Origin of the sequence: Brenneria tiliae (assembly GCF_023347575.1) — a bacterium.
GTDB lineage: Bacteria > Pseudomonadota > Gammaproteobacteria > Enterobacterales > Enterobacteriaceae > Brenneria > Brenneria corticis.
In genome coordinates this window covers 52,712-110,382 of record NZ_JAKPCB010000096.1, presented here as the reverse complement: position 1 = coordinate 110,382, position 57,671 = coordinate 52,712, and the positions used below count along the sequence as shown (strand labels likewise).

At 58.5% G+C, this 57,671-nt stretch carries 52 protein-coding genes and 1 pseudogene (2 of these 53 running past the window's edge); 31 read left to right on the top strand and 22 right to left on the bottom strand.

Going from position 1 to position 57,671, the window contains the following annotated elements:
- On the top strand, positions 1–819 hold the 3' end of the coding sequence (gene malP, locus MFP24_RS10495; protein WP_249230497.1) for a maltodextrin phosphorylase. Its footprint begins 1,629 nt before the window's first position; only the last 819 of its 2,448 coding nucleotides appear in the window; its start codon lies beyond the left edge, outside the window; its stop codon occupies positions 817–819.
- 11 nt (positions 820–830) lie between these two features.
- Positions 831–2,939: a 4-alpha-glucanotransferase gene (malQ, locus tag MFP24_RS10490; protein WP_249230496.1), complete on the top strand. Its 2,109-nt coding sequence runs from the start codon at positions 831–833 to the stop codon at positions 2,937–2,939.
- Between the two features lie 21 nt (positions 2,940–2,960).
- On the opposite strand, the gene nfuA is transcribed toward malQ, so the two are convergent.
- Together nfuA and gntX are read right to left on the bottom strand one after the other, a co-directional pair.
- Entirely contained in the window at positions 2,961–3,536 is a 576-nt protein-coding gene (nfuA, locus tag MFP24_RS10485) for a Fe-S biogenesis protein NfuA (RefSeq protein ID WP_009111132.1), read from the bottom strand.
- Between the two features lie 59 nt (positions 3,537–3,595).
- Positions 3,596–4,303 (bottom strand): DNA utilization protein GntX, encoded by a 708-nt coding sequence (gntX, locus tag MFP24_RS10480; protein WP_249230495.1) that lies wholly within the window; start codon positions 4,301–4,303, stop codon positions 3,596–3,598.
- 40 nt (positions 4,304–4,343) lie between these two features.
- On the opposite strand from gntX, the gene bioH reads away from it, so the two are divergent.
- The 5 genes from bioH (at position 4,344) to MFP24_RS10455 (ending at position 9,532) form a co-directional block, all read left to right on the top strand.
- Complete coding sequence (gene bioH / locus MFP24_RS10475) at positions 4,344–5,123, top strand: pimeloyl-ACP methyl ester esterase BioH (protein WP_249230494.1); 780 nt, start codon at positions 4,344–4,346, stop codon at positions 5,121–5,123.
- Positions 5,124–5,224: 101 nt separating this feature from the next.
- Entirely contained in the window at positions 5,225–6,970 is a 1,746-nt protein-coding gene (locus tag MFP24_RS10470; RefSeq protein WP_249230493.1) for an alkaline phosphatase, read from the top strand.
- Between the two features lie 9 nt (positions 6,971–6,979).
- Entirely contained in the window at positions 6,980–7,456 is a 477-nt protein-coding gene (locus MFP24_RS10465; RefSeq protein ID WP_249230492.1) for a hypothetical protein, read from the top strand.
- A gap of 8 nt (positions 7,457–7,464) precedes the next feature.
- Entirely contained in the window at positions 7,465–8,154 is a 690-nt protein-coding gene (locus MFP24_RS10460) for an ABC transporter ATP-binding protein (protein ID WP_249230491.1), read from the top strand.
- A 49-nt stretch (positions 8,155–8,203) separates the two neighbouring features.
- Positions 8,204–9,532 carry an FtsX-like permease family protein gene (locus MFP24_RS10455; RefSeq protein WP_249230630.1) on the top strand — a complete coding sequence of 443 codons (1,329 nt, stop codon included), beginning with the start codon at positions 8,204–8,206 and terminating at the stop codon, positions 9,530–9,532.
- Positions 9,533–9,617: 85 nt separating this feature from the next.
- Here the strand turns inward: MFP24_RS10455 and MFP24_RS10450 are convergent, their stop codons facing one another.
- The 3 genes from MFP24_RS10450 to MFP24_RS10440 all read right to left on the bottom strand — a co-directional run bounded on the left by MFP24_RS10450 (position 9,618) and on the right by MFP24_RS10440 (position 12,837).
- Positions 9,618–9,941: a helix-turn-helix domain-containing protein gene (locus tag MFP24_RS10450; protein ID WP_249230490.1), complete on the bottom strand. Its 324-nt coding sequence runs from the start codon at positions 9,939–9,941 to the stop codon at positions 9,618–9,620.
- On the bottom strand, positions 9,925–10,284 hold the full coding sequence (locus MFP24_RS10445) for a type II toxin-antitoxin system RelE/ParE family toxin (RefSeq protein ID WP_249230489.1): 360 nt from the start codon (positions 10,282–10,284) through the stop codon (positions 9,925–9,927). Before MFP24_RS10445 ends, MFP24_RS10450 begins: the two co-directional genes overlap by 17 nt.
- A gap of 225 nt (positions 10,285–10,509) precedes the next feature.
- Positions 10,510–12,837, bottom strand: a complete 2,328-nt coding sequence (locus tag MFP24_RS10440) for a Tex family protein (RefSeq protein WP_249230488.1) — start codon at positions 12,835–12,837, stop codon at positions 10,510–10,512.
- A gap of 301 nt (positions 12,838–13,138) precedes the next feature.
- On the opposite strand from MFP24_RS10440, the gene MFP24_RS10435 reads away from it, so the two are divergent.
- Positions 13,139–14,422, top strand: coding sequence for a citrate synthase (locus MFP24_RS10435; protein ID WP_249230487.1), 1,284 nt, complete (start codon positions 13,139–13,141; stop codon positions 14,420–14,422).
- An 81-nt stretch (positions 14,423–14,503) separates the two neighbouring features.
- Here MFP24_RS10435 and poxB read toward each other — a convergent pair whose 3' ends face one another.
- The 5 genes from poxB to olsF form a co-directional block, all read right to left on the bottom strand.
- Positions 14,504–16,225 carry a ubiquinone-dependent pyruvate dehydrogenase gene (gene poxB / locus MFP24_RS10430; RefSeq protein ID WP_249230486.1) on the bottom strand — a complete coding sequence of 574 codons (1,722 nt, stop codon included), beginning with the start codon at positions 16,223–16,225 and terminating at the stop codon, positions 14,504–14,506.
- 145 nt (positions 16,226–16,370) lie between these two features.
- Positions 16,371–17,030 (bottom strand): methionine ABC transporter permease, encoded by a 660-nt coding sequence (locus MFP24_RS10425; RefSeq protein WP_136166852.1) that lies wholly within the window; start codon positions 17,028–17,030, stop codon positions 16,371–16,373.
- 2 nt (positions 17,031–17,032) lie between these two features.
- Positions 17,033–18,043, bottom strand: coding sequence for a methionine ABC transporter ATP-binding protein (locus MFP24_RS10420; RefSeq protein ID WP_249230485.1), 1,011 nt, complete (start codon positions 18,041–18,043; stop codon positions 17,033–17,035).
- 31 nt (positions 18,044–18,074) lie between these two features.
- Entirely contained in the window at positions 18,075–18,845 is a 771-nt protein-coding gene (locus MFP24_RS10415) for a MetQ/NlpA family ABC transporter substrate-binding protein (protein ID WP_407062000.1), read from the bottom strand.
- A gap of 196 nt (positions 18,846–19,041) precedes the next feature.
- Positions 19,042–20,754: a bifunctional ornithine lipid synthase OlsF gene (gene olsF, locus MFP24_RS10410; protein ID WP_249230483.1), complete on the bottom strand. Its 1,713-nt coding sequence runs from the start codon at positions 20,752–20,754 to the stop codon at positions 19,042–19,044.
- A 143-nt stretch (positions 20,755–20,897) separates the two neighbouring features.
- On the opposite strand from olsF, the gene greB reads away from it, so the two are divergent.
- From greB to envZ, 3 genes are all read left to right on the top strand, one after another.
- The gene (gene greB / locus MFP24_RS10405) at positions 20,898–21,377 is read left to right on the top strand and encodes a transcription elongation factor GreB (protein ID WP_249230482.1); all 480 of its coding nucleotides are present in this window, start codon (positions 20,898–20,900) and stop codon (positions 21,375–21,377) included.
- A gap of 270 nt (positions 21,378–21,647) precedes the next feature.
- Positions 21,648–22,367 (top strand): osmolarity response regulator transcription factor OmpR, encoded by a 720-nt coding sequence (gene ompR, locus MFP24_RS10400; RefSeq protein ID WP_005969424.1) that lies wholly within the window; start codon positions 21,648–21,650, stop codon positions 22,365–22,367.
- Positions 22,364–23,725: a two-component system sensor histidine kinase EnvZ gene (envZ, locus tag MFP24_RS10395; protein ID WP_249230481.1), complete on the top strand. Its 1,362-nt coding sequence runs from the start codon at positions 22,364–22,366 to the stop codon at positions 23,723–23,725. The genes ompR and envZ overlap by 4 nt, the downstream gene beginning before the upstream one ends.
- A 738-nt stretch (positions 23,726–24,463) precedes the next feature.
- On the opposite strand, the gene pckA is transcribed toward envZ, so the two are convergent.
- From pckA to MFP24_RS10370, 5 genes are all read right to left on the bottom strand, one after another.
- A complete protein-coding gene (gene pckA / locus MFP24_RS10390) occupies positions 24,464–26,083 on the bottom strand; it encodes a phosphoenolpyruvate carboxykinase (ATP) (protein WP_249230480.1) in 1,620 nt (539 codons plus the stop codon).
- Positions 26,084–26,279: 196 nt separating this feature from the next.
- The gene (hslO, locus tag MFP24_RS10385; RefSeq protein ID WP_249230479.1) at positions 26,280–27,152 is read right to left on the bottom strand and encodes an Hsp33 family molecular chaperone HslO; all 873 of its coding nucleotides are present in this window, start codon (positions 27,150–27,152) and stop codon (positions 26,280–26,282) included.
- Positions 27,153–27,177: 25 nt separating this feature from the next.
- Positions 27,178–27,588: a ribosome-associated heat shock protein Hsp15 gene (gene hslR, locus MFP24_RS10380; protein ID WP_249230478.1), complete on the bottom strand. Its 411-nt coding sequence runs from the start codon at positions 27,586–27,588 to the stop codon at positions 27,178–27,180.
- Positions 27,588–28,277 (bottom strand): GMP/IMP nucleotidase, encoded by a 690-nt coding sequence (gene yrfG / locus MFP24_RS10375; RefSeq protein ID WP_249230477.1) that lies wholly within the window; start codon positions 28,275–28,277, stop codon positions 27,588–27,590. Before yrfG ends, hslR begins: the two co-directional genes overlap by 1 nt.
- A gap of 108 nt (positions 28,278–28,385) precedes the next feature.
- Positions 28,386–30,527 (bottom strand): IgaA/UmoB family intracellular growth attenuator, encoded by a 2,142-nt coding sequence (locus MFP24_RS10370; RefSeq protein ID WP_249230476.1) that lies wholly within the window; start codon positions 30,525–30,527, stop codon positions 28,386–28,388.
- Between the two features lie 469 nt (positions 30,528–30,996).
- Here MFP24_RS10370 and nudE point away from each other — a divergent pair, with 469 nt between their 5' ends.
- A complete protein-coding gene (gene nudE, locus MFP24_RS10365) occupies positions 30,997–31,554 on the top strand; it encodes an ADP compounds hydrolase NudE (RefSeq protein WP_249230475.1) in 558 nt (185 codons plus the stop codon).
- 68 nt (positions 31,555–31,622) lie between these two features.
- Here nudE and mrcA read toward each other — a convergent pair whose 3' ends face one another.
- Positions 31,623–34,181 carry a peptidoglycan glycosyltransferase/peptidoglycan DD-transpeptidase MrcA gene (gene mrcA, locus MFP24_RS10360; protein WP_249230474.1) on the bottom strand — a complete coding sequence of 853 codons (2,559 nt, stop codon included), beginning with the start codon at positions 34,179–34,181 and terminating at the stop codon, positions 31,623–31,625.
- Between the two features lie 110 nt (positions 34,182–34,291).
- Here mrcA and pilM point away from each other — a divergent pair, with 110 nt between their 5' ends.
- The 12 genes from pilM to trpS all read left to right on the top strand — a co-directional run bounded on the left by pilM (position 34,292) and on the right by trpS (position 44,492).
- On the top strand, positions 34,292–35,143 hold the full coding sequence (pilM, locus tag MFP24_RS10355) for a type IV pilus biogenesis protein PilM (protein WP_249230473.1): 852 nt from the start codon (positions 34,292–34,294) through the stop codon (positions 35,141–35,143).
- 2 nt (positions 35,144–35,145) lie between these two features.
- On the top strand, positions 35,146–35,715 hold the full coding sequence (locus tag MFP24_RS10350) for a PilN domain-containing protein (RefSeq protein WP_249230472.1): 570 nt from the start codon (positions 35,146–35,148) through the stop codon (positions 35,713–35,715).
- Complete coding sequence (locus MFP24_RS10345; protein WP_249230471.1) at positions 35,708–36,256, top strand: hypothetical protein; 549 nt, start codon at positions 35,708–35,710, stop codon at positions 36,254–36,256. Before MFP24_RS10350 ends, MFP24_RS10345 begins: the two co-directional genes overlap by 8 nt.
- Positions 36,249–36,656, top strand: a complete 408-nt coding sequence (locus MFP24_RS10340) for a HofP DNA utilization family protein (RefSeq protein ID WP_249230470.1) — start codon at positions 36,249–36,251, stop codon at positions 36,654–36,656. Before MFP24_RS10345 ends, MFP24_RS10340 begins: the two co-directional genes overlap by 8 nt.
- 65 nt (positions 36,657–36,721) lie before the next feature.
- The gene (hofQ, locus tag MFP24_RS10335; protein WP_249230469.1) at positions 36,722–37,993 is read left to right on the top strand and encodes a DNA uptake porin HofQ; all 1,272 of its coding nucleotides are present in this window, start codon (positions 36,722–36,724) and stop codon (positions 37,991–37,993) included.
- Positions 37,994–38,326: 333 nt separating this feature from the next.
- Positions 38,327–38,848, top strand: a complete 522-nt coding sequence (gene aroK / locus MFP24_RS10330) for a shikimate kinase AroK (RefSeq protein WP_249230468.1) — start codon at positions 38,327–38,329, stop codon at positions 38,846–38,848.
- 51 nt (positions 38,849–38,899) lie between these two features.
- The gene (gene aroB, locus MFP24_RS10325; RefSeq protein WP_249230467.1) at positions 38,900–39,985 is read left to right on the top strand and encodes a 3-dehydroquinate synthase; all 1,086 of its coding nucleotides are present in this window, start codon (positions 38,900–38,902) and stop codon (positions 39,983–39,985) included.
- Positions 39,986–40,134: 149 nt separating this feature from the next.
- A complete protein-coding gene (locus MFP24_RS10320) occupies positions 40,135–41,076 on the top strand; it encodes an SPOR domain-containing protein (protein WP_249230466.1) in 942 nt (313 codons plus the stop codon).
- A gap of 80 nt (positions 41,077–41,156) precedes the next feature.
- A complete protein-coding gene (gene dam, locus MFP24_RS10315; protein WP_249230465.1) occupies positions 41,157–41,969 on the top strand; it encodes an adenine-specific DNA-methyltransferase in 813 nt (270 codons plus the stop codon).
- Positions 41,970–42,116: 147 nt separating this feature from the next.
- The gene (rpe, locus tag MFP24_RS10310; RefSeq protein ID WP_249230464.1) at positions 42,117–42,794 is read left to right on the top strand and encodes a ribulose-phosphate 3-epimerase; all 678 of its coding nucleotides are present in this window, start codon (positions 42,117–42,119) and stop codon (positions 42,792–42,794) included.
- Positions 42,787–43,491, top strand: a complete 705-nt coding sequence (locus MFP24_RS10305) for a phosphoglycolate phosphatase (RefSeq protein ID WP_249230463.1) — start codon at positions 42,787–42,789, stop codon at positions 43,489–43,491. Before rpe ends, MFP24_RS10305 begins: the two co-directional genes overlap by 8 nt.
- A complete protein-coding gene (trpS, locus tag MFP24_RS10300) occupies positions 43,488–44,492 on the top strand; it encodes a tryptophan--tRNA ligase (protein WP_249230462.1) in 1,005 nt (334 codons plus the stop codon). The genes MFP24_RS10305 and trpS overlap by 4 nt, the downstream gene beginning before the upstream one ends.
- Positions 44,493–44,916: 424 nt before the next feature.
- Here trpS and MFP24_RS10295 read toward each other — a convergent pair whose 3' ends face one another.
- The 6 genes and pseudogenes from MFP24_RS10295 to MFP24_RS10270 all read right to left on the bottom strand — a co-directional run.
- Positions 44,917–46,380, bottom strand: a complete 1,464-nt coding sequence (locus tag MFP24_RS10295; RefSeq protein WP_249230461.1) for a M20 family metallopeptidase — start codon at positions 46,378–46,380, stop codon at positions 44,917–44,919.
- A 58-nt stretch (positions 46,381–46,438) separates the two neighbouring features.
- Positions 46,439–47,308, bottom strand: coding sequence for a transporter substrate-binding domain-containing protein (locus MFP24_RS10290; RefSeq protein WP_318011336.1), 870 nt, complete (start codon positions 47,306–47,308; stop codon positions 46,439–46,441).
- 50 nt (positions 47,309–47,358) lie between these two features.
- Positions 47,359–48,123 carry an ABC transporter ATP-binding protein gene (locus MFP24_RS10285; RefSeq protein WP_249230459.1) on the bottom strand — a complete coding sequence of 255 codons (765 nt, stop codon included), beginning with the start codon at positions 48,121–48,123 and terminating at the stop codon, positions 47,359–47,361.
- The gene (locus MFP24_RS10280; RefSeq protein WP_249230458.1) at positions 48,120–48,854 is read right to left on the bottom strand and encodes an ABC transporter permease; all 735 of its coding nucleotides are present in this window, start codon (positions 48,852–48,854) and stop codon (positions 48,120–48,122) included. Before MFP24_RS10280 ends, MFP24_RS10285 begins: the two co-directional genes overlap by 4 nt.
- On the bottom strand, positions 48,854–49,570 hold the full coding sequence (locus MFP24_RS10275; RefSeq protein WP_249230457.1) for an ABC transporter permease: 717 nt from the start codon (positions 49,568–49,570) through the stop codon (positions 48,854–48,856). Before MFP24_RS10275 ends, MFP24_RS10280 begins: the two co-directional genes overlap by 1 nt.
- Positions 49,571–49,860: 290 nt before the next feature.
- Positions 49,861–50,396: pseudogene (locus MFP24_RS10270) on the bottom strand (SAM-dependent methyltransferase); the annotation flags it as partial.
- A gap of 357 nt (positions 50,397–50,753) precedes the next feature.
- Between MFP24_RS10270 and MFP24_RS10265 the strand changes: the two are divergent.
- From MFP24_RS10265 to ppiA, 7 genes are all read left to right on the top strand, one after another.
- Positions 50,754–51,908, top strand: a complete 1,155-nt coding sequence (locus tag MFP24_RS10265; protein ID WP_249230456.1) for a mandelate racemase family protein — start codon at positions 50,754–50,756, stop codon at positions 51,906–51,908.
- A 118-nt stretch (positions 51,909–52,026) separates the two neighbouring features.
- Entirely contained in the window at positions 52,027–53,637 is a 1,611-nt protein-coding gene (locus MFP24_RS10260; protein WP_249230455.1) for an ABC transporter substrate-binding protein, read from the top strand.
- A 124-nt stretch (positions 53,638–53,761) separates the two neighbouring features.
- Complete coding sequence (locus tag MFP24_RS10255; RefSeq protein ID WP_249230454.1) at positions 53,762–54,802, top strand: ABC transporter permease; 1,041 nt, start codon at positions 53,762–53,764, stop codon at positions 54,800–54,802.
- A gap of 113 nt (positions 54,803–54,915) precedes the next feature.
- Entirely contained in the window at positions 54,916–55,722 is an 807-nt protein-coding gene (locus MFP24_RS10250; RefSeq protein ID WP_407061999.1) for an ABC transporter permease, read from the top strand.
- Complete coding sequence (locus MFP24_RS10245) at positions 55,694–56,572, top strand: ABC transporter ATP-binding protein (protein ID WP_249230453.1); 879 nt, start codon at positions 55,694–55,696, stop codon at positions 56,570–56,572. Before MFP24_RS10250 ends, MFP24_RS10245 begins: the two co-directional genes overlap by 29 nt.
- A 27-nt stretch (positions 56,573–56,599) precedes the next feature.
- The gene (locus MFP24_RS10240) at positions 56,600–57,376 is read left to right on the top strand and encodes an ABC transporter ATP-binding protein (RefSeq protein WP_249230628.1); all 777 of its coding nucleotides are present in this window, start codon (positions 56,600–56,602) and stop codon (positions 57,374–57,376) included.
- A 171-nt stretch (positions 57,377–57,547) separates the two neighbouring features.
- On the top strand, positions 57,548–57,671 hold the beginning of the coding sequence (gene ppiA / locus MFP24_RS10235) for a peptidylprolyl isomerase A (protein WP_249230452.1). The gene runs 446 nt beyond the window's last position; 124 of the gene's 570 nt are visible here — the first part of the coding sequence; its start codon is at positions 57,548–57,550; the stop codon falls past the right edge of the window.

Here is a 57,671-nt window from a genome sequence, read left to right as displayed (position 1 = left end):
CCTCAGGCGCTGTTCGACGTGCAAATCAAGCGGTTGCACGAATATAAGCGCCAGCACCTGAACCTGTTGCACATCCTTTCTCTGTACCGGCAATTGCGCGATAACCCGCATCTGGATATAGTTCCGCGCGTCTTTCTGTTTGGGGCCAAGGCCGCGCCGGGGTATGTGCTGGCAAAAAATATCATTTACGCCATTAACCAGGTGGCGGAAAAAATTAATCGGGACCGCCGCTGCAACGATCGCCTGAAAGTGGTATTTATTCCCGATTACCGCGTATCGCTGGCGGAACGGATCATTCCCGCCGCCGACGTGTCCGAGCAGATCTCGACGGCCGGCAAAGAAGCCTCCGGTACCGGCAATATGAAGCTGGCGCTGAACGGGGCGCTGACGGTGGGAACCTGGGATGGCGCCAACGTCGAGATGGCGCAACAGGTTGGCGCGGAGAACCTGTTTATTTTCGGTCATAGGGTTGAGCAGGTAAAAGCGTTACAGGCGCGGGGATATACCCCCGCGGACTACATTGTTGATACCCCTTTGCTAAGTGAAATATTGGATGAACTGGCCAGCGGCGCGTTTAGTCAGGGAGACAGGCAAGCGTTTGCTCCGCTGTTGAACAGCCTGCTGGAAGCGGGCGATCCCTATCTGTTACTGGCTGATTTCGCCCCTTATTGTCAGGTGCAGCGGCAGGTGGATGCGCAATATCGTGAACCGGAGGAATGGACTCGCCGTTGTGTACTGAATACGGCCAGAATGGGGATGTTCAGCTCGGATAGAGCGATTCATGATTACCAGAAGCGCATTTGGCAAGGGCGTCGTTAAGGAAAAGGAAGATGGTATTCAAGGCGGAGAACGCGGCAATCCAGCAGGTGGGTATTGCGGAAAAATATACCGATGCTTATGGCAATGAGCACATTGTCGACGCATCGATCAGGGACAGGCTGCTGGCGATGATGGATGTCTCCGGAAGCGACGGTGCGCCGCTGCCGCCGGTAAAGGTTTTTCTGCAGGGGCGGGATGCCGTTATCGAACTGGCCGGCAACGGGGAATTTCACTGGACGCTGATGTATGAAAACGGCGGACAGATTCAGGGGCAGGTGACCGGCGCGACCAGCCTGACGCTGCCGGAGGCGCTTCCGCTGGGGTATCATCATCTTACGCTGACGCAGGCCGACCAGCGCTGGAACTGCCGGATTATCGTGGCGCCGCCCCGCTGTTACGAGCCGCAAGCCCTGCTACAGGGCAAGCGCTGGTGGGGCGTGACCGTCCAGCTGTATACCTTGCGTTCGCAAAATAACTGGGGCGTGGGGGATTTTGGCGATTTGCGCCAGCTGGTGGAACAGATCGCCCGCCGCGGAGGCGCCTTCGTCGGGCTGAATCCGCTGCACTCGCTGTACCCGGCGGAGCCTGAGGCGGCGAGCCCGTACAGCCCCTCCTCCCGCCATTGGCTGAACGTCATCTATATTGACGTCAATCGGGTGGATGATTTTCAGCAGAGTTCGCCGGCGCAACAGTGGTGGCAGCAAGAGGAAATGCAACAGCGGGTGGCGGCGCTGCGCGCGGAGCGCTGGGTGGATTATGAAGCGGTCACCGCGCTCAAGCTGAACGCATTACGCATGGCGTTTAACTATTTTATCACCCGCAGCCCGCTGGACCCGCGCATCAGCGCCTTTCGCCAGTTTGTGGTGAACGGCGGGCAAAGTCTGCAGCTACAGGCGACCTTCGACACCTTGCAGGCCTATCTGAAGCGCCAGGGGGAGAACTATGCCGACTGGCTGCAGTGGCCGGCCCGCTATCATGACGTTCACGGCGAGACGGTTAAGTCGTTTCGCCATGAACACGCCGATGAGATCAAGTTTTACTGCTGGCTGCAATGGGTGGCTTATGAACAGCTGGCGGAGTGCTTCGCGCACAGCAAGCAGCTTGGTCTGCCTATCGGTCTGTATCGCGATTTAGCCGTGGGCGTGGCGCAGGGGGGCGCTGAAACCTGGGACGAACGGCAGCTATACTGTCTGGATGCCTCCGTGGGCGCGCCGCCCGATCCGCTGGGGCCGCAGGGGCAAAATTGGCAGCTGTCGCCGATGAACCCCAAGATGCTGCGGCTGCGCGGCTACCAGCCGTTTATCGATGTGCTGCGCAGCAATATGGCGAACTGCGGCGCGCTGCGCATCGACCACGTGATGGCGCTGCTGCGCCTATGGTGGATACCCAAAGCGGAGTCCGCGGTTAACGGCGCCTACGTGCATTACCCGCTGGACGATCTGCTGGCGATACTGGCGCTTGAAAGCCAGCGCCATCGCTGCCTGGTGATCGGCGAGGATTTGGGAACGGTGCCGCCGGAGATCGTCAGTAAGCTGCATGACTGCGGCGTCTATTCCTATAAAGTCCTGTTTTTTGAAAAGGACGAGCAGTATCGCTTCCGTTCCCCCGAGCGCTATCCGCGACAGGCGATGGCCACCATCACCACCCACGATCTCCCCACGCTGCGCGGTTACTGGCAGGCGGTGGATCTGTCGCTGGGCAGGGATTTGGGGCTGTATCCGCATGACGAGCTACTGCAACAGCAAATTCAATCGCGGGAAAAGGCCAAACAGGGGCTGTTGAATGCGCTGCATCAGCACGGATTGCTGCCGCAGCGGGTGGGGCGAAATTCCGCGTTGACGACCATGGGGGCGCCGCTTAACCGTGGCGTTCAGCGTTTTATGGCCGACACGGCCAGCGCGCTGGTCGGCTTTCAGCTGGAAGACTGGCTGGATATGGCGACCCCGGTCAACGTGCCCGGCACCAGCCGGGAATTCCCCAACTGGCGGCGCAAGCTTAGCCGCACGCTGGAGTCTATCTTCGTCGACCGCTATCTTGAGCGTTTGATTCGGGATATCGATTTGCGCCGCGGCGTGGCGCTGCCCGCCGCCTGCGAGGAGGATGCCGCGGACGGTAAATGACCCGGCATCATAATGGAAACGCTAGTAATAGGAATGCTCGCCGCGCTGGTGCTCGGTGAGATCCCTAACGCCTTTCAGCTCGGGGAATTTTTCCAGCAGCTCTTTCTCAATCCCTTCCTTCAGCGTGTAGTCGACCATCGAACAGCCGTTGCAGCCGCCGCCGAATTGCAGGATCGCCAGGCCGTCGTCGGTAATTTCCATCAGCGTCACGCGGCCGCCGTGGCCGGCCAGCTGCGGGTTGATCTGCGATTGCAGCACATACTCCACGCGTTCAATCAGCGGCGCGTCGTCATCCACTTTACGCATCTTGGCGTTGGGCGCTTTCAGCGTAAGCTGAGAGCCCAACTGGTCGGTGACGAAATCGATTTCGGCGTCTTCCAGATAGGGCGCGCTGAGTTCGTCCACGTAGGCTGAAATTTTCTCAAACTTCAGTTCGGTATCGCTGGCTTCCACTGCGTCTGGCGGACAATAGGAGACGCCGCACTCGGCGTTCGGCGTGCCGGGATTGATGACGAAAACGCGGATTTGCGTGCCTTCTTCCTGTTTTGCCAGCAATTTTAGAAAATGTTCCTGAGCAGCGTCAGTAATACGGATCATAATGTTAGACTCAATGTTGACCATGCTTACCGGTTATAATACGCCCATCCCCCCGCGAACTACAAGGTGCGGCACAAACACCATACCTGAACCCCGGCCGCCCCTCGATTCAGCAACATCCGGCTGATTTCCGCCGCGGTACTGCCCGTCGTCACCACGTCATCCAGCAACGCCACCTGTTTTCCCGTCAACGACAGGTCGCAGCGAAAAGCGCCGCGCAGATTTTTACGCCGGGCGCCGGCGCCGAGCCGTTGTTGAATCCGGGTCTGGCGCACGCGGGTAATCGCCCGCGGTTCATAGTCGCAGCGCAGCCAGTGGCTCAGGGGGCGGGCCAGCAGTTCGGTCTGGTTGAATCCGCGCGACCAGTGGCGCCGTTTATGCAGCGGCACGGTGAACAGCTGCTCGGGGCGCGGCAGATGCAGATAAGGCGCGACCGGCAGCGCCCGTTCACGGTGGGCCGCCAGCCAGCGTAATAAAATTTGCCGGGCAAGCGCCGCGGCCAGCTCCGTTTTACCGTTGAATTTGAACTCTTTTATCAACGCGTTAAGCGGTGGAACATAGTCGCTGACAAAGATGATTGATTGCCAGGGCGGCGGATTGCGCAGACAGCGGCCGCATGGCCGCGTGGTATCGCCCGCGGGCAGTCCGCAGCGCGGACAGCAGGCGGGGAGCGGGGGCAAATGGCGCTGGCAGAATGAGCAAATTCCGTGTCGGCTGTGATAAAGCGGCAGCCGGCATAGCCAGCAGCGGGCGGCGATGGTTAACATAGGCGTATCCCCGAAAAATGATAAAACAGGAAGATAACGGATGAAATCGCTGTATTGGCAGACCGAAGGCGCAGGAAAAACAGAACTTGTGTTGCTGCACGGCTGGGGACTGAATGCGCAGGTATGGGATGGCATCGCGCCGCGACTGGCTGCGCATTTTCGCCTGCATCGGGTGGACCTGCCCGGCTATGGCAGAAGCCGGGGATTCGGGGCGCTGTCGCTGGAGGAGATGGCGGCAACGGTGCTGGCGCAGGCGCCGGAGCGCGCCATCTGGCTGGGCTGGTCGCTGGGCGGGCTGGTCGCCAGTCGGATAGCGTTAAGCGCGCCGCAGCGGGTGAGCGGCCTGATCACCGTGGCCTCGTCCCCCTGCTTTGGCGCCAAAGAGGCGTGGCCGGGGATTAAGCCGGAGGTGTTGCACGGCTTTCAGCAACAGCTCAGCGAGGATTTTCAGCGCACCGTCGAACGTTTTCTGGCGCTGCAAACGCTGGGCACGGAGAGCGCGCGCCAGGACGCCCGGTTGCTGAAACGCGTGGTGCTGGGACAGGCCATGCCCTCCGTCGAGGCGCTGAACGGCGGGCTGGAGATCCTGCGCGAGACGGATCTGCGTCAGCCGCTGGCATCGCTGGCGCTGCCGTTTCTGCGCCTGTACGGGGCGCTGGACGGACTGGTGCCGCGCCGGGTGGCGGGGTTGCTGGATAGCCTGTGGCCGAACAGCGCTTCCGTGGTTATCCCCAAAGCCGCGCATGCGCCGTTTATTTCCCACCCCGACGCGGTGGTTGAACGGCTGCTGGCTTTCAGCCGGCGGCCGGAGGTGGTATGACGGCATGTAACCAGATGTCAGCAAGGATATCCATGTTCATCAAACTGTAAAAAAAGACCATTAGGTTATGTCCTGTTAATTCCGCAATCAAGGACATCTCGATGAAAGCTCGTTGGTTACTGCCTTTACTGTTTGCCGCCGCACTGCCGGGGATCGCCCAGGCGCAGGCCATTTATCCCATCGACCGCGCCACCATTCTTACCGGCGGGAAGTTCGATTTTAAAGTCGAATTTGATGAGGTGCTCAAGCCGGAAGACATTCGTATCCTGATCAACGGCAAAGATTATCAGCAGGTGCTGGGAAAAGCGGCCGCCTTTGTCGAACGTGAAGACGGCGAAAACGTCTCCACCGTGTGGGTGCGGGATGCCAGCCTGCCGCAGGCGGGCAAATACGTGGTGGAAGCGCGGGCCAAAGGAAAATCCTCCGCGGTAACCTGGGACGTTTACCCGACGTCCGCTGAGCGTAAAGCCAAAAACGTGATCCTGTTTATCGGCGACGGCCTGTCGGTGGCCCACCGTACCGGCGCCCGCATTCTGTCTAAAGGCGTGACCGACGGGAAAGCCGACGGCCGTCTGGCGATTGACGATCTGCAATATATGGCGTTCGCCGGGACTTCCAGCACCGATTCCATCGCCGCGGATAGCGCCAATACCATGAGCGCCTACATGACGGGCCACAAATCCGGCGTAAATGCGCTGGGCGTGTACGTCAGCCGCAGTAAGAACTCGCTGGAGCATCCGAAACAGGAAACGCTGGGCGAGCTGATTACCCGTTCGACCAAGATGTCCGTCGGCGTGGTCAGCGATGCTGAAATTGAAGATGCGACGCCGGCGGCGGTGGTATCCCACACCCGCCGTCGCGCGGATAAAGCGGAAATCGTCGAGATGTTTTACCAGGTCCAGCCCAGCGTGATTCTGGGGGGCGGTTCGGCCTATTTCCTGCCCAAGAGTACGCCCGGCTCAAAACGCAAAGACGAAAATAACTATATTGAAAAATTCCAGCAGGCGGGATACCAGCTGGCGACCGACGCCGACACCCTGAAGCAGAACGCGGCGCAGGCCACCAAGCTGCTGGGGCTGTTCCATACCGGCAATATGGACGGCGTGCTGGATCGCCGTTTCCTGAAGAACGACGTGGCGAAGAAATTCCCCAATCAGCCGGATCTGACCGAGATGACCCAGGCGGCGCTGGACGTGTTGTCTAAAAACCAGGATGGTTTCTTCCTGATGGTGGAGTCCGCGCTGATTGACAAAGCCTCGCATCCGCTGGATTGGGAACGATCCTTCTATAACACCATCATGCTGGATCAGTCGGTGGCGCTGGCGCAGAAGTTTGCCGAGAAAAACCCGGATACGCTGATTATCGTCACCGGCGACCATACTCACGGCATCTCCATTATCGGCACGGTGGATGATGAAAAACCGGGCGACGATATGCGCGAAAAGATCGGCGTGTATGAAGACGCCGGCTATCCGAACTATCAGGACGCCAATAAGGACGGTTACCCGGACGACGTGAATGTCTCCAAACGTCTGGCGGTCTTCTTCAACAACTTCCCTGACTACTACGAAACCTTCCGTCCGAAACTGGATGGCACCTTTGTGCCGGCCATCAAGAACGAGAAAGATGAGTATGTGGCGAACAAAGCCTATGAAAAAACGCCGGGCGCGGTGTTCCGCGAGGGCATTCTGCCGCGCTCTTCCGACACCGGCGTGCATGCGGTGGACGATATGGTGATTCAGGCCAGCGGTCCGGGGGCGGAACGGATCCGCGGTTATATGGAAAACACCGAGCTGTTCCGGGTGATTGTCGATGCCCTGGCGATAAAACCGCAGGACAAGAAGTAATTGAGCGGTATGAGCGAGTCCAATGGCAATCCGGCGGGGGCAGCCCCGCTATTTATCTGGCTGAAAGTCATATTGCTGATCGTGCTGCTGGCGCCGTCGGCACATGTGAAAGCCGCGCCGTCCGAACTCTCCTTCGACAGGCTATATGCGTCTTATGGCGTATTGGGGCTGGAATTCTCCGACGATGTTAAAACGTTATCCGGCCAGCGGGTAACCATGCGCGGTTTTATGGCGCCCCCCCTGAAGGCTGAATCGCAGTTCTTCGTGTTAACCAAAATGCCGATGGCGCTGTGCCCTTTCTGTTCCTCCGATGCCGACTGGCCGGAAGACATTGTGGTGGTCTATCTGGCCAAGCGGCAAACCTTCGTGCAGAACAACACCATGATTGAGGTGGAGGGCGTGCTGGAGCACGGTTCGTGGACCGATGCGCAAACCGGCTTCGTCAGCCTGCTGCGGCTGCGTGAAGCGACGTTCGATACCCTGTAGGAGGGGCGATGGCGGAGTTACTGATTCAGGACCTGAGCGTCACCTTTCCCGATACGCCGGATGCCGTGCTGGATATCCCGGCGTTGCGTATTGCGGCGGGGGAGCGGGTGGCGGTGATGGGGCCGTCCGGCTCGGGCAAAACCACGCTGGTGAATGCCATCACCGGCATGGATAACAGCGGTACGGGCAGCGTGATCTGGGCGCGGCAGGATATCCGCCGGCTGAATGAAGCGGGACGCGATCGCTGGCGGGCCGGACACGTGGGGCTGGTGATGCAGGATTTTCATCTGTTTCCCGGTATGAGCGCGCTGGAAAACGTCTTGCTGCCGGCGCGTTTTCATTACTGGCGCCTGCCCGCCGCGTTAAAGCGGCGAGCGGCCGATCTGCTGGCGCAGGTCGGGCTGGATACCGGCACGCGCCCGGTTGAGGTGCTGTCGCGCGGCGAAAAACAGCGGGTGGCGGTCGCCAGAGCGCTGCTGAGCGCGCCGGAAATTATCGTCGCCGATGAACCGACGGCCAGTCTGGATGCGCGCAGCGGCGAGCAAATCGCCGATCTGCTGGCGACGCTGGCGCGCAGCAACGGCGCCACGCTGGTGGCCATCACCCACGATCGCCATCTGGCGGCGCGCATGGCCCGTTGTCTGCAATTGGAAAAAGGGCGGCTGATCGCCGACCGCGCCCAACCGGAGGCGGCATGATGATCCCATGGCGGCTGATCGCCGACCGCGCCCAACCGGAGGCGGCATGATGATCCCATGGCGGCTGATTTGGGTTGACTGGCGCCGCTTATGGCCGGGCATCCTTGTGGTGGTGTTGCTGATCGCGACCGCCACGGCGTTAAGCATTTCCGTCAGCCTACAGGAAAGAGCGCTGCGCATGGGGAGCGCGCAAGCGGCGGATCGCTTTGATCTGGTGATCGGCGCACCGGGCAGCGAAACGCAGCTGGTGCTCTCTTCCGTTTTCCTGCAACCCTCGGCGCTGACGCTGATCCCCGCGCAGGTACTGGACGACCTGGCGAAAAATCCGCTGGTGGCCTGGGCGGCGCCGGTGGCGTTTGGCGACTTCTATCAGGGGATGCCGATTGTCGGCACCACGGCGCCGCTGGTGACTGATAACGGCAAGCGGCGGCTGACGGCCGGGCGGGTATTTAACGATGGTTACGAAGCGGTGGCGGGCGAGCACAGCGGTTTGGCGCTGGGGGACAAATTCAGTCCCGTACACGGACAGATCGGCACCGAGGGCGCGCATGCGCACGACGGGGTGACGTACACCGTCGTAGGGATTTTGCCCGCCGACGGCAGCGCCTGGGACAAGGCGATTCTGGTGCCGGTGAACGCGGTCTGGCGGGTACACGGCATTCAGCCGCCGGACGACACCGGGCATGACCATCATGAGGATGAAGAGCCTCAGGGCGCGCATAAGCACCATGATGACGAGCATCACGGCGATGAGCATCGTGCGGACGAGCGTCATAACGAGTCCGAACGGCATCACGCCGAGGAGCACGAGCGCGGCGCGCAGCGGGAGCATGTTCATCCGGCGGGGGTGCCGGCCATTGTGGTCAAGCCCAAGAGTATCGCCGGGGCCTATCAGCTGCGTTCGCTGTATCGCACCAACCAGACTCAGGCGGTGTTTCCCGGCGAAGTGCTGGTAAAACTCTATTCTATTCTGGGGGATATCCGCGAGCTGCTGGTTTACCTCTCCGTGGGAACCCAGGCGCTGGTCGGCGTGGCGGTGGCGATGGTGGCGGTGATTCATCTGCGGCAGCGGCAAAAACAGATTGGCGCGCTGCGGGCGTTCGGCGCGCCGCGTTACGGTATTTTCGCGCTGATCTGGTGCGGGCTGATGTCGCTGGTGAGCGCCGGGGTGCTGTTGGGAACGGGCATCGGCTATGCCGCCGCCCGGGCCATTGCGGTGATCATGAGCGAGAAGAGCGGTTTTGTCCTGCCGGTGACGCTGGAATGGGAAGATATAAGGTTCGTCTTGCTCTTGCTGCTGGTCGCCGCCGTGGTGCTGACCGTTCCCGCCATGCTGGCTTACCGCCGGTCGCCCGCCGCGGCGCTGCGGGGGGAGTAAGGTTTTAAAAAGGCAGGTTGCGGTCGCTGTATTTGCATGCTGGTCGGCATCGGCAACCTGACTTCCCCCTTTCGACGGGCTGAAATTACATCAATACTTTCAGCCCATGCTTTTGGACCACCGACAGTAATTTCAACGATAATCCACTTGGACGTTTCACCCCCGTTTCCCATTTCTGAATCGTTGAAACGCTGGTATTCAGATAGCGAGCGAAAACCGGCTGGCTCACATTCATTTTTTCCCGCAATGCTTTGATCTCAATTGGTTTTAATTCATTCACGCTATTAATGCAGGCTTTATCAAAATTGCGCATCGTTTCCTGCGGGATCGCGCCAACGTTAAATAGCCCGGAAGCAGCGCTATGGATTGCTTCAAATGCAGGACTCTTGAATTTACTTTTTGCGGTCATGGTAAATCTCCACCAATTCTTTACTCTTTATCAATGCGGTAACTTTTTCATCAGCGAGGCCGGCGTAGTGCTGCGCCAATTCCCGGAAGCCTGCTAGTTCACGAGCGTCAATGTTTGCCATGTCTTGTTTGGCATACAGGAAAACGTAGAACCCGCGTTCTCCACCTTTAGCCAATATGATGGCGCGATCGCGATTCCGATTAAGGCGTTTTTTATAAACGCCACCGCCAAGGTCGTTGGCTTTCCCTTGCATCACGGCCTCAATAGCCTGATACAGCTCACCATCCTGGATAGCATGGGATTTAGCGACTTTAGTAAACCACTTGGTTTTGAATACGCGCATTAGGCCAACATCCTGTCACCTTTAACTATGGCACCTGGTGATACATTACGCTTGTTTGTTACAGATTCAAAGTGTCTGGTGGCGGCAAACAATCGCCGTATTTCTAACCGTAAGCGGGCATGGTCAAGATGAGCGATATTTTTTTGAAATTGTTTATCTGCGGCGGGGTTAATGAGAGGTGAACATGGCGGTGATCCTGATCGCCATGTTCGTTACGCCTAGGCTTTAACGCTTTTTAAACGCCGCGGCCAGCGCGTCGCTCATGGCGCTGTTGCCTGCCGTCGGCGCGTTGGCCGGGCGGGGGCGGGATTTGCCGGCCGGCCGGTTGGCCGGGGCGCCGGCGTCGCGCGTTCCGGCGCCCCGGCGCGCGGCGGTTTCCCCCGGCTGTTCGTCCAGCCGCATGGTCAGCGCGATGCGTTTGCGTTGCAGGTCGACCTCCATCACTTTGACTTTTACGATATCCCCGGCTTTCACCACTTTATGCGGGTCATCGACAAAGCGCTCGGCGAGGGCGGAGATATGCACCAGCCCGTCCTGATGAACGCCGATATCCACAAAGGCGCCGAAGTTGGTGACGTTGGTGACCGCGCCTTCCAGGATCATGCCCGGCAGCAGATCGTTCAGGGTTTCCACGCCGTCGGCGAAGCTGGCGGTTTTGAACTCCGGCCGCGGATCGCGCCCCGGCTTCTCCAGCTCTTTGATGATGTCGCTCACGGTGGGCACGCCGAAACGCTCGTCAGTGAAATCGGCGGGTTTCAGGTTGCGCAGCGCCTCGGGGTTGCCCATCAGGTTCTGAATGGCCTGTTCGGTGGCGGCAAGAATACGTTCCACCACGGGATAGGCTTCCGGGTGAACCGTCGAGGCGTCCAGCGGGTTGTCCCCGTGATTGATACGCAGAAAGCCCGCGCACTGCTCAAAGGCTTTCGGTCCCAGGCGGCTGACTTTCAGCAACTGTTCCCGGTTGCGGAAACGGCCGTTTTCATCCCGCCAGGCCACCACATTCTGCGCCATCATCCGCGTTAGGCCCGCCACGCGGGTCAGCAGGGCGACGGAGGCGGTATTCAGATCGACGCCGACGGCGTTGACGCAGTCTTCCACCACCGCATCCAGTTTTTTCGCCAGCAGACTCTGGCTGACGTCGTGCTGGTACTGGCCGACGCCGATGGATTTCGGATCGATTTTCACCAGTTCCGCCAGCGGGTCCTGCAAGCGGCGGGCGATGGACACCGCGCCGCGCAGCGACACGTCGAGATCGGGGAACTCCAGCGCCGCCAGCTCCGAGGCCGAATACACCGAGGCCCCCGCTTCGCTGACGATCACCTTCTGCGCTTTGACGTCCGGGAACTGTTTTTGGGTATCGAGGAAGAAGCGTTCGGTCTCCCGCGAGGCGGTGCCGTTGCCGATGGCCACCAGCTCCACCTGATGCTTGATGCACAGCGCGGCGACGATAGCCGCGGCTTTGGCCGCCTGGCCGGTATGCGGATAAATGGTATCGGTGGCCACCAGCTTGCCGGTGGCGTCCACCACCGCCACTTTCACCCCGGTGCGCAGGCCGGGGTCCAGCCCCATGGTGGCGCGCATGCCCGCCGGCGCCGCCATCAGTAGGTCGTGCATATTGCGGGCGAAGACGTTGATCGCCTCGTCTTCCGCTTTTTCCCGCACGCTGCCCATCAGCTCGGTTTCCAGGTGCAGCAGCACCTTGATGCGCCAGGTCCAGTTAATCACCGCCCGCCGCCAGCCGTCCGCCGGCGCGTCGCCCAGCCGCAGGTTCAGATGGTCGATAATAATCTGCTCGCAGTAGCTTTCGCGCGGCGCTTCCTCAAACTGCGGATCGGCATTGAGCGACAGCTGCAATATCCCTTCGTTGCGACCGCGGAACATCGCCAGCGCCCGGTGGGAGGGCACCTGGGCAATCGGCTCATGATGGTCGAAATAGTCGCGAAACTTCGCCCCTTGCTCCTCTTTCCCTTCCACCACGCGGGAAACCAGGTGGGCGTTCTTCCACAGATAGTGGCGCACTTTCGCCAGCAGCGCCGCGTCTTCCGCAAAGCGCTCCATCAGAATATAACGCGCGCCGTCCAGCGCCGCTTTCACGTCCGCCACGCCTTTATCGGCGTCGATATAAGCCTGCGCCGCCCGTTCCGGCTCCTGAGCCGGATCCCGCCACAGGCTGTCCGCCAGCGGTTCGAGGCCGGCCTCGATGGCGATCTGGCCGCGGGTGCGCCGCTTGGGCTTGTACGGCAGATAGAGATCTTCCAGCTCGGTCTTACTCAGCGTGCCGTTAATGGCAGCGGCGAGCTGATCGGTCAGTTTTCCCTGTTCGTCGATGGATTTCAGAATAGTCTGGCGCCGATCGTCCAGTTCGCGCAGGTAACCCAGGCGGGTTTCCAACTGGCGCAGCTGCGTATCATCCAGCCCGCCGGTCACTTCCTTGCGGTATCGGGCGATAAAAGGGACGGTGTTGCCTTCGTCCAGCAGGCGAACGGCGGCGTCCACTTGCTCCGTACGCGCCTGCAGTTCGCCGGCGATAATCTGGCTTAATGAATCATTCATAGGTCTGATATCGATAGTCATCAATTAATGGGTTAAACAACTGGAGGACAGTTATACGGTTTGATAACAAAAAATGCCAGCCGTACCCGTCGGGGGAAGACGGCTATCGCCGCGGCGGCATGGTAAAAAAACGGTTACCGGGGTAGGGTAAACTTTATCTGCATCAATTTTAGATAAGATTGTGATCACCGCGCGGCGTTTTTAGCGTATTAAATAAGCATGGGGAAGTTGTTCGGCGACGGCGGGCGACCATAGCCATAAAATAGCCACCACCAGTAGCAATTGGGTCAGGAGAGCATCAATGACAGTAAGAAAGGCCGCCCTTGTACGCGACGGGCAGGAAAATATCACGCTGGATATTCGGTCGGGGGTGATGGGAAAGGATGCGCTGGATATCCGCCCGCTCGGCGCTCAGGATCTATACAGCTACGATCCCGGCTTTGCCAATACGGCGGGATGCGAATCGGCGATTACCTACATTGACGCCGCCAACAGCGTGCTGTTGCACCGCGGTTTTCCCGTCGAGCAACTGGCGGATAAATGCGATTTTACCGAAGTCTGTTTTATTCTCCTGCACGGCGAGGCGCCCTCCAGGGACGAATACGCCAGCTTCGCCAATACCATTACCCGCCATACCCTGGTGCATGAGCAGATCGGCCGGATGTTCAGCGGCTTTCGGCGCGACGCCCATCCCATGGCGCTGATGTGCGCGGTCGTCGGGGCGCTGGCGGCCTTCTACCATGACGTGCTGGATATTGATAACGCCGAACACCGCGAGCTGGCCGCGGTGCGGCTGCTGTCGAAAATGCCGACGCTGGCGGCGATGTGTTACAAATATACGATTGAACAGCCCTCGGTTTACCCGCGAAATGCGCTTTCCTATACCGGTAATTTCCTGCATATGCTGTTTGCGGTGCCGGCGGAAAAATATGAAGTGAATCCGGTGCTGGAAAGGGCGATGAACCGGATTCTGATTCTGCACGCCGACCACGGCCAGTGTCCGTCCACCATGGCGGTCCGGGCTTCCGGCTCGTCCGGCGCCAATCCCTTCGCCTGCATCGCGGCGGGGCTGTCCTCGATGTGGGGGCCGTTGCACGGGGGCGCCAACGAAGCCTGTATGCGTATGCTGGAAGAGATCAAAACGGTCGATCGCATTCCCGAATTTTTACGGCGCGCCAAGGATAATCGCAGCTCGCTGCGGCTGATGGGCTTCGGTAATTCGATCTATCACCATTTCGATCCGCGCGCCGCCATCCTGCGCAAAACCTGCCATGAAGTACTCAGCGAACTGGGGATGGAAGACAGCCTGCTGCAGGTCGCCGTCGAGCTGGAGCATATCGCCATTACCGATCCCTATTTCCTGGAGCATAAACTGTATCCCAGCGCCGATTTTTACACCGCGGTGATCCTGAAGGCGATGGGGCTGCCGTCATCCATGTTTACGGTGATCTCCGCGGTCGGCCGCACCGTGGGCTGGATTGCGCACTGGAATGAAATGCATGGGCAGGAGCTCAGGATCTATCGTCCGCGTCAGGTTTACACCGGGCAGCCCCGCCGGGACTATGTTTCCCGGCAGGATAAATAACGCCGGGAAGCGTGGTTGACGCCCTGAGCGGCCGATTTATAGGTTGAATCCGCCGCTCGGGCGAGCGGCTCCGATGCGGTGTTAACGCAGCCAGTTGGTTTTCGCCAGCTCAATCACTTCATCGCCGCGTCCGTTGATAATGGCGCGCAGCATGTAAAGACTAAAGCCCTTTGCCTGATCCAGCTTGATCTGCGGCGGCATCGCCAGCTCTTCGGTGGCGGTGATGACGTCGAGCAACACCGGGCCGTCGAAGGCAAAGGCCTCTTCCAACGCGGCGTTCAGTTCGGAGGCTTTTTCCACCCGGATGCCTTTCACGCCGCAGGCGTTGGCGATAGCGGCAAAGTCAGGGTTTTTCAACTCGGTGCCGTCTGTCAGATAGCCGCCGGCCTTCATCTCCATGGCGACAAAGCCCAGCACGCTGTTGTTAAACACCACGATTTTCACCGGCAGCCTGAGCTGGGCGACCGACAGAAAATCGCCCATCAGCATGCTGAACCCGCCGTCGCCGCTCAGCGAAATAACCTGACGCTGGCGATCGGTCGCCTGCGCCCCCAGCGCCTGCGGCATGGCGTTGGCCATTGAACCGTGGCTGAACGAGCCGATCAGGCGGCGTTTACCGTTCATTTTCAGATAGCGCGCGGCCCATACGGTCGGCGTTCCCACGTCGCAGGTAAAGATCGCATCCTCGCTGGCGTAGCGGCTGATTTGCTGCGCAAGATACTGCGGGTGGATCGCCTGTTTATCGTTGGCGGTCGCCAGATCGTCGAGCCCTTTACGCGCATCGGCGTAGTGCTCTAATGCCTTGTCGAGGAATTTGCGATCGGCTTTTACCTCTAACTGCGGCAGCAGCGCGCTCAGCGTGGATTTGATATCCCCCATCAGCGCCATATCCACATGGCAGTGCGAACCGAGGCTGCCGGGGTTGATATCGATCTGCACGATGGTGGCGTCGGCCGGGTAGAAGGCGCGGTAAGGGAACTGCGTGCCCAGCAGCACCAGCGTATCGGCGTTCATCATGGCGTGGTAGCCGGATGAGAAGCCGATCAGGCCGGTCATGCCGACGCTGTACGGGTTGTCATATTCAATATGTTCTTTGCCGCGCAGCGCGTGGACCACCGGCGCTTTCAGCGCGGCGGCCAATTGCACCACTTCATCATGGGCGCCCGCGCAGCCGCTGCCGCACATCAGCGTAATGTTTTTGGCCTTATTCAGCAGGTCGGCCAGCTTGCGCATCTCGCCGTCGTTGGGCTGAACCAGGGGATGCTGCGGTGGATACCAGTCCGACGTCGCCTCTTCCGGCGCGGGTTGCAGCGCGATATCGCCGGGTAGCACCACCACGGAAACGCCGCGATTGAGAATCGCCTTGCGCATCGCTATACCCAATACCTGGGGGAGCTGTTGCGGATTGGAAACCAGCTCGCAGTAGTGGCTGCATTCGCGAAACAGTTCCTGCGGATGGGTTTCCTGGAAGTAGTTGCTGCCGATTTCACTGGAAGGAATATGCGCCGCGATGGCCAGCACCGGAACGTGATTGCGATGGCAATCAAACAGGCCGTTAATCAAATGCAGGTTGCCGGGTCCGCAGGAACCGGCGCAAACCGCCAGCTCGCCGCTGATTTGCGCTTCGGCGCCGGCGGCGAATGCCGCCACCTCTTCATGACGCGTCGGCATCCATTCGATGGTGCCCATACGGTTCAGGCTATCGCTCAACCCGTTCAGCGAATCCCCGGTTACGCCCCAAATGCGTTTTACGCCGGCGCTTTCCAGGGTTTTTGCTACTAAAGCGGCCACGGACTGTTTCATACTTTTTCGCTCCTTTCTGATTACCACACAGAAAAAAGCATACATGCATTAAGCCAAACGGGGCCGGTATAAGAGCGGCTAAATTGTGAACTGATGTTGTTATGGTCGGGATACCCCGGCCAGATCCGAGGTGATAACCCGGCGGCTATTCGCGGCGGATCCGCCGGGCGATATGGTTTCCCAGCGATTGCAACAGCTGTACCAGCGCGATCAGCACCAGCGCGGTGGTGACGGTGGCGAAGGTGTCGAAACGCTGATAGCCGTAGGTGATCGCCAGATCGCCGATCCCGCCGCCGCCCACGGTGCCGGCCATGGCCGTCGCGCCAATCAGGCCGATGGTGGCGGTGGTCAGGGCCAAAATCAGCGACGACAGCGCCTCGGGCAGCATAAAGTGCCAGATGGTCTGCAACGGCGTGGCGCCCATCGCCTTGGCCGCTTCGATAATGCCTTCGTCCACCTCCAGCAGCGAGTTTTCCACCAGGCGGGAGATATAGGGGGCGATAAAGATAATCAGCGGCACGATGGCCCCCGGCGTACCTATGGTGGTGTTCACGATCAGCCGGGTCAGCGGCAGGATGGCGATCAGCAGGATAATGAACGGCAGCGAGCGGATAATATTCACCAGCGGGTTCAGTATGCGGTACAGCGCGGCGCTTTGCAGCAGCCCGCCGGGACGGGTGACGACCAGCAGAATGCCGAGCGGGACGCCGAGCAGCGAGCCGAGCGCCAGGGAGACGCTGACCATGATCAGCGTATCGTGCAGGGCTAGAAGGAATTGGTCGGCGGTTATCGCGGTTTCAAACATGGCTACGGCTCCTGAATAATCACGCCGGCGGCGGCAAAATAAGCCATGGTTTGGGTTATCTGCGCATCATCGCCGTTTAACAGCACCATCATAAAGCCGAGCGTGGTGTCCTGAACTTCGGACATGCTGGCAAACAGAATAGTGATCTCCACGTCGTATTTTTTGATGGCGTTACAGATCACCGGCCGGCCGGCCGAAAGCCCGACAAATTCAAGACGCAGCAGCTTGCCGCTTTCCGCGTGCAGGGTTTGCGCCAGGCTGTCCGGCAGACGATCCTGGATCACCGTACGGACAAAATTGATCGTGGCGGGATGGGCGGGACGGCCGAATACCTCAATCACCGCACCCTGTTCAATTACCCGGCCTTGCTCCATCACCGCGACTTTGTTGCAGATCTTTTGGATCACCGACATTTCATGGGTGATCAGCACCACCGTAATGTTGTATTCGCGGTTAATGCGTTTTAACAGCAGCAGGATCTGAATGGTGGTCTGCGGATCAAGCGCCGACGTGGCCTCGTCGCACAGCAGAATCGACGGGTTCATCGCCAGCGCGCGCGCAATGCCGACGCGCTGTTTCTGGCCGCCGGACAGCTCGTTCGGATAGCTGCGGGCGCGATCGCCCAGACCGACGTAGTCCAGCAGTTCGGCAACCCGCTGGCGGATATATGCCTTACTCTTGCCCGCCAGCACCAGCGGCATCGCCACGTTGTGAAATACGGTTTTCGACCTTAGCAGACTGAAGTGCTGGAAGATCATGCCGATATCTCTTTTCAGGGTGCTTAACTGACGCTGACGCAGGGTATTCAGCGACACGTCGTTAATCAGCACCTCGCCCGCGGTGGGCGTTTCCAGTCCGTTGATCATGCGCAGCAGGGTGCTTTTTCCCGCGCCGCTATAGCCGATAATGCCGAAAACATCCCCTTTTTCTATCCGTAAATGAATATCCTGCAACGCGGTTACGCCGCTGCCGTTACGCTGAAAAGTTTTACTTACGTTTCTCAGCTCAATCATTATTTATTACTCATCAGTTTCCGCGCCGGGGTTATTTCAAATAATCAGGCAACAGATAACCTTCATACTGCGGATGGCTTTGGATATAGCTTTTAAATTCCGCCGAGTGATAGCCGGCGATAATATCCTTGGCAAACTGCGCGTCTTTATTTTTCCCGGCGACGGTGACGACATTAATAAAGCCCTGGGTCGGATTCTCCAGTTGCAGGGCGGAATTAAGCTTGAGTCCGCTTGAAACGGCGAAATTCCCCTGAATGGCGCCGTAGTCGACGTCCGGCAATGCCCGCACCTGTTGGGCATTGTCCAGCTCTTTTAATACGATCTTGTAGGGGTTCTCGATAATATGTTTCTGCGAAAATGTCGCCGGCTCGGCGTTGTCCGCAATTTTTATCCAGCCTAAATCCTGTAGCAACAGCGCCGCCCGATATTCGTTGGAGGGCTGGTTGGGAACGGAGATAACCGTGCCGGGCCGCGGTTTGTCGGCATGTTGGTGTTTTTGCGAATAGAGGCCCATGGGCGGCGTCGGCACCTGTACAATCCCGACGTTATTAATTCCCAAGCGCACATTGACCGATTCAAGGTATACCGGATGCTGCATAACGTTGGCGTCGATATCGCCGGTATTGACGGCGTGATTAACCTGAATGCCGTCGCTGAAATCAACGTATTCGATGTTATATCCTTTTTGCTGCAGATAAGGCGCCACGCCTTCGGCGAACTGCTCTTTATAAGGGCCGGGGTTAAAGCCCAGCTTCAGCGTTTTTTTATCGTCTTCCGCCCCGTGTGCGCTAAGGGTGCTCATCAATGCCACGGCGGAAAAAAAGCCGGTGAAAAGGCGCCATTTCATTTTTATTTCCTTGTGAAGTAACCAGATAATAATTATCGCGGTAATAACGGTTTTGCTGATTCAAACACGCGGAAATTTAATGGCAAACAATGAATTTGGCGTTTGCTTATCTATTTTTTAGCATTGCCGGCGGCGCGGCAAAGGGGCCTGATTATCGTTCCGCTGCAATAAACGGCGCAATATAACGCTGATGCCGGGAAGGCGTTAGCTGCTGCAGATCCACCAAAACCAGCCCGTCGATACAGTTGTTGAAATCGGGATCGATGCCGAAGTCGATAAACTGTACGCCGCCGGGTTCGCAGATCTCCGAATATTGTTTATACAGCGTGGGGATGGCGCACCCCATATTGCCGAGCATGCTTTTCAGCAGGGTCAGATCCCGCTGGTAATCGGTGCCTGAAAACTGTTGCAGCACGCCGGGCAGGGAAGCCGGATAAGGACGGCGCGACTGGGCCAGCGGCTGGCTGGGCGCAAAATGCAGCCGGTAAAAGGCCACCAGCAAATCTCGCGCCGTGGGCGGCAAACTGCCGGACAGCGACACCGGGCCGAACAGGTAGCGGCATTGCGGATAGCGCGCCAGATAGGCGCCGATCCCCAGCCAGAGATAGTCCAGCCCGCGTTTGCCCCAGTATTTGGGCTGGATAAAACTGCGCCCCAGCTCCAGGCCGGAGGCCAGTATCGGATTCATTTCTTCGCCGTAATGGAACAGGCTGTGGCTGTACAGGCCGTTTTTGCCTTTTTGCGCTATCTGCCGGGCGGTGGGAATAAAACGATAGGCGCCGACAATCTCCAGATCGCTCTCATCCCACAGAATAAGATGCAGGTAATCGTCGTCGTAGCCGTCCAGATCGCGGCGCTGGCCCGAGCCTTCTCCCACCGCGCGGAAAGCGATTTCCCGCAGGCGTCCCAGCTCGCGCAGGATCGGCACATAGTCTTCCTCGCCGCGTCGATACAGGTAGACTGTCTTACCGTCCGGCGTGGCGCCCAGCGTTTCGCAGGCGGCCAGCGCGTGTTTCAGCAACGCGCGGTCTTCGCCCAGCGCAATCGGCTTCTCCGCGGGAAAACAGCCGGGTTTGCCCTGTCCCAGGCGGTAAACGTGGCGCCTGAAGCGGGCGGCCAGATCGTCGGCGTTCCACTCTCCCTGGCTCCAGGCGGCATAGGGAATGCGGGCGCCGATGCGGATTTTTAGCCGGTGATCCCGCTGGAGAAACATTTCCCTGACCAGCAGCAGGGTGGAGAGCGGGCGGTACATCAGCGAGGAAAGATAAAACAGGCCGCTGTTGCGTCCGCTGATATGTATCGGCACCACCGGCGCCCGGGCTTTGCCCGCCATACGGATAAAACCGCTGTGCCAGTGGCCGTCGCGTATGCCCTGCAGGCTGATGCGGGACACTTCGCCCGCCGGAAAGACAATAATGGCGCCTTCGTTTGCCAGATGTTGCTGGATAGCGGCGATGTGCCGGCGTTTGGTGCGGTTATTAAAATTATCGACCGCAAAAAACAGATTTTTAAGCGGCTCGACGTAAGAAAGCAGCTGGCTGGCGACGATGCGCACATCCGGCCTGACGCCGGCCACCGTGCGCAAAAGCGCGAGGCCGTCCAGCGAGCCGATCGGATGATTGGCGACCAGCACCACCGGCCCCTGGCTGGGGATATTTTCCACGTCGCCCTCGACCATTTCGCTGCTGAAGTTAAAGTAATCGAGGATTTGCTCGACCAGATCCAGGCCTTTTAAATAGGGGTAGCGTTGAGAAAATTGCTGAATTTTGTTTTCGAACAGCAGGGCGCGTAATAAGGTACGCTGCCAGGCCGGAGTGTGGCGATGAGGGGCAAGATCTTGCAATATGGCGTCTAAGCTAAACATAAACCGTTCTCCATAGCTCTCTCGAGGCTCAAAGTACGGGATGGAAATGACACATTTATGTCCGTTGCCGGATTATTAACCAGAATTATAAAATTGCGTAATAAAGAGTCGGCAAACGGTGAATGCCGGGCGAGGTTACAGACGTGAAAACCAACCTGATAACCCGGGAGGGTTACAACAAACTGCGTGAAGAGCACGACCATCTGTGGAACGTGAAGCGCCCGGAGATAACGAAAATCGTCTCCTGGGCGGCCAGCCTGGGCGATCGTTCCGAGAACGCGGACTACACTTACAACAAACGTTTGCTGCGCCAGATCGATCGCCGCTTGCGCTACCTGCGGAAATGCCTGACGGAGCTGAAGATCGTCGATTATTCGCCGCAGCAGGACGGCAAGGTGTTTTTCGGCGCCTGGGTGGAGATCGAAAACCAGGAGGGCGAGGTAAAGCGCTTTCGCATTGTCGGACCGGATGAGATCTACGGCGAGAATAAAGAGTATATTTCGATCGACTCTCCCATGGCGCGGGCGCTGCTGAAGAAGGAAATCGACGACGAGTTTACCGTCAATACCCCGCACGGCCCGCGCGAGTGGTTTATCAATACCATCGAATATGTAAAACCGTAGCGCAGCGAGCGCGTCGCCGGGCTTTCACCACTTCTCCAATTGTTTAAAGAATGAAGCCTGTGACGTTTTATTGGCTAACGGGTCTTTATAATCCACTACAACAAGGCGCGGATTTTGCCGCAGGCGGATAAAGGAAATGGTTGATTAAACATGTTTTAATATGCTTTGTAACAATTTTGCCTGGAATGTACACCAGAAACGGCTGTCAGTAATTCGTATGTTTCTGAACAATAGCGGCATCGGCGGCAATCACGCCTATGGAGAAAGAGAATGCAAGAGAATTATAAAATTCTGGTTGTGGACGACGACATGCGTTTGCGCGCGCTGCTGGAGCGTTATCTGACCGAGCAGGGTTTTCAGGTGCGCAGCGTCGCCAATGCTGAACAGATGGATCGCCTGCTGACCCGCGAGTCGTTTCACCTGATGGTGCTGGATCTGATGTTGCCGGGAGAGGACGGCCTGTCTATCTGCCGCCGTTTACGCAGCCAGAGCAACCCGATGCCGATCATCATGGTGACGGCGAAAGGGGAAGAGGTTGACCGTATCGTCGGTCTGGAAATCGGCGCCGACGACTATATTCCCAAGCCGTTCAACCCTCGCGAGCTGCTGGCCCGCATTCGCGCGGTGCTGCGTCGTCAGGCCAACGAGTTGCCGGGGGCGCCGTCGCAGGAAGAGGCGATTATCGCTTTTGGCAAATTCAAACTGAATCTGGGCACGCGCGAAATGTTTCGCGATGACGAACCGATGCCGTTAACCAGCGGCGAGTTTGCGGTGCTTAAAGCGCTGGTCAGCCATCCGCGCGAGCCGCTGTCGCGCGACAAACTGATGAATCTGGCGCGCGGCCGCGAATACAGCGCCATGGAGCGCTCCATCGACGTGCAGATTTCCCGCCTGCGGCGCATGGTGGAAGAAGATCCGGCGCATCCGCGCTATATCCAAACGGTTTGGGGCCTGGGCTACGTCTTTGTACCGGACGGCAGTAAGGCATGATCCGCTGGCGCTTTTCTCCACGCAGTTCGTTCGCCCGAACGCTGCTGCTGATTGTCACGCTGTTGTTCGTCAGCCTGGTCACCACCTATCTGGTGGTGCTCAACTTCGCTATCTTACCGAGTCTGCAGCAGTTCAATAAGGTGCTGGCCTACGAGGTGAGAATGCTGATGACCGACAGCCTGCAACTGGAGGATGGCTCCACCCTTGAAGTGCCGCCGGCGTTCCGGCGCGAGATTTACCGCGAGCTGGGCATTTCGTTATATACCAATGAGGCGGCGGAGGAGAGCGGTCTGCGCTGGGCCCAGCACTATAAATTTCTCAGCCAGCAGATGGCGCAGCAGCTGGGCGGCCCGACGGATGTGCGGGTCGAGGTGAGCAAGAATACCCCGGTGGTATGGCTGAAAACCTGGCTGTCGCCGGATATCTGGGTGCGGGTGCCGCTGACCGAGATCCATCAGGGGGATTTTTCTCCGCTGTTTCGTTACACGCTGGCGATCATGCTGCTGGTGATCGGCGGCGCCTGGCTGTTTATCCGGGTGCAGAATCGCCCGTTGGTTGAACTGGAACATGCCGCCTTGCAGGTGGGGAAGGGGATTATTCCGCCGCCGCTGCGCGAGTACGGCGCCTCGGAGGTGCGCTCCGTCACCCGGGCGTTCAACCAGATGGCGTCCGGCGTGAAGCTGCTGGCTGACGATCGCACCCTGCTGATGGCGGGGGTCAGCCACGACCTGCGTACGCCGCTGACGCGCATTCGCCTGGCGACGGAAATGATGAGCAAGGAAGATGACTATCTGGCGGAGTCGATCAATAAGGATATTGAAGAGTGCAACGCGATTATCGAACAGTTTATCGACTACCTGCGCACCGGGCAGGAAATGCAGACGGAAGTGGCCGACCTGAACGCCATTATGGGCGAAGTGGTGGCGGCGGAAAGTGGCTATGAGCGCCAGATCGACAGCGACTTCGCCAGCGGCGAACTGTTGGTGCGCGTCAGCCCGTTATCCATCAAGCGCGCGGCGCTGAATCTGGTGGTGAACGCCGCCCGCTACGGCAACGGCTGGATAAAGGTCAGTACCGGGCGCGAACTGCAGCGCGCCTGGTTTCAGGTGGAGGATGACGGCAGCGGTATTGAACCGGCGCTGCTGAAGCATCTTTTCCAGCCTTTTGTACGCGGCGACAGCGCGCGCAGCACCAGCGGCACCGGTCTCGGCCTGGCGATCGTCCAGCGCATTATCGACGCTCATGACGGGGTGCTGAACGTCGGCGTCAGCGAGCGCGGCGGGCTGTGCGTGCGGGCTTATCTGCCGCTGCCGTTCGATATCCCCGCGCCCGAGAGCGGGACGGCAAAAGAGAGTTAAAGGGCGCTTCTTCCGTCGTTCCCACCAACAAAATCCATCGCTCCCGCCGACAACTTCCGTCGCTCCCGCCAACAACTTCCGTCGCTCCCGTCAGCAACTTCCGTCGCTCCACCAACAACTTCCGTCGTTCCCGCCGACAAATTCCGTCGCTCCCGCCGACAACTTCCGTCGCCCCGCCAACAACTTCCGTCGTCCCGCCAACAACTTCCGTCGTCCCCGCCGACAAATTCCGTCGCCCCGCCAACAACTTCCGTCTTCCCCGCGGTAGTAGGCGGGGACCTGCTTTTACCGGCGACCCGGCGTTGCGTGAGATCCCCGCTTTCGCGGGGATGACGGTAATGATAAGGGGATGACGGTAATGATAAGGGGATGACGGTAATGGTAAGAGATGATAGTGATGCTAAGGGATGACGGTAATGGTAAGAGATGACGGTAATGCTAAGGGATGACGGTGATGCTAAGAGATGACAGTGATGGTAAGGGATGACGGTAATGATAAGGGATGACGGTAATGCTAAGGGATGACGGTGATGCTAAGGGATGACGGTGATGCTAAGGGATGACGATAATGCTAAGGGATGACGGTAATGGTCAGAGATGACGGTAATGGTCAGAGATGACGGTAATGGTCAGAGATGACGGTGATGCTAAGGGACGACAGTAATGCTAAGGGATAACAGTGATGTAAGGGACGACAGTGCTGGCAAAAGGCGTGCACTATCGACCCCTTACAAACCCTTACAGCTTCGGACCTGCCTTAACCAGCGCGGCGCCGGCCGGCGCATCGGTGTATTTATCAAAGTTGGCGATAAAACGCCGCGCCAGATCTTCCGCCTTCTCCTGCCATTGCGCCCGATCGGCGTAGGTATCGCGCGGATCGAGGATCGCGCTATCGACGCCGGGCAACGATCTGGGGATCTCCAGATCGAAGATCGGCAGCGTCTGCGTTTCCGCGTCCTCGATGCTGCCGTTCAGAATGGCGTCGATAATGCCGCGCGTATCCTTGATGGAGATACGTTTCCCGCTGCCGTTCCAGCCGGTGTTGACCAGATAAGCCTGAGCGCCCGCCGCCTGCATGCGCTTCACCAGCACCTCGGCGTACTGCGTGGGATGCAGGGTCAGAAAGGCGGCGCCAAAGCAGGCGGAGAAGGTGGGCGTGGGCTCGGTGATGCCGCGCTCGGTGCCCGCCAGTTTGGCGGTGAAGCCGGAGAGGAAATGGTACTGCGTCTGATCCGACGTCAGGCGCGATACCGGCGGCAACACGCCGAAGGCGTCGGCCGTCAGGAAAATCACCTTGGTGGCGTGTCCGGCTTTGGAAACCGGTTTGACGATATTGTGAATGTGGTAGATCGGGTAGGAAACGCGGGTGTTTTCGGTTTTCGAACCGTCGTTGAAATCGATGCTGCCGTCCGCCAGCACGGTGACGTTTTCCAGCAGCGCATCCCGTTTGATGGCGCCGTAGATATCCGGCTCCGCCTCTTTGGACAGCTTGATGGTTTTGGCGTAGCAACCGCCTTCGAAGTTGAATACGCCGTCGTCATCCCAGCCGTGCTCGTCATCGCCGATCAGCTGGCGTTTCGGGTCGGTCGACAGAGTGGTTTTCCCGGTGCCGGAAAGGCCGAAGAACACCGCCACATCGCCGTCCTCGCCGACGTTCGCCGAACAGTGCATGGAGGCGATGCCTTTCAGCGGCAGCAGGTAGTTCATAATGGAGAATATCCCCTTTTTCATTTCTCCGCCGTACCAGGTGCCGCCGATCAGCTGGATACGTTCCGTCAGGTTGAACGCCACGAAGTTCTCGGAGTTCAGCCCCTGTTCCCGCCACTGCGGATTGGTGCATTTGGCGCCGTTCATCACGATGAAATCAGGTTCGAAATCCTGTAATTCCTCATCGCTGGGGCGGATAAACATGTTTTTCACGAAGTGCGCCTGCCAGGCGACCTCGGTGATAAATCGAACCTTCAGCCGGCTGTCGGGGTTGGCGCCGCAGAAGGCGTCGACGATAAACAGCCGTTTATCGGACAGCTGTGTCGTGACCAGCTGCTTGAGATGCGTCCAGATTTCCTGGCTCAGGGGATGGTTATCATTTTTGCCGTTCCCCTGATCGGACCACCATACGGTGTCGCGCGTTACGTCATCGCGGACGATGTATTTATCTTTCGGCGAGCGGCCGGTAAAAATGCCGGTATCGACGGCAACCGCGCCCAGGTTGGTTTCTATACCTCGTTCATAGCCTTGTAGGGTAGGGGATATTTCTTCTTCAAAAAGTAATTCATAGCTGGGATTGTAGACAATATCGCGGACGTTCTGGATTCCATAAGCCGCGAGGGCTTGTGGTGAAACACCTTTAATCGGCATGTACTACTCCTCAATTGTTATATTTCAACTAACAAGCATTGTATGCTGTGAGCTTATTTTAACCGCGAGAGTAATCATAAAATTAAATAAATTTTTTAATAACTTTGCCAATATTGCGGGTTGAAAAATCAGATGTGGTTGTTTTTTATACAGTTCAGTTTGGGAGGAACGGGTACATAAAGTACCCGTGCAAGAATCAATGGAGAAGATGAGTCGCTGAGCCCTGTTTTAGCGCCCGTATGTCATCGGCGTTGAAAAGGTAGTGATTGCCGCAGTAATCACAGTGCATATCGATCTCGCCGTCCTGCTGCAGCATGTCATTCACTTCCTGTTCCGGCAGGGTCATTAACGCGCCGGCGCAGCGCTCGCGCGAGCAGTGGCACTGGAAAGAGACCGCCTGCGGCTCATATACCGTCACCTGCTCCTGATGGTAGAGGCGGTAGAGCACCTCGTTTGCCGGCAGGGCAAACAGCTCTTCCTCTTTGACGGTGGCGGTGAGCTGGGCCAGATGGTCGAAATCATCGCGGGCGGCGTCCTGCGCGGGCAGCACCTGCAACAGCATGCCCGCCGCGGCCCGGCGGCCGTCCTGTTCGCCGGTACGGATAAATAACCGGGTGGGGAGCTGTTCGGATTGCAGGAAATAGTTTTCCAGGCAGTCGGCGAGCGTTTCGCCCTCTAACCCCACCACGCCCTGATAGCGCTCGCCTTCGGTCGGCGTAATGGTGATGACCAGATAGCCGTTGCCCACCATCTCCTTCAGCGAGCTGTCCGGGGCGATTTCACCCTGCAGACGGGCGACGCCGCGCATTTGCTGCTGATGGTTGCCGTTAATCACCGCCAGTTTCAGCGCGCCGTCTCCCTGCAGCTGAACGGTAATATCGCCGCTGAACTTTAACGTCGCCGTTAACAGGCTGGTCGCCACCAGCATTTCTCCCAGCAGGGTTTGTACCGCAAGCGGGTAGTCATGATTGGCCAGAATATGTTGATAGGTATCGCTGACCGTCGCCAACTCGCCGCGGACGGCATGATTTTCAAACAGGTAACGATGTAGCTGGTCATGGGTGGACATGGTTTTCTCTCGCTGTGGCGCCAGGTTATTCCCGATCGCTGTATTTAAATTTAATCAGATCCCGTCGTTCTTTCTTATCCGGACGACGATCCGGGTGCGGCATGGTCAGCGCATTCATTTTGCGCGTCAGCGCCAGCTTTTCCCGTTTCTCGATACTCTCGGCGGTTTCCCGATACAGCGCCTGCGCTTCCGCGGCGCTTCTGCGCTGGCCGCTGAGCGCGCTAACAATCACGGTGCGCTCGTCGTTCCCCTGGCGTAACTTGATTGCGGCATTCAGCTCAACCAGTTTGCTGGGCTTGCTGCGCTGGCCGTTGTAGTGAACTTTGCCGCCGTCGACCATTTCGCGGGCGATCGCCCGGGTTTTATAGAAACGGGCGGCCCACAGCCACTTGTCCAGGCGGATGGCGTCGCCGAAATTTTCGCTGCTTTTCATCATCAATTCTCCTGCTTAACCGACTGACGCAGCGCCGGCAGCAGCCCGAGATAGTTATTCATCGACGGGTGCTGGCGGAATGCTTTTTCCTGCTGGCCGGAATCAGGATTACTGACGCCCAGACAATAGCGTATGCCGAAATTTTTGGCGGCGTCCAGAATCGGTTCGCTATCATCGATAAACAGCGTTCTGGCGGGGTCAAATCCCGTTTGGCGCTGCACGGCCCGCCATAACAGCGGATCTTCTTTCGGATACCCATAAGTATGGGTGGAAAGCAATAAATCAAGGTGCCGGTCTAATCCGGTATGGGCGATTTTCACCGCCAGGCTGTGCGGGTGGGCGTTGGTCAGCAGAATGGTTCGTTTGCCGCCGTCGCGCAGGGCGGCCAGAAACGGCGCGCTGTCTTCACGCAGCCGGGCGCGCTCGCCGATATCCGTGGTCATCTGGTAAATATCCAGATCCAGTCTTGCGCTCCAGTAGTCGAAACAGTACCAGTTGAGCGTGTGCTGCACCGCCCGGTACTCCGCCGCAATAAGCCGCTGGGCCTGTTCAAGGCTGATGCCGCGTTTATCGCTGAGCGACTGCGGCACCAATTGCAGCCAGAAGTAGTTATCAAAAGCCAGATCCAGCAGCGTGCCGTCCATATCCAATAGAACGGTGTCGATTTCATGCCAGTTAAAACGGGGGCTCATAGGTACTCCAGATACAGAACGCAGCCGGACGATACAGGCGGCTTTGGGTGAGCGGATAAATACGGCGGCGCGGTCAGAATAACATAACAATGCGCCGTTTCACGATGATCAGAACCGGCGCGTGCGCTTGTCCGTCAGGAATGCCGGGGATCCGCCGCCGCCGAAACGTGTGGCGTAATAGCGCTGAATATGGGTTATCCGCTGTTTGCTTTGGCGTATTTTGCTTACCAGCAGCGCGGCGTTGGTAACCAGCGTGGCGGAGAAGAGCAGCAGCAGCAGGCAACTGCCAAGATAACGCCACAGGGTAATCACGTCCGGTTCGCTGTGCAGGCTGATATGTTGAGTGCCGTTGGCGTCTTTACTGAGGTGGGTGATGACGCCCGAGGCGTTAAACGGCGTGTGCAGCAGCGTGGATGATAACCGCTGCAGTTCCTGCCATTGATCCGCTGGCCGGTATTCATTCAGCGGCGTGGGCGGCAAAGGGTGGCCGACGAGCTGGCGACCTTCGTCGCTGCGAATTAAAAAGCCGCCGGGCGGGGGGCTATTGAGTAAGTCCGCGGCGCTGTTGATTTCCCGATAGAAGAAAAAGTCGGTGGCGCTGTTGACGATGGATTCCAGCGCTTCGGCGCTCACCGGGCGCAACAGCACGTTCATGCCTCTGAGCGATCCTGAAGAGGCGCGTTTTACCAGTTCGTCCCAGTTTTTCACGTTGCCCAGATTGACCAGGGCGTTTTTCAGCCGGATACAGTCGCCTTCATTTTCACAAAGCGCCTGGGTTTTCAACACGATATCGGAGAAATTATTCAGCAGAATCATCCCTGATTTTTGAATGGCGGAAGCTAGCTGCGAGTTAACCATCCCCTCTTTATCGGTCTGCGGGTGCAGCTGGTTGTTCACCGCTTTAAGCAATGCCGAGGTTTTTTCAATGGTATCGGATTCCGGCAAGGGTAAAGGCTCCGCCTTATTCCAGTAAATCGCCGAGCAGTCAAAAGGGGCATAGGCGGAAACGTAGCCCGCGGGATAAACCCGGGTCGGGACATAACACATTCCGGTGCCTTGCACCTGCAGCGTATCGCCGATTTTGAGCGCTATTTTTTCCAACTCGTCAACCTGGGCGACCTGAATATTTTGTGCGCCCTGTAGCCAGGCCATGCTGAGCTTTAACGGCAGTCCAAGCGGGACGTAGGTCAATAGAAAAATCAGGCAGAGCAGCGAACCCGACGCCAATAACAGATTTTTACCCCAGCGTTGGAGGGGGAAGTTTTTGACTTCGTCGTGTAGCGAAAGGTGCTCGCCCTGACGGATAACCTGCCGGTTAAGATAGATATCGACATCCGTTTTTCTTCCCAAATCATGGGTGATATAAGGTTGCCAGTGGGGAGGATAGATAAGATCGATATTCCCCAAAGAGACGTTGCTGAGCTGCCCCTGGTTGGATTCGCCAAAAAGGCCGAGACCTTGCGGCGTGCCGTGGAGGCAATGAACATCGCGCAGTTCCTGCTCCGAGGGGGAGCGGAAAAGCTGCCAGACGCTCCAGCCGGCGAGCAGCACCGCCGTGCCGGTCAGCCAGGGAAGCAGCGCGACCGGGCTGTTGAGACTGATTAACAGCAGCAGGAATGCCAGACACAGCACGGCGGCTTCTTTCAGCCCCGCCGAGTGGTGTATGGCATGCTCTTCACTGGTCTCCTTGCGAATGGTCACCAGCTCGGCGTGTTCATGCTCTTCATGATGGATGGCGGCATTGGGCGGCGGAATTTCCGGGGCGGAACTCATCTGACCGTTGGCGATGCACTCCACCAATGAGTGCCCGTTAAGGGAAATAACCAGCGGAATCGAGCGGGTCTTAATCAGCTCAACGGTATTGTTTTCAGTAATATACTGTTCCCAGCAAGGGGGCAGGTGAATTTCCTGCGTATCGATATAGTATCGCCACTTATGCTGCGAGTCGGTGCTCAGGCCGTAACGCGTAATGGTATGCGTCAGCGGATATACCCGACTGCTTTGCAGTGAGCGGGGTAGCCTGGGGGAGGACGTAGGGGTGTCGAGCGGCGTTGTTTTCTGACTGTTTTCCTGAGCAAGGTAGTGCTCAACGGCGATGCGCTCTTCATCCGTCAGTTGACGAAACGATGATTGTTTTACCGGTAAGGGTTTGACGAAAGGCAGGCGCCGGCGCATACGGTAGTCAATGATACTTCCGACAGCGATCAGACAGGCGAGCAATATAGCCAATAGGATAAATATTGTGCTCATGTCATCTCCATCCCAACGTGACCTACTCCTTGTTTTTGCCGAATTTTAATCAACTTACCCAATCGAGAATAACCCGTACGGCCTGATCTTATTAAATTAATAGCTAAAAATAACGGCGGTTACCCACGCAAGGCGACAATAGTAGCAATCGGCAAGAGTACCTAAAATGAGGTTAATCCGATTTTTTGGCAAGTCATTGACTTTTTATTTTTACAACGGGCCGTCGCCAGCGACGTTTTTTTATTTCAACAGCGGAAAGGTGTGTATTATGTTATAAAAAAGTAAATTCATAATCGTGATAGTTGCAGCGAAGACCACTGTTAACGCACAATATGAGCAATATCAAAAAGAATATTAACGATCGCTTTTCATTCCGCGATACATCGGCATCTAGGGTAAAGGTAAATATGACCGATCGTTCGGGTTGGGCTAAGTGTCGCTGCGGTCGTAATTTCTCTATGGGGCCATTATGAGTCATAACCTGCAGAAACCTAAAATACTCAAGGTAGAAACGGTTGCCTGTTCGCGCTTGTTCAACGTCGAATCCATCGATCTGGAGTTCAGTAACGGCGCCCGCCGGGTTTATGAGCGCATGCGTCCGACCGGGCGGGAAGCCGTGATGATCGTGCCTATCATCGATGATGACCTACTGCTTATCCGCGAGTACGCGGTCGGTATCGAACAATACGAGCTTGGCTTTCCCAAAGGATTGATCGACCCCGGCGAGACGGTATTCGAAGCCGCCAACCGCGAGCTGATGGAGGAGGCGGGATTCGGCGCACGGCAGATGGATCTGTTGGCCACCTTGACGATGGCGCCCTCCTACTTTTCCAGCCAGATGAATATCGTGGTGGCGCGCGGGCTGTATCCGCAAAGCCTTGAGGGCGATGAGCCGGAGCCGATGCCGAAAGTGCGCTGGCCGCTGAGCGATATGATGACGCTGCTACAGGAGCCGGATTTCCGCGAAGCGCGTAACGTCAGCGCGCTATTTCTGACTCAGGATTGGCTGAACCGCGCGGCGCGTTGATGCGCGTGAGATAAACAAAAAGGCGCCGATTTTGGCGCCTTTTGCGTACTCAGGCCTCGGCCGCGCTATCAGAACAGCTCTTCGCTTTTCCCGTTATCCATCAGTGTGGTGCCGGCTTCATGCACTTCGTACTCGGTCGGCTGCGTGCCTTCAATAAAGTATTCGGAACGGCTGTTGCCGCCGCCGTTGGACAGTTTGCCGCTGTTGCGGTCGATGGTCACGCTGACGATGCCGGGCGGCGGCGTCAGCGGCTGTTCGGGAACGCCGTCCAGCGCGACCTTCATAAACTCATCCCAGGCCGGCTGTGCGGATTTCGCGCCGCCTTCGTAGCCTGAAATCTGGTCCTTGATGACGCCGGAGGCGCTGCTGGCGCCCAGCGTCCGCCGGTGATCGTCGAAGCCGATCCACACAGAGGTGACAAGGTTAGGGCCATAGCCCGAGAACCAGGCGTCTTTGGAGCTGTTGGTGGTGCCGGTTTTACCGCCGATATCGCGGCGTTTCAACTCGCGGCCCGCGCGCCAGCCCGTCCCCATCCAGCCCGGTTCCCCGAAGACGTTGCTGTTAAGCGCATCTTTAATCAGGAAGGCCAGCGGGGTACTGATAACGTGCGGCGCGTAAGGCTGAGCGGTGCTTTGCCGCGCCTCCTCGGGCGTAACCGGCTCCAGCTGCGGCATGGGCAGCGCGCCCTGCGGCGGATTTTCCCGCGAGGTGGCGACGTCTTCCGCATTGTTGACGGCCAGCACCGGCGAGCGCCGGGTTTCACCGTACACCAGCGGCAGATTGCAGGTATCGCACACCACTTTGGGGGTGGCGGTGAATACGGTGCCGCCCGCTTCGCTCTCTATTCTGGTAATAAAATAGGGATCGACCAGATAGCCGCCGTTGGACATCACCGCGTAACCGCGAACCACCTGCAGCGGCGTAAAGGACGCGGCGCCCAGCGCCAGCGATTCGGTATGCACGATGTTCTGTTCAGGGAAGCCGAAACGCCGCATATATTCGGCGGCATAGTCCACGCCCATGGCGCGCATGGCGCGCACCATCACCACGTTTTTGGATTGTCCCAGCCCCTGGCGCAAACGGATCGGGCCGTCATAGGTGGCCGGCGAGTTTTTCGGCCGCCAGTCCGAACCGGCGCCGGCGTCCCAACGGGTAATGGGGACGTCATTGAGGATGGTGGCCAGCGTCAGGCCTTTATCCATGGCCGCCGTATACAGAAACGGCTTGATGTTGGAGCCAATCTGGCGCAGCGCCTGGGTGACGCGGTTAAACTTGCTGTGGTTAAAGTCGAAACCGCCCACCAGCGCTTCGATGGCGCCGTTATTCGGATTCATCGACACCAGCGCCGAGTTGACGTTCGGCACCTGGGCGAGCCACCAGTCGTTTTCCACCTGACGCACCCACACCTGCTGACCGACCTGAACCACATCGGTGACCCGTTTGGGCGTCGGGCCCTGCTGGGTATCGGAGCGATACGGCCGCGCCCAGCGCATACCGGCCATCGGCAGGGAAATATTGCTGCCGTCGGCCATCACCGCAACCGCCTGATCGGCGCTGGCGCCGGTAATGACCGCCGGAAACAGCGGCCCGTAGACCGGCAGGCTTTTCAGCGCGGCGACGATTTTGTCGCGATCCCAGGCGCCTTCGCCTACTTTCCACAATACGTCGGCGGGGCCGCGATAGCCGTGGCGCATATCGTACGCCAGCACGTTATTGCGCAGGGCGTCCTGGGCGGCCAACTGCAGTTTGCGGGTGATGGTGGTATAGACCTTATAGCCGTCGTTATAGGCATCGTCGCCGTAACGCTTGATCATTTCCTGACGCACCATTTCCGCCACATAGGGCGCGGAAAACGCAATGCGCGGCGCATGGTAGTCGGCCACCAGTTTTTCACCGCGCGCGGCGTCATATTGCGCCTGGGTGATGTAGTTCTCATCCCGCATCCGCGCCAGAACCACGTTGCGCCGGGCGATCGCGCGGTCATAGGAGTAGAGCGGGTTAAAGGTGGAAGGGGCCTTCGGCAAACCGGCGATCATCGCCATTTCGCTCAGCGTAAGCTGATCGACCGGGCGGCCGAAATAGACGTGGGCGGCCGCTCCGACGCCGTAAGAGCGATAGCCGAGATAGATCTTGTTCAGATAGAGCTCGAGAATTTCATCTTTGGTGAGCAGTTGCTCAATGCGGATAGCCAGAAAGACTTCCTTGATTTTACGGATCAGGGTGCGTTCCGGGCTAAGGAAAAAGTTTCTGGCAAGCTGTTGCGTAATGGTGCTGGCGCCCTGTGAGGCATGACCGGAGGTTAACGCAATAGACGCGGCGCGGATAATTCCCACCGGATCGACGCCGTGGTGCTCATAGAAGCGGCTGTCTTCGGTGGCGATAAACGCATGCACCAGCACCGGGGGAATTTGATCCAGTTTCAACGGGATGCGGCGATGTTCGCCAAATTGCGCGATCAGTTCGCCATCGGTGCTGTATACCTGCATCGGCGTTTGCAGCCGAATGTCTTTCAGCGTGGCGACATCGGGCAATTGAGGTTCGATATAGCGGTACAGACCATATATCGAGGCGGCTCCCAGCAGGATGCAAGTCACTGCAAGGATAAATAAATACTTTACGAACTTCACCTGAGATTTTCCATTCAGTAGCGTTTGGACAGTTTATAAACAATCGCGCGCTAGTATAAAGGTAAGCCTGTTCTGTGGATACGTTCTTTGACAAGGAAATTGGGTTGAACATGGCTTATCACATCTGGCGGGTTGGATTAGATATACAAAACGGGTTTATGCGCGCGCTGGCGGTCCAGCGCCGTCGCCACGGCTGGCAGCTGCGCTGCTGGTGGCAGTTTCCGCTGCCGGACGACACGTTGCGCGCGGGTAGTCTACACCATACCGCGGCGCTTTGTGAGACCTTGCTGCAATGGCGCAGACTATTGCCCCGCCATATTTCACTGCGGGTGGGGTTTCCCGCGCAGCGGGTATTGCAGCAGTATTTGCCGGCGCCGGACAGCCGGTTGCAGGAGCCGGAGCGTAACGAATACATACAGGCCATGGCCGCCCGCAAGCTGCCGGTCAGCAGTGATTTATTGTCGATAGACTATCGGCAGGATCCGCATACGCCGGGTTCTTTACTGATTACCGCCGCGCGGCGGCCGGAGTTGCATAGCTGGCTTGAATGTCTGCGCACGGCGGATTTGCATCCCGACGTCGTCGAGGTTTCAACCTGCGCCATTCGCTGTATGGCGCGGTCGGCGGGGCTGGAGCATCGCTTTTTATTGCTGCATCGGCTGGCGGACGGCTGGCTATGGGTATCGCCGCTGAGCCATGCCTTTCAGTTCGGCGTAATACATGCCGATGAATTGCCCCCCGACGGGGATATTTTTTCGTTGGTAAGTACCCGCTATCCCCAGGCACCCCATGATGCGGTCTATTACAGCAGCACCTTGCCGGAATTAGCCGGCAACCGGCCGGACGTGCTGATCCCCTGGTCTCCGTTGACCGCGTTTGACCAGATGCAACCGCCTTTACCTGATTTTCCACCGGCATTCGTTATCGCCGGCGGGTTGGCTTTGCGCCCTGAGGATAGCTGAACATGCTGCTGGTGAATCTTCTGCCCTGGCGTAAACGGCGCTTGCGCCGGCGGGCGCGCAACTGGCTGATGTTATTGTTGCTGCAGCTGGCGCTGATCGCGCTAACCCTCGGCGGGGTCTACCGGGTTTGGCAGCAGCAGCGCCTGATGTTGCAACATCAGCTGAGCGATATGTCGGCGCAGCAGCGGCAATTGACGATGCAGTATCGGCAAAACCGCCAGACGTGGGACAAGCTGCGGGATTATCAGGCGCAGCGCGACGCCGATGCCGCCGCAATGCGGCATAACCAGCGCTACCTGAAGCTGCTGGAACAGATGGCATCGATGATGCCCCGGCGTCTCTGGCTGACCGATGTCGTCGATCGGGGCGAACGTCTGGTGATCTCCGGGCTGAGTGAAAGCTATGGCGATATCGTCGATTTAAACCGTTCGCTGGGTCGTCATCCGGCGCTGGCGCGGGTACGGGTTCTGCAGGCGTCAAGGCAGCAGAACGAGCGTTCGCTACTGCGCTTTTCCCTGCGGGCGGATTGGGCGCCCGTCGGCCTCCGGCGCGACGGGAGGCGCGATGACTGATTCGATGCCCGGCTGGGCAGCCTGGATAAGTAAACCGCTGTGGGTACTGGCGGCGGCGCAGGTTATCCCGCTGCTTGCCTTCGCCTTGCCGGTAGCGAGGTGGACGCTGTGGGAAGAGCAACGGCAAATAACCGATATCGAACGGCAGCTTGCGCAGCACACTCTGGCGGTACGCCATATCCGGCAGGAGTTGGCGACGATGCCGGCCCTGTCCGTCATGCAAACGCAGCTGGCGGCATGGGAGGCGGAGCGGCGTTTATTCCAGGACGATATGCCGGCGCGACTGGTCGCCGCGCCGCTGTCACAGTCCGGCGCCGTGCTGCTTTCCTTGCAGCCGGCGCCGGATCCCGCCGATCGGTCGGTGTGGTTATTAACGTTTCGCGCCGATTATCGCGGCGTTTTGCAGGTGCTGCGTCAATTTATCGCGCTACCTCATGTGTTACGCATTGAACAACTGACCATGAAGTCCGCGCAGGAAGGGCTGCATATTGAAATGTCATTAATGAAGCCGCCGGCCGAGCGGAGGGACGGCGTTGAATAGCATCGCAGTGGGAACCTTTGCAGCGCTGGTTGTTATCACCCTGTGCCGCGCCGTGCCGGGAGAGGCCGCGAACGTCGATCGCGATCCGTTTCATCCGCTATCGGCGGAAGGCTGTACCCGGATGGAGGCACTGCAACAGTGGCGGCTAAAAGGCGTTATTGGTTCCGGCGAGCGATGGGTGGGATGGTTGGCCCGCTCGGAAAGCCAATGGCAGAGAGTCGTGCCGGACGGGGTGATCGCGCCGGGCGACTGGCGGGTCAGCCGCCTGGATAAGTCAGGCGCCGCGCTGACGGCGATCGCTGGCGCCGGGCGCTGTGACGGATCGTCGGCGGAGATTTCCCTGCCGTCGCCTTTCGTTATCCCGCGGGAAGCGGCCCCGGCCGCGCCGACCGAGCCGTAACGCCAAGCGCAGCGATGGAAAATGAAAAGAAAATAAATCGGCGGCTCTCTGAGACAAGGAATGTTATGACGTATCCATCAGTGCAAAAAATCGCCGTCTCGTTGGTACTTTTTTGGGTCAGCGCCTTGGCGTCGGCGCAGCATAGGGAGCCGGTATCCATCGCCTTCGAGGCGTCGCCCATCGCCCGCATATTGCAGGCGTTGGCGGACCACCGGCAGTTGAATCTGGTGGTGGCGCCGGGCGTGGAGGGGAAACTCAGTTTGCGGCTGGCGGAGGTTCCCTGGCGGCAGGCGCTGGATATTGTTTTGCATATGGGGCAGCTTACCATGGCGCAGGAAGGCAATGTTTTACTGGTTTATCCCGCCGCCCGCCTTGACGAATTGCAGCTGCAAGAAGAAGAGCGCCTCGACCGACAGATGCAGACCCGGCCGTTGCAGAATCTTTCCGTTGCCTTGCAGCACGCCGATGCCGCCGAGGTGGCTTCAAGCGTTCAGGCCCAGCGCGGCGTGTTAATGACTGAGCGGGGTAGCGTCACCGTGGATAAACGCACCAACAGGTTACTGATCCGCGATACGCAGGCCGCGCTGGAGCAGCTCCGGCCGTGGCTGAATGAACTGGACCTGCCGCTGGCGCAGGTGCAGCTGGCGGCGCATATCGTGACCATCAGCAGTGAAAACCTGCAGGAACTGGGCGTCAATTGGGGTCTGGGGGCCGGCGACTCGGCTAATAACGCCCTGCGGCTAAGCAATTTTACCGTCAGTTTGCCGCTGGAGACGCCCGCGGTCAGCGCCGGCTTCCATGTGGCCCGGCTCAACGGCCGCCTGCTGGATTTGGAGCTGATGGCTTTGGAGCAGGAAAATCAGGTCGAGATCATCGCCAGTCCGCGGCTGTTTACCGCGCATCAGCAAACCGCCAGCATCAAGCAGGGGACGGAAATTCCCTATCAGGTCTCCAGCGGCGCCAGCGGCTCAACCTCCATTGAATTCAAGGAGGCGGTGCTGGGCATGGAGGTGACGCCCAGCATTCTGCGCGCCGGGCGGATTACGCTCAATCTGAAGATTAGCCAGAATATGCCGGGACAGACGATCAAGCAGGGAGACAACGGCGAGGCGCTGGCCATCGATAAGCAGGAAATACAGACGCAGGTCACCGTCGCCGACGGGGAAACCATTGTGCTGGGCGGAATATTTCAGCAGCAAAAAACGCGTGGCGTCAGCCAGGTTCCGGGGTTAGGCGATATTCCGCTGCTGGGGCATCTGTTCAAAAGTAGCGTACAAAAGCATGCGCGGCGCGAGCTGGTTATTTTTATTACCCCGACGTTAATTCCGCCGGCGTAGACGTATTGGAATGCGCCGTTGGCATAAAAAACGGCGCAATATTTTGCCGGATTCATGGCTTCTAAGTTTGACGCTGCGGCGGATTTAGCTTACAAGGGTTAGCGAATTGAGCACAGAAGTGTTGTTCCGCCGAAAATGTGTATAAAACACACTATATTGCCACCTGTAACCAGTGTGGCATTTTATTCGGTTGCCAAACTACCCTGAGTATTGAGATAATTTTTTGTCTGATTCTCGCACTATCGCTCATGAGGTTTCAGTTTAGGTCCCGTCGCTGAGTTGATTGGCGGGGCGGGTTATCATTAACGAATTGTCTTAGTAATACCAAAAAACATGGCAGAGAAACGCAATATCTTTCTGGTTGGGCCTATGGGTGCCGGCAAAAGCACTATTGGCCGTCAGTTAGCTCAACAGCTCAATATGGAGTTTTTCGACTCCGATCAAGAAATTGAGCGACGCACCGGGGCTGATGTGGGCTGGGTATTCGACGTGGAAGGCGAAGAAGGCTTTCGTGAACGCGAAGAAAAAGTCATTAATGAGTTGACGGAAAAACAGGGTATCGTCCTGGCGACGGGAGGGGGCTCGGTCAAGTCTCGTGAAACACGTAACCGTCTTTCAGCACGCGGGGTCGTCGTTTATCTTGAAACGACGATCGAGAAGCAGCTTGCTCGTACGCAGCGCGATAAAAAGCGCCCGCTGCTTCAGGTTGAGGCGCCGCCGCGCGAAGTGCTGGAAGAATTGGCGAGAGAGCGCAATCCGCTGTACCAAGAGATTGCCGATGTCACCATTCGAACCGATGAGCAAAGCGCCAAGGTAGTTGCCAACCAGATTATCAATATGCTGGAAAGCAACTAAAGTGTAGGACATCATCTGCGTACGCAGGTTTCAACAGGTTATTGAACGCGCATGGAAAGGATTACCGTAACATTGGCGGAACGTAGTTATCCCATTACGATAGCCGCCGGATTGTTTAATGATTCGGCTTCTTTTATGCCGTTGAAGGCCGGGGAGCAGGCCATGCTGGTGACCAACCAGACGTTGGCCCCTCTCTATCTTGAACAGGTGCGCCGCGTGCTGGAACAAAGCGGCGTACGCGTCGACCAGGTCATTCTGCCGGACGGGGAGAAATATAAGTCCCTGAGCGTGCTGGATCGGGTTTTTACCGCGCTGCTTGAAAAACCGCACGGCCGCGACACCACGATTGTGGCGTTGGGCGGCGGCGTGATTGGCGATTTGGCCGGTTTTGCCGCCGCCAGCTACCAGCGCGGCGTGCGCTTTATTCAGGTGCCGACCTCGCTGCTGGCGCAGGTTGACTCTTCCGTCGGCGGCAAAACCGCGGTGAATCACCCGCTGGGCAAGAATATGATCGGCGCGTTCTATCAGCCCGCCTCCGTGGTGGTTGATCTGGACTGCCTGAAAACCCTGCCGGCGCGCGAACTGTCGTCCGGTCTGGCGGAAGTCATCAAATACGGCATTATTCTGGATCGCGACTTCTTTGTGTGGCTGGAAGAAAATATCGACGCGCTGCGTGCATTGCAGCACGATGCGCTGGCTTACTGTATCCGCCGCTGCTGTGAACTGAAAGCGGCGGTGGTGGCGGCGGATGAACGCGAAAGCGGCATGCGGGCGCTGCTCAACCTGGGGCATACCTACGGTCATGCCATTGAGGCGGAGATGGGATACGGCAACTGGCTGCACGGCGAGGGCGTCGCCGCGGGAATGGTGATGGCCGCGCAGGCGGCGCGGCGTCTTGGGCAATTTTCCGCCGATGACGTCGAACGTATCAAGGCCCTATTGGTGCGGGCCGGTCTGCCGGTTAACGGGCCGGAGCAGATGGCGCCGGAATCTTATCTTCCCCATATGATGCGCGATAAGAAGGTGCTGGCGGGCGAGCTGCGTCTTGTGCTGCCGACGTCTATCGGTCATGCCGAAGTCCGTGGCGGCGTAGCGCATGATATTGTACTGGCGTCGATAGCTGATTGTCTCGCCTAAGGCATTTTACCGTTTTTATTGACCATAGATGTGTTAACGACAGATAGGCGCTGATGGTTTATGGTTAATAAAATACAATGCGTTATGATTTAATCACTCGCTCCGGGAACAGGATTGCGAATTTTAGCCTTTCAGTTGGGGGGTATTAAGTGGATGAGTTTAAGCCGGAAGACGAACTGAAGCCCGATACCAGTGATCGTCGACCAACGCGTCAGCAGAAACGAAGTCATTTTTCCGTACCGAAAATCGAGCTTTCCAGACAACACCTGATGATCGCCATCGGGATTTTGGTGCTGGTGCTGCTGATTATCGGTATCGGCTCCGCCTTGCAGGCGCCTTCTCACCAGCAGACCTCTCAGCCTCAGAGCCAGGGTGAAAAGAGCATCGATCTTTCTTCTTCGTCTCCCTCGACGCCAACGGAAAGCGCCGCGCCGGTCGAGAACCCTTCCGCCGCAGCCGGACAGACGCCGCAAACGCTGAGCGCGCCGCCGGTTTCCGATACGCCGACGCAAGCGCAGGTTCAACCGCCGGTCAGCGGCCAGCAGCGCATCGAGCTGCCGGGAAATATTACCGACGCGCTTGCTCAGCAGCAGGGCCGCGTTGACGAATTTTCTCAAGGCGCGGCGGATGGTTCAACGCTGCCGACGGCGCCCGCCACGGTTGCGCCAACGGCTAAAGCGCCGACGCAACGGCCCGCTGAAAAGCCGGCGCGCGGCGGCAATTCCGCCCACGGCAATGACAGGCCGGCGGCAACGAATACGCAGAGAGCGGCGGCGCCCGCCGCGACGGGCAGATCTGCGGCAGGGTCGGGCGCCGCCATTCAAAACGCGCCGGCCAGCCATTTTACCTTGCAGCTGAGCGGCGCTTCCCGTTCCGATACGCTGAAAGCTTACGCCAGGCAGCATAATCTGGCTCATTCATGGGTTTATGAAACTAAACGTGACGGAAAATCCTGGTATGTGTTAGTTACTGGAGTCTATGCTTCTGCAGCAGAAGCAAGGCAGGCAATCGCAACGCTACCTGCTGATGTACAAGCGAAAAAACCATGGGTTAAGCCGATCCGTCAGGTGAAGCAGGACTTGAATAAGTAACGCCAATTTTAGCCCTGATGTGCTGTCTGACACAGAGTACAATCCGCGGCTCTGATAAAGTAAGAGTAACTAACGACGGCATGAAGAAAAACCGCGCTTTTTTAAAATGGGCTGGTGGCAAATATCCACTGGTGGAAGAGATTCGTCGCTACTTACCCGAGGGAGACTGCCTTATCGAGCCTTTTGTCGGCGCGGGTTCCGTATTTTTGAATACCGAGTACGACAGCTATATATTGGCCGATATTAATAGCGATCTCATTAATCTCTACAATATCGTCAAGTCGAATACTGATGATTTTGTCCGCGACTCGCGCAAGCTTTTTACTGATGAAGTGAATACTTCAGAGGTTTTCTATCTGCTGCGTCAGGAGTTTAATCTTTGCTCTGACGCCTACCGGCGCGCGGTATTGTTTCTTTATCTCAATCGCCATTGTTATAACGGCCTGTGCCGCTATAACATGCGCGGTGAATTTAATGTGCCGTTCGGGCGTTATAAAAAGCCCTATTTCCCGGAAGAAGAAATTCGCTGGTTCGCCTTTAAGGCCAGGAACGCCACCTTTGTTTGCGAGCACTACCAGCAAACGCTGATTAAAGCCGCGCCGGGGTCGGTGGTTTATTGCGATCCCCCTTACGCGCCCTTATCGGCGACGGCTAACTTTACCGCGTACCACACCAATAATTTTAATAGTGTCGACCAGCAAGACCTGGCGCGCATGGCGCATCGCCTATCGGTTGAATACCGCATCCCGGTGCTGATTTCCAACCACGATACGGTATTGACCCGCGAGTGGTATCAGGATGCTTCACTTTATGTGGTAAAAGCGCGCCGAACCATTAGCCGCAATATTCTGGGTCGTAGTAAAGTGAACGAACTGCTGGCCCTGTATTGCTGACGCCCGAAGCCGATAGGCAACGCTAGGCGGGACAGCGCGGCGACAGGCCGGGTATGATTGACCGCAGGTTGGGTTGCGCAGATCGGGATGATGGATCAACCGCCATCCCGGCAGCAGGAGTTCGGACTTTATCGTTTGGAGATGCGAATGAAACCGTTTTTAATCGCCCCGTCTATTCTGTCGGCCGACTTCGCCCGGCTTGGCGAAGATACCGCCAAGGTGCTGGCGGCCGGCGCCGACGTGGTTCACTTTGACGTGATGGATAACCACTATGTGCCTAATCTGACCATTGGTCCGCTGGTGCTTAAGTCCTTGCGGGACTACGGCATCAGCGCGCCGATTGATGTGCATTTAATGGTTAAGCCGGTCGATCGCCTTATTCCCGACTTCGCGCAGGCGGGGGCCAGTTTCATCACCTTCCATCCCGAGGCCTCGGAGCACGTCGATCGCTCTCTGCAATTGATCAAAGATCACGGCTGCAAGGCCGGTCTGGTTTTTAACCCCGCCACGCCGCTGAGCTATCTCGACTACGTGATGGACAAAGTGGACATCATCTTGCTGATGTCCGTGAATCCCGGCTTCGGCGGGCAGTCCTTTATCCCCGCCACCCTGGATAAGCTGCGTCAGGCGCGCCGGCGCATTGACGACAGCGGCTATGATATCCGTCTGGAAGTGGACGGCGGCGTCAAGGTCGATAATATCGGCGCCATCGCCGCCGCGGGCGCCGATATGTTTGTCGCCGGCTCAGCCATTTTCAGCCAGCCGGACTACCGCTCGGTAATCGATCAGATGCGCGGCGAATTGGCGCGGGTGGCCCATGAATGACGCGATGCGCATCCGCGGGCTGGCGTTCGACCTCGACGGCACGCTGATTAACAGCGCGCCGGGACTGGCCGAGGCGATGGATTTGGCGCTACAGGCGCAGTCGCTTCCGGCGGCGGGGGAAGCGCGGGTCGCCGCCTGGATCGGCAACGGCGCCGATGTGCTGGTCGAACGGGCGCTGCGCTGGGCGGGCGTGGAGCCTACGCCGCAGCGCATCCGCGCCGCCCGTGAGCAGTTCGATCGCTATTACGCGCAAACGGCGGAGCGCGGCAGCGCGCTGTTCCCGCAGGTAAAAGAGACGCTGGCGCAGTTGGCGCGGCAGGGGTTTCCCATGGCCGTGGTGACCAATAAGCCCACGCCTTTTGTCGGACCTTTGCTGGCGTCGCTGGGCATTGCCGCCTATTTTTCCCTGATTATCGGCGGTGACGACGTTATCGCCAAAAAGCCCCACCCGGCCCCGCTGTATCTGGTGCTGGGCAAGCTGGGACTGCGGGCCGGCGAGCTGCTGTTCGTCGGCGACTCCCGCAATGATATTCAGGCGTCCCAGGCCGCCGGCTGCCCCTGCGTCGGTATGACCTACGGATATAACTATGGTGAAGCGATCGCCTTGAGCCGCCCGGACCGGGTGCTGGATCGTTTTGCCGACCTATTGCCCCTCGTCGGGCCGTTATCTTCAAAAAATCAGGAAACATTAGTATGAGCAAGCCCATTGTATTTAGCGGCGCGCAGCCGTCTGGTGAATTGACCATTGGCAACTACATGGGTGCGTTACGTCAGTGGGTTAATATGCAGGATGACTACGATTGCATCTATTGCATCGTTGATTTGCATGCCATTACGGTACGCCAGGATGCGCAGCAGCTACGCAAGGCAACGCTGGATACGCTGGCGCTTTATCTGGCCTGCGGCATCGATCCGCAGAAAAGCACCATCTTCGTGCAGTCGCACGTTCCCGAACATACCCAGTTAAGCTGGGTGCTGAACTGTTACGCCTATTTCGGCGAACTGAGCCGCATGACGCAGTTTAAAGATAAGTCGGCGCGCTATGAAGAGAACATCAATGCCGGTTTGTTTGATTATCCGGTGCTGATGGCGGCCGATATCCTGCTGTATCAGACCGCGCAGGTGCCGGTGGGGGAAGATCAGAAGCAGCATCTGGAGCTGAGCCGCGATATCGCCCAGCGCTTCAATACGCTTTACGGCGACACTTTCAAAGTGCCGGAGCCGTTTATACCGAAGTCGGGCGCGCGGGTGATGTCTTTGCTGGATCCGAGCAAAAAGATGTCCAAGTCCGACGAAAACCGCAACAACGTCATCGGCCTGCTGGAAGATCCGAAGTCGGTGGTGAAGAAAATCAAACGTGCGGTAACCGACTCCGATGAGCCGCCGGTGGTGCGCTATGACGTGGCGAATAAAGCCGGGGTGTCCAACCTGCTGGATATTCTTGCGGCGGTAAGCGGGAAAACCATTGCCGAACTGGAGCAGGAGTTCAGCGGCAAGATGTACGGCCACCTGAAAGGGGCGGTCGCCGACGCGGTATCCGGTATGCTGAGCGAATTGCAGGAGCGTTACCACCGTTTCCGCAATAATGAAGCCTTCCTGCAGCAGGTGATGCGCGACGGCGCTGAAAAAGCCGGCGCCCGCGCGCAGCAGACCCTGAAGAGAGTGTACGACGCCGTGGGTTTTGTCGCCCGTCCGTAACGCCCGGCTATTCCCTTATTCTCCCCCTGATAAGGGCTGTCTCTTAGTCACATATACTGTTAACGGTATATGTGAGTTCAGTGTTATTTCGTGCGCGAAATGAAAGGTATTTTTATGCCACATCGTAGCACGCGCCCGACAAGGAGCGCTCAGTCGCCGCAGCTCCTTGACCTCTGGCTTCCGGCTGAAATTATGCCGCTGCGCGGTGCCATCGGTGTTCTTAACCGCTATTCGAGCCGCCAGTGACGCGTTCCCGACGCGGCACTGGCTTTCGCCGCATCCATGCGGCTCACTCGGCGGTCAAGTCCACCGCTGCATAATTTTTTACGCCGGATAACGGCAAAACCCGGCATGAGCCTCAGCATTTGTGTATAAGAGACAGCTGATAAGGGGGAGAATTCCCGCTCTGCCCGACCTTCCTGCTTTATCTCTCACTCCGCGGGAGCGGCGGGGAAACCTCATCCGGTATCGGGTTCTCAAACGGCGTCTGTTGCAGCTTGGCCTGATGGTCGGCTTTGGCCTGGCTGATTAAATCAGGCGTCAGCAGCAGGTCTACCGCCAGAGAGGCCATCGCTTTGGCGGCATACTCCATTCCCTTGTGCGCCGCCGCGGTTTTCCCCTGCGCGACCAGCTGCCATGAGTGCGCCGGCGTGCCGATGGCGTAGGTGGCGCTGCGAATTTGCACCGTCGGCACCACCCAGCTTACCGTCCCCACATCGGTTGAGCCGATAAAGGCTTCGTTGGGGCTGTAAAGCGGATAGATGCCGTCGTGCAGCGTCAGCCCCGGTTGCGGCTTCACGCCGAAGCGGGCGTAAGACTCGGCGATATCCTCCGCGCTCAGCGCCGCCTGGAACGTCGCCGCCAGTTGGCGATCGGCCTCGTCGAAGGCGATCGGCCCGAGCGCCAGCAAATGCTCATGCATGCGCTGCTCCAGCGGCGGATTGCCGATCAGGTTGGCGTCGCCGCTCAGCACCTCGCTGCTGACTTCGGTTTCGGTCATCAGCGCCGCGCCTGCGGCGATCTTTTTCACCCGTTTGACCAACTGGTGCAGCTCCGGCAACTGGCGGGCGCGCACCAGATATCGCACCGTGGCGTTGGCCTGCACCACGTTGGGCGCGTGGCCGCCGCTGTCGGTAATGGCGTAATGCACCCTGGCGGAGGAGGGCATATGCTCGCGCATATAGTTGACGCCGACGTTCATCAGCTCCACGGCGTCCAGGGCGCTGCGGCCGAGGTGCGGACTGCTGGCGGCGTGGGAGGCCCGGCCCTTGAAGTAGAAGTTCAGCTCGTTGCAGGCCAGCGATACCGGGCTATTGACGCCGGTAAAGGTGGCGGGATGCCAGCAGATGGCGATATCGACATCGTCAAACACCCCGGCCTTGACCATAAAGCCTTTCGACGAGCCGCCTTCTTCCGCCGGGCAGCCGTAAAAACGCACCGTCCCCGGAATGTCGTGTTTTTGCAGGTAATCCTTGACCGCCGTCGCCGCCTGCAAGGCGGCGGTGCCGAGCAGGTTATGCCCGCAACCGTGTCCGTTGCCGCCGTTTTCCAGCGGTTTAGGCTCGGCCACGTTAGCCTGCTGGCTTAGCCCCGGCAGCGCGTCGTATTCGCCAAGGATGGCGATAACCGGCGCTCCGCGGCCGAACTCGCCCAGCAGGGCCGTCGGCATCCCGGCAATGCCGGTGGTCAGGCGAAAACCTTCCGCTTCCAGCACCGCTTGGTGCTGCGCCGCCGAGCGATACTCCTCATAGTTCAGCTCCGGGGTATCCCAGATGCCGTCGCTCAGGGCGAAGAATTGCTGGCGTTTGCCGGCAATCAGCTCGCAGATTTCCGCGACGGTTTGACGGTCGATAGAGGGCAAGCTCCCTTCTGTCTGTATTGAATTCATGTGCTATATGCTCGTTATTTTTCCGTAAGAGAGGTCGACAAGGTTTTTTCCGCCGGACTTAAAGCGGCGAGGTGTCCATGCCGAACCATTTTTCACTCAGCGTTTTCAGCGTGCCGTCGTTTTTGGCTTTCTCAATCGCGGCGTTAAACAGGGCTTTCAGTTCGGGATCGCCTTTACGCAGGCCGACGGAGGAGCCGCTGCCCAGAATGCCGCCGATAAACTGCGGGCCGGGGGTGACGATATCGGCATTGCCGGGTTTTTCGGTAATGCCTTTCAGATAGGCGGCGGAGGCGATAACCAGATCGACGCGGCCGGCTTTCAAATCAAGATCGTGTTCCTGGGTGGTTTTATACTCGCGCACTTTCATCACCCCTTTGAGATAGTTATCCAGAAAGGTGCTGGCGATAGAGGCGGACTGCACGCCGATGGTTTTGCCTTGCAGCAGCGGTTTCAGCTTTTCGATTTCTTCCCGCGCCACGGCTTCGTTTTCCGGTTTAAGCGAGAAGCGTTTGCCCGCGTCGGGGAACTGTCCGGTCAAGGGGCTGGATTTCAGTACGGCGAAGGTTTGCCCTGCCTGGGTATAGGGTTGGCTGAAGTCGATGACTTCCCTGCGTTTGTCCGTGGCGGACATGCCGGAAATGATGGCGTCGAACTTGCCCGCGTTCAGCGCCGGAATGGTGCTGGTGAACGGCTGCACGATGATTTGACACTTCACTTGCATACTGTCGCACAGCACTTTGTACAGTTCGATTTCAAAGCCGTCCAGCGTACCGTCGGGCTTGGTGAAATTATAAGGATGGAAAGCCCCTTCGGTGGCGATGCGCACCGTGGTCCATTTTTTCTCTTGCGCCGCGGCGCTGAAAGACGCGACCAGCGTGCTTGCCAGGCACAGTGAACAGGCGATCATTTTTAATTTTGCTTTCATGATGGAACGATTCTCCCGGTGTGGTGTTATTGCTTACTCATTGAATTGATGGCCTACCAGCTGGCGATAAACTGCCGGAAACGGGCGGACCGGCTGGCGGTGAAAACCTGCTGCGGCGTTCCCTGCTCCTCGATTTCTCCCTGATGGAGGAACACCACGCGATTGGAGACTTCACGGGCGAAATCCATCTCATGGGTTACCACCAGCATGGTCATACCCTCGTCGGCCAGCGTACGCATCACGCGCAACACTTCGCCGACCAGTTCCGGATCGAGCGCCGAGGTCGGTTCGTCGAACAGCATCACTTTCGGCGCCATCGCCAGCGCGCGGGCAATGGCCGCCCGCTGCTGCTGGCCGCCGGAAAGGTGGGACGGGTAATAGTGCCGCTTGTCCGCCAGGCCGACCTTTTCCAGCAGCTGCTCGGCGCGCTCCACGCTCTCCGCGTGGGGGCGCTTTAACACGTGCACCGGCGCTTCGATCACGTTTTCCAGCACCGTTTTGTGCGACCACAGGTTAAAGTTCTGAAACACCATGCCGAGCTGGGTGCGAATGCGGTCGATCTGTTTGGGATTGGACGGCCGGCTTTGCCCATTGCGGTTGGGCTTCATTTCGATGGATTCGCCGGCGACGATGATTTCGCCCCGATCGGGAAGCTCCAGCATGTTGATACAGCGCAGCAGGGTGGATTTCCCCGAACCGGATGAGCCAAGAATGGAAATGACTTCGCCCTGGGCGGCTTCAAAAGAGATCCCTTTCAGCACCTCCAGCGAGCCGAAGCTTTTGTGAATGTTGCGCAGGCTGATCGCAGGCGTGGTCATTGCAGGTCTCCCAATTTCTTGATTTTCTTTGCCGCCGATGGCGCGCCCGGCGCGCGTAAATGCGGGGTAACGGTGAACTCCGCCCACAGCAGCAGACGCGTCAGGATAAGGTTGATAAATAAGTAGATCGCCCCGGCGACCAGAAAAACTTCCAGCGCCCGGTAGGTTTCCGCGATGAGGCGCGCGGCAATGCCGGTGATTTCCATCAGGGTGATAATGGAGGCCAGCGAGGTTGATTTGATCATCGAGATCAGCTCATTGCCATAGGCCGGCAGCGCCTGGCGTATGGCCAGCGGGAAAACAATGCGCTTAAAGATCATCCGTGACGGCATGCCGCAGGCGCGGGCCGCTTCTATCTGCCCGTCCGGTACGGATTGCAATCCGCCGCGGATAATTTCACTGGCGTAGGCCCCGGTGCATAGCGTCAGCGAGAGCAGCGCGCACCAGTAGGGTTCCCGCAGCAGCGGCCACAGAACGCTCTCCCTGACCCAGGGAAACTGCCCCAGGCCGTAATAGATGAGGAACAGCTGCACCAGCAGCGGCGTGCCGCGGAAAAACAGCACATAGGTGCGGGCAATGCTGCGCAGAACCGGGTTGCCGGAAAGCTGCATCAGCGCCAGCCCCAGCGCCAGAAAAAATCCCAGCGACACCGAGCCGACGGCCAGTTGCAGCGTAAGAGGGATGCCGGGAATGATTTCCAGAAACGTCTGGTAAAGAAAGGGAAAATCCATCAGCGCTTCACACCCCGGGAATAATGAGACTCCGCCCGGCGCATAATCCAGCCGGAAGCGAGAGAAATAAGCAGATACAGCATGGCCGCGGCCATAAAGAAGTCGAACGGTTTGCCCGTCGAGCCGGCGCCGGTCTGCGACTGGGTCAACAGCTCCGCGACGCCGGTGACCGACACCAGCGCCGAGGCTTTCAGCACCAGCTGCCAGACGTTGCCCAGCGCCGGGATGGCGTGGCGCAGCAGCAGCGGCATAATGATGCGTCGCAGGCGCAGCAGGGTGGGCATGCCGCAGGCTTTGGCGGCTTCTATTTCACCCTGGGAAACGGCATAGAACGCGCCGCGGTACACTTCGGTCTGCTGCGCGCCGGAAGAGATACCCACGGCGATGACCCCGGCGAGAAAGCCGGGAAAGCCCAGAAACTCATTGCTGCCCCACAGCCTGGCGATCAGGGTAAGCGCCGAACTGCCGCCGAAATAGAGCAGGTAGATGATCAGCAGGTCCGGTATGCCGCGGGTGATGGTGGTATAGGCATCGGCCAGATAGCGTACCGGACGATTGCCGCAAATTTTCGACCATGCCCCGATGGCGCCAATCAGTGCGCCGAGCACAAAGCCGCAGGTCGCCAGGGCGATGGTCATTGCCGTGCCAATCAGTAATAATTTCCCCCAGCCATTCTCACCAAAACTGATGAGTTGCCAGAACGTAACCTCTTCCACAAAGTAGCTCCCAAATGCTTATTGTCTGTTCCGGCGTCGGCGCGCTATTGTCGGCGCATCGGGTAAAACACTTAGGATGCAAAGCAATATCCGGACCAGGTTGCGCCGCTTCAGGCATTGACTATTTATTCATATAATTTGCGTATTCATTATTTTGAACTTAGCTAAAATAAGGGAGATAGGCGGCAGGGTAAAGCACTAAAGTGATGCTTGCGGCGAGGCGCCATCAAATTAGTGCATTGTTATGCTTCATTTCGGTGCGTTGCCTTATGCTGGTGCGCAATCGCCGGCTAATCGGCAAACCAGTTCAGTTTTTCTCGCAGGCCGACCACATCGCCGATGATAATCAGGCTTGGGCTGGCGGCCTGTTGCGCCAGTTCGCCGAGCTGTGACAGCTGTCCGGTCAATACCCGCTGCGCGGCGGCGGTGCCGTTTTCGATCAGGGCGACGGGAACCGTTTCCGGGAGCAGATGTTCCAGCAGTTTGCGCTGAATATAATCCGCCTGCTGCAGCCCCATGTAGAACACCAGCGTTTGCTTGTCAGCCGCCAGGCCGGCCCCGCGCCCACCAGCACCACTTCGCCGCGATCGTCCAGCGGCCCGGAGAAAAGCTGTTCGGTAAGCTGTTGCACGCGGGCGGCGTCGCCGTTGTCCAGCGATTGGGCCAGCCGGCCAGGGCGGCCAGCTTGCCAAGATTCTGCGGCAGGGTGCTTTCCAGTTTTTCCCGCAGTATGCGCGCCGGAACCGGCGCGGTTCCCCCCGGACGACACGGCGACCATCAGCGGGGAGCGGTCGATGATCGACGGCATAATAAAGCTGGCGCGCCGGCGGGGAATTTATCCCTTTTCAGGGTAAGGTCTTGGATTTTTGTCGTGATAATGCTCACAGGATGGTGGGCATTTGCCTAATTATCCGCCGCATAATTTTTCCAGATGAAAGAAATTGCCTAATGACTAACCCGCCAATAATCTCAATAATTAAAAAATAAAACGCTATTTTTTTTAAATTAACACAGGGTTTCTTTTGTGTGATGACGATCTCGCTGTGAGAGACGGCGGATAGAAATCTCCGCTTTTTCTCCTATACAGAGTTATATCGCGCAGCGGATCGCGCTCGGCATACGCGCAGTTTTTCACTGCAAATCTTGTACATGAGTCGTGTTGAATATCAAGGCAGGTAACAAGGTGAAAATAGAATCAATTGATGTCACGGTTTTTACTTACCCTACGCGCCGGGTTGCCGACAGCGCGGGGCACTCACACCCGGGAGCGGAGAATCAGGCCAGGATGGCGCTGCTGACCATCAGCACCGACGATGGCCACCACGGCTATGCCTTTGCGCCGCCGGAAGTGATTCGCCCTTATATCGTCAACGCCTTTTTTCGTAAGGTGCTGATCGGACAAAATCCGTTCGATCGCGAGCGCCTGTGGCAGGATCTGGTGCACTGGCAGCGCGGCAGCGCCAACCAGCTGACCGACCGCGCCTTGTCGATCGTCGAATCCGCCCTGTGGGATCTTCAGGGGCGGGCGCTCAATCTGCCGGTGCACAAACTACTGGGCGGCTATCGCGACAAGGTGCCCGCCTACGGCAGCACCATGTGCGGCGACGAGCTGGAAGGGGGGTTGTCCACGCCGGAAGAGTACGGCCGCTTTGCCGAGCAGCTGGTGCGGCGCGGCTACAAGGCCATCAAACTGCACACCTGGATGCCGCCGGTGTCGTTCGCGCCCAGCCCGAAAATGGACGTCAAGGCGTGCGCCGCCGTGCGTGAAGCCGTCGGCCCGGATATCAGCCTGATGCTGGATGGCTACCACTGGTACAGCCGCAGCGACGCGCTGTATATCGGCCGTGAGCTGCAAAAGCTCGATTTCACCTGGTTTGAAGAACCGATGGAAGAGCAGAGCATGGCCTCCTACAGCTGGCTGACCCACAGCCTGGATATCGACGTGATTGGTCCGGAAAGCCTGGCCGGCAAATATTTCAGCCGCGCCGACTGGGTGAAGGAGGGCGCCTGCGATATCTTGCGCGCCGGCGTGCAGGGCGTGGGCGGCATCGCGCCCTGTATGAAGGTGGCCGCTCTGGCCGAAGCCTTTGGTATGGACTGTGAGGTTCACGGCAACGGCGCGCCGAATCTGGCCGTGGTCGGCGCGATTAAAAACTGCCGCTGGTACGAGCGCGGCCTGCTGCATCCTTTCCTGGATTACGACCAGCCCGCCGCCTATCTGCATGCCCTCGTCGACCCGATGGACGACGAGGGCTTTGTGCATCTGCCGCAGCGTCCGGGGCTGGGGGAGGATATCAATTTCGACTGGATTGAGGAGCATACCCTGAGTAAAGATTAGTTTTTATGCATAAATACAAATAGTTACCTTTAAAAATACGGTTTGACGTCTGAAAAAGCACGCCGTTAAAAAATAATAAAGTTGTCGTCTTCCATACTTCCACACCTGGAGAAGAGTGATGAAAGCACGAGCAATACTTCGCATCCTACTGTTGAGTACCCTCTGTATGGCGGCCGTTCCGGCCGTACTATCCGCAAAAACCCCCGACGATCAGCTGATCGTCGGCATGAATATGAACAACATGCTGTCGCTCGACCCGGCCGCCATGACCGGCAATGAAGTGGTCGGGGTGATAGTGAATCTCTATGACTCGCTGGTGGAGCTCGATCCGCAAAACCTCAGCACCGTGCTGCCTTCGCTGGCGAAAAGCTGGAGCGTCAGCGACGACGGTAAGGTTATAACCTTCAATCTGGTGGATAACGCCAGGTTTCATTCCGGCAACGCGGTGACGGCGCAGGATTTCGCCTGGTCGATGAACCGGCTGCTGCACCTCAATATGGCGCAGGCCACCACCTGGAAATCCTACGGCTTTACCGCGGACAACGTGGAAAAGATGATCCGCGCCAAAGATGCCCATACGGTGGAAATCGAACTGCCCAAACCGAACGATCCCAAGCTGGTGATCTATTCGCTGGCCACCCTGGGCAGCGGCTCGGTGCTGGATCGCCAGACGATTATGCCGCATGAGAAGAACGGCGACTGGGGCAACGGCTGGCTGACCACCAACGCCGCCGGTTCCGGTCCGTTCAAGCTGGACGTGTGGCAGGCGAAGGACGTGCTGCGCATCAGCCGCGTCGAGGGGTACTGGCGCGGCGACGCCAAAATGAGGCGCGTTATCTTCCGCCATATGACCGAGTCGCAGGCGCTGCGTCTGATGATTGAAAAAGGGGATATCGACGTCGCGACCGGGATGTCGGTGCCGGATATCAATGCCCTGAAACAGAACCAGGGCGTGGTGGTGGACGAGGTGAAAAAGGGCACGATCTATTACGTGGCGATGAGCCTGAAGAACGAACACTTCGCCAAACCCAAAGTGCGCGAAGCGGTGCGCTATCTGATCGATTACGACGGCATCAACAAGACGGTGATGACCGGCTACGGTTTCTATCACCAGCGCCCGATCCAGAAAGGGATGGACGCCACCTTGCCGAATCCGGGATACAAGCTGGACGTGGCGCGCGCCAAAGCGCTGCTGGCGGAGGCGGGCTATCCTAACGGATTCGCCACCACGCTGCGCGTGTTGTCGGATCAGCCGTTCCTCAATCTGGCGACGTCGGTACAGTCGACGCTGGCGCAGGCCGGCATCAAGGCCAGGATTCACTCCGGCACCGGCAATCAGGTGTACGGCGCGATGCGCGATCGCAACTTCGATATGCTGGTCGGTCGCGGCGGCGGCGGGGTCGATCCGCACCCGCACTCCAGCCTGCGTTCGGTGGCCTACAACCCGGATAACAGCGATGCGGCCAGGCTGACCAATTTCCAGGGCTGGCGCACCTCATTCTACGATAAACAGCTGAATGAGCTGATCGACCGGGCGCTGCTGGAAAAAGATCCGGCGCGGCAGAAGCAGCTGTATGCCGAGGTGCAGAACCGTTATGAAGCGCTGTATCCGGCCATCATTCCGGTTTCCCAGATGATCGACTCCGTGGTGCTGCGTACCGACGTGCAGGGGTATGTGCCGCATCCGTCATCGACCACGCACCTGCGTGAGGTCTATAAACAGCGCTAGTGCGCTGCCGGTCAGATGATGGCGCCGCGTCCGTCGGTCCGTCATCTGCATCCTGTGCCTCATCTCACCAGCGCGTCAGCGGCGACTTGGGGTCGCGACGCGCCGGGATATCGGGAGAAAGAATATGGTTTTCTCTGAGTGGAACAAGCCGGGCGGATTGCCGCATCGCCTGGTAAAACGCCTGTTTCAGGTCATCGTCACGCTGTTCGGGTTATTGATTCTGACGTTTGTGATTGGCCGCGTGATGCCGATCGACCCGGTGCTGGCGATTGTCGGACAGGACGCCGATCAAAGCACCTATCAGCAGATGTATCAGCAGCTGGGCCTGGATAAGCCGCTGTACGTGCAGTTTTTTATCTACTTCAATTCGCTGCTGCACGGCGATTTGGGCAACGCGTTGCTCACCGGGCGCCCGGTGGTCGACGATATCGTCCGCGTCTTCCCCGCCACCATCGAACTGGCCACCATGGCGATTATCGTCGGCGCGGGACTGGGCGTGCCGCTCGGCGTGCTGGCGGCGGCAAGACGGGGGAAATGGGCGGATTACGCGGTGCGTTTTATCAGTCTGGCCGGCTACTCCACGCCGATTTTCTGGGTCGGCATGATGGGGCTGCTGCTGTTTTACGCCTGGCTTAACTGGGTCGGCGGCGCCGGACGGGTGGATATGGCGTACGACGGCCTGGTGGAAAACCGCACCGGCCTGCTGTTGCTGGACGCCATGCTGGCGGGGGAGTGGGACGTTTTCCGCAGCGCGCTGAATCATCTGGTATTGCCCGCCACCATTCTCGGCTTCCACTCGCTGGCCTATATCAGCCGTATGACGCGCAGCTTTATGCTGGCGCAGCTCTCGCAGGAGTACATCATTACCGCGCGGGTCAAGGGCCTGTCCGAATTCCGCGTCGTCTGGGGACACGCGTTCCGCAATATTCTGGTGCAGCTGCTGACGGTGGTGGCGCTGGCCTACGGGTCGCTGCTGGAGGGCGCGGTGCTGATCGAAACGGTGTTCTCCTGGCCGGGTTTCGGCTCTTATCTCACCGGCAGCCTGCTATTGGGCGATATGAATGCGGTGATGGGGTGCGTCCTGCTGGTGGGGCTGATCTTCGTCAGCCTGAACCTGCTGTCGGACATGCTGTATCAAATCTTTGACCCGAGGACCAACGCATGAATATTTCCTCTGAGCCGCCGGTAGTCCGTGACTCGATGGTCCGCACGCCGCCGGAAAAGCGCGCGGGGCGTCTGCGGCTGCGCGGCGCGCGGCTGGCCGGTTTTCTGCTGCTGATGCTGCGCAATCCGCTGACGGCCATCGGCTCCGCCATTGTGCTGATGCTGATGCTGGTGGCGATTTTCGCGCCCTGGATCGCCACCCACGATCCGCTGGCGCAGGATCTGGCCAACGCGCTGCAGGCGCCGGGCGCCGCCCACTGGTTCGGCAGCGATGAGTTTGGCCGCGACGTCTTCAGCCGTCTGGTTTACGGTTCGCGCATCACGCTGTATATCGTGGCGCTGGTGTCGGTGACCGTCGGGCCGATCGGCCTGCTGCTTGGCGTGGTCGCCGGCTACTACGGCGGGGTGGTGGACACCGTGCTGATGCGGATTACCGATATTTTTATCTCGTTCCCCAGCCTGGTGCTGGCGCTGGCCTTTGTGGCGGCGCTCGGCCCGGGGCTGGAGCATGTGGTGATTGCCATTACGCTGACCGCCTGGCCGCCGATCGCCCGTCTGGCGCGGGCGGAAACCCTGTCGCTGCGGCACGCCGACTTTGTCTCCGCGGTGAAACTGCAGGGGGCTTCATCCATTCGCATCCTGCTGCATCACATTGTGCCGCTGTGCCTGCCGTCGGTGATTATCCGTATCACCATGAATATGGCGGGCATCATTCTCACCGCCGCCGGGCTGGGCTTCCTGGGACTGGGGGCGCAGCCGCCCGATCCCGAATGGGGGGCGATGATTTCCGCCGGCCGGCGTTACATGATGGAGTGCTGGTGGCTGGTAACAATCCCGGGGCTGGCGATTCTGATTAACAGCCTGGCGTTCAACTTTCTTGGAGACGGCCTACGTGACATCCTCGATCCCAGAACTGAATAACCCCGCCTCCCGCGGCGCGCCGTTGCTGGACGTCGCCAATCTGCGGGTAAGCTTCGTCAACGGCGGCGTGGTGACCGACGCGGTGCGCGGCGTCTCCTTTTCGCTCGGCTGCGAAAAGCTGGCCATCGTCGGCGAGTCCGGCTCCGGTAAATCCACCGTCGGGCGCGCCCTGCTGCAACTGCATCCGCACAGCGCCCGTATCAGCGCCGATCGGATGCGTTTCGGCGATATCGATCTGCTGCAGGCGGATGAGGCGCGCATGCGCCAGATCCGCGGCAAGCGCATGTCGATGATCATGCAGGATCCCAAGTATTCGCTGAATCCGGTGGTGTGCGTGGGCGATCAGATCGCCGAGGCGTATCTGGCGCACCACAAGGTTTCCCGTCAGGAGGCGAAAGCCAGAGTGATGGCGATGCTGGAGGTGGTGCGCATCCGCCAGCCGGAGCGGGTATACGGCCTCTATCCCCATGAGGTGTCGGGCGGGCAGGGACAGCGCATTATGATCGCCATGATGCTGATCACCGAACCGGAAGTGGTGATTGCCGATGAGCCGACCTCGGCGCTGGACGTTTCCGTGCGTTTGCAGGTGCTGGCGATGCTCGACGATCTGGTGGGCGAACGCGGACTGGGACTGATTTTTATCAGCCATGATATCAATCTGGTGCGCAGCTTCTGCGATCGGGTGCTGGTGATGTACGCCGGGCGCGTGGTGGAGTCCATCGCCGCCGCCGATCTGGATAATGCGCGGCATCCCTACACTCGCGGCCTGCTGAATTCGCTGCCGGATATCGACCATCCCAGAGCGCGCCTGCCGGTGATGAACCGCGATCCGGCCTGGATTAACGCCTAAGGAGCAGAAACGATGCATAACCGTCCCATGATTGAGGTGAACGATCTGAACCTCTCTTTCGGCCAGGGCAGCACGCGGAATCAGGTGCTGTACGATGTAAATCTTACCGTTAATGATGGCGCTATCTTCGGCCTGGTGGGGGAGTCCGGTTCGGGGAAAACCACGGTACTGAAATGTCTGGCCGGCTTGTTTAACCACTGGCAGGGCAAGCTGCTGATTGACGGCCAGCCGCTGGCGCACCGTATCGATCGGGGGCGCTGCCGCCGGGTGCAGATGGTGTTTCAGGACCCCTATGGCTCGCTGCATCCCCGCCATACCGTGGAGTCGATACTGGAAGAGCCGCTGTTGATCCATCGCTTTGCCGACCGCGACGACCGTATTGATGCGCTGCTGGAAAAGGTGGGGCTGGGAACGACGTTTCGCCGCCGCTATCCCCACCAGCTTTCCGGCGGGCAGCGTCAGCGCGTCGCCATCGCCCGGGCGTTGATCCTGGAGCCGCGGGTGCTGCTGCTGGATGAGCCCACCTCGGCGCTGGACGTTTCCGTGCAGGCGGAAATCCTCAATCTGCTGGCCGAGTTGCAGCAGCAGGAGAAATTGACCTATCTGCTGGTGACCCACGATCTGGGGGTGATTTCCCATCTATGCCATAAGGTGGCGGTGATGCAGTACGGCCGGATACTGGAAACGCTGGATATCGGCGACTTGACCCGCGATACGCCGAAAAATGCCTATACCACCATGCTGGTGGAGGCCAGCCGCCAGTACAGCCGCGATCTGGCGGTGCGTTCGGAACTTATGGGGTGATTTATCGGCTGGAGGCCGGCCGTTATGCCGGCCCTTACTCAGGGCGGCGGTTAACGATTGGTTACGATGTGAATTCGCTACGTAAAAAAAGGTAAATCGGTGGCGTTGCCGAGGGCGGGTATTTACAATCATTACGCTTTCTGTAACCAGTCTTATCCACAAGGAATTATCATGTTCAAACGTACTCTGGTTGCCGCGGCGGCCTTGATTTCACTTAGCGCTTTTTCCCCGCTGTTTGCCGCCACGGGCGTTACGCATGTGTTGCTGACCACTTCGGCGGGAAACATTGAGCTGG

Excerpts from the sequence above, each read along its gene's own strand:
- MFP24_RS10450 (WP_249230490.1), bottom strand. The coding sequence starts at position 9,941 with ATGACCGCAAAAAGTAAATTCAAGAGTCCTGCATTTGAAGCAATCCAT.
- MFP24_RS10440 (WP_249230488.1), bottom strand. The coding sequence starts at position 12,837 with ATGAATGATTCATTAAGCCAGATTATCGCCGGCGAACTGCAGGCGCGT.
- nudE (WP_249230475.1), top strand. The coding sequence starts at position 30,997 with ATGAGTCATAACCTGCAGAAACCTAAAATACTCAAGGTAGAAACGGTT.
- MFP24_RS10295 (WP_249230461.1), bottom strand. The coding sequence starts at position 46,380 with ATGAATTCAATACAGACAGAAGGGAGCTTGCCCTCTATCGACCGTCAA.
- MFP24_RS10460 (WP_249230491.1), top strand. The coding sequence starts at position 7,465 with ATGGCGGAGTTACTGATTCAGGACCTGAGCGTCACCTTTCCCGATACG.
- nfuA (WP_009111132.1), bottom strand. The coding sequence starts at position 3,536 with ATGATCCGTATTACTGACGCTGCTCAGGAACATTTTCTAAAATTGCTG.
- aroK (WP_249230468.1), top strand. The coding sequence starts at position 38,327 with ATGGCAGAGAAACGCAATATCTTTCTGGTTGGGCCTATGGGTGCCGGC.
- olsF (WP_249230483.1), bottom strand. The coding sequence starts at position 20,754 with ATGTTTAGCTTAGACGCCATATTGCAAGATCTTGCCCCTCATCGCCAC.
- MFP24_RS10435 (WP_249230487.1), top strand. The coding sequence starts at position 13,139 with ATGACAGTAAGAAAGGCCGCCCTTGTACGCGACGGGCAGGAAAATATC.
- MFP24_RS10350 (WP_249230472.1), top strand. The coding sequence starts at position 35,146 with ATGCTGCTGGTGAATCTTCTGCCCTGGCGTAAACGGCGCTTGCGCCGG.
- MFP24_RS10420 (WP_249230485.1), bottom strand. The coding sequence starts at position 18,043 with ATGATTGAGCTGAGAAACGTAAGTAAAACTTTTCAGCGTAACGGCAGC.
- MFP24_RS10455 (WP_249230630.1), top strand. The coding sequence starts at position 8,204 with ATGATCCCATGGCGGCTGATTTGGGTTGACTGGCGCCGCTTATGGCCG.
- MFP24_RS10415 (WP_407062000.1), bottom strand. The coding sequence starts at position 18,845 with ATGAGCACCCTTAGCGCACACGGGGCGGAAGACGATAAAAAAACGCTG.
- dam (WP_249230465.1), top strand. The coding sequence starts at position 41,157 with ATGAAGAAAAACCGCGCTTTTTTAAAATGGGCTGGTGGCAAATATCCA.
- hslO (WP_249230479.1), bottom strand. The coding sequence starts at position 27,152 with ATGTCCACCCATGACCAGCTACATCGTTACCTGTTTGAAAATCATGCC.
- MFP24_RS10280 (WP_249230458.1), bottom strand. The coding sequence starts at position 48,854 with ATGGATTTTCCCTTTCTTTACCAGACGTTTCTGGAAATCATTCCCGGC.
- MFP24_RS10250 (WP_407061999.1), top strand. The coding sequence starts at position 54,916 with ATGCTGCGCAATCCGCTGACGGCCATCGGCTCCGCCATTGTGCTGATG.
- poxB (WP_249230486.1), bottom strand. The coding sequence starts at position 16,225 with ATGAAACAGTCCGTGGCCGCTTTAGTAGCAAAAACCCTGGAAAGCGCC.
- MFP24_RS10370 (WP_249230476.1), bottom strand. The coding sequence starts at position 30,527 with ATGAGCACAATATTTATCCTATTGGCTATATTGCTCGCCTGTCTGATC.
- hslR (WP_249230478.1), bottom strand. The coding sequence starts at position 27,588 with ATGATGAAAAGCAGCGAAAATTTCGGCGACGCCATCCGCCTGGACAAG.
- MFP24_RS10345 (WP_249230471.1), top strand. The coding sequence starts at position 35,708 with ATGACTGATTCGATGCCCGGCTGGGCAGCCTGGATAAGTAAACCGCTG.
- MFP24_RS10260 (WP_249230455.1), top strand. The coding sequence starts at position 52,027 with ATGAAAGCACGAGCAATACTTCGCATCCTACTGTTGAGTACCCTCTGT.
- MFP24_RS10240 (WP_249230628.1), top strand. The coding sequence starts at position 56,600 with ATGATTGAGGTGAACGATCTGAACCTCTCTTTCGGCCAGGGCAGCACG.
- MFP24_RS10255 (WP_249230454.1), top strand. The coding sequence starts at position 53,762 with ATGGTTTTCTCTGAGTGGAACAAGCCGGGCGGATTGCCGCATCGCCTG.
- MFP24_RS10305 (WP_249230463.1), top strand. The coding sequence starts at position 42,787 with ATGAATGACGCGATGCGCATCCGCGGGCTGGCGTTCGACCTCGACGGC.
- MFP24_RS10470 (WP_249230493.1), top strand. The coding sequence starts at position 5,225 with ATGAAAGCTCGTTGGTTACTGCCTTTACTGTTTGCCGCCGCACTGCCG.
- MFP24_RS10425 (WP_136166852.1), bottom strand. The coding sequence starts at position 17,030 with ATGTTTGAAACCGCGATAACCGCCGACCAATTCCTTCTAGCCCTGCAC.
- gntX (WP_249230495.1), bottom strand. The coding sequence starts at position 4,303 with ATGTTAACCATCGCCGCCCGCTGCTGGCTATGCCGGCTGCCGCTTTAT.
- yrfG (WP_249230477.1), bottom strand. The coding sequence starts at position 28,277 with ATGAGCCCCCGTTTTAACTGGCATGAAATCGACACCGTTCTATTGGAT.
- pckA (WP_249230480.1), bottom strand. The coding sequence starts at position 26,083 with ATGCCGATTAAAGGTGTTTCACCACAAGCCCTCGCGGCTTATGGAATC.
- aroB (WP_249230467.1), top strand. The coding sequence starts at position 38,900 with ATGGAAAGGATTACCGTAACATTGGCGGAACGTAGTTATCCCATTACG.
- pilM (WP_249230473.1), top strand. The coding sequence starts at position 34,292 with ATGGCTTATCACATCTGGCGGGTTGGATTAGATATACAAAACGGGTTT.
- MFP24_RS10445 (WP_249230489.1), bottom strand. The coding sequence starts at position 10,284 with ATGCGCGTATTCAAAACCAAGTGGTTTACTAAAGTCGCTAAATCCCAT.
- envZ (WP_249230481.1), top strand. The coding sequence starts at position 22,364 with ATGATCCGCTGGCGCTTTTCTCCACGCAGTTCGTTCGCCCGAACGCTG.
- rpe (WP_249230464.1), top strand. The coding sequence starts at position 42,117 with ATGAAACCGTTTTTAATCGCCCCGTCTATTCTGTCGGCCGACTTCGCC.
- malQ (WP_249230496.1), top strand. The coding sequence starts at position 831 with ATGGTATTCAAGGCGGAGAACGCGGCAATCCAGCAGGTGGGTATTGCG.
- ompR (WP_005969424.1), top strand. The coding sequence starts at position 21,648 with ATGCAAGAGAATTATAAAATTCTGGTTGTGGACGACGACATGCGTTTG.
- hofQ (WP_249230469.1), top strand. The coding sequence starts at position 36,722 with ATGACGTATCCATCAGTGCAAAAAATCGCCGTCTCGTTGGTACTTTTT.
- trpS (WP_249230462.1), top strand. The coding sequence starts at position 43,488 with ATGAGCAAGCCCATTGTATTTAGCGGCGCGCAGCCGTCTGGTGAATTG.
- MFP24_RS10285 (WP_249230459.1), bottom strand. The coding sequence starts at position 48,123 with ATGACCACGCCTGCGATCAGCCTGCGCAACATTCACAAAAGCTTCGGC.
- MFP24_RS10465 (WP_249230492.1), top strand. The coding sequence starts at position 6,980 with ATGAGCGAGTCCAATGGCAATCCGGCGGGGGCAGCCCCGCTATTTATC.
- bioH (WP_249230494.1), top strand. The coding sequence starts at position 4,344 with ATGAAATCGCTGTATTGGCAGACCGAAGGCGCAGGAAAAACAGAACTT.